The following is a 53,966-nucleotide window of genomic DNA, read 5'->3' as shown; positions in this document are numbered from 1 at the left end:
GCGTCAACACCGGCAATCCGCTGATCGGCGCGCTGCTGTTCCCGGTCGGCTTCATCCTGCTGTATCTGATGGGCTTCGATCTGCTGACCGGCGTGTTCACGCTGGTACCGCTGGCCGTGCTGGACAAGCGCCCTGGCGCCACCTGGGCCGGGTGCTTTCGCAACTGGACGCTGGTGTTCTTCGGCAACTTCGCCGGCGCGCTGACGGTGGCCGTCTTCATGGCCATCATCTTCACGTTCGGCTTCAGCGAGGCGCCCAACGCGGTGGGCCAGAAGATCGGCCACATCGGCGAGGGCCGCACGGTGGGCTACGCAGCCCACGGCGCCGCCGGCATGCTGACACTCTTCATCCGCGGCGTGCTGTGCAACTGGATGGTCTCCACCGGCGTCGTCGCGGCCATGATGTCCACGTCCGTGTCGGGCAAGGCCATTGGCATGTGGATGCCCATCATGGTGTTCTTCTACATGGGCTTCGAACACAGCATCGTCAACATGTTCCTGTTCCCGTCGGGCCTGATGCTGGGTGGCCAGTTCACGCTGATGGACTACCTGATCTGGAACGAGATTCCCACGGTGCTGGGCAACCTCGTCGGCGGTCTGACCTTCGTGGGGCTCACGCTGTACTCGACCCACTACAAGACGGCCCCCAAGCGGGTGCTGGTCAAGTGACGCTGAGGCTGGCCGTCGGCCAGCACTCCGACGCCGGTCTGAAAGCCCTGAACCAGGACTTCCACGGCGTCGCCCAACCCACCGACGCGCAAGCCCGCTCGCGCGGCATCGCGCTGGCCATCGCCGACGGCATCAGCAGCAGCCCGGTCAGCCAGTTCGCCAGCGCGGCCGCCGTGCGCGGCTTTCTGGAGGACTACTACGGCACCTCCGAGGCCTGGACCGTGCGCCGCGCGGCGCACTGCGTGCTGTCCGCCACCAACGCGTGGCTGCACGCCGAGAGCCAGCGCGGCGAGGGCCGCTTCGACAAGGACCGCGGCCATGTCTGCACCTTCAGCGCCCTGGTCTTCAAGGGCCGCGAGGTGCACCTGCTGCACGTGGGTGACACGCGCGTCTACCGCGTCCATGCCACGGCGCTGGAGCCGCTGAGCCAGGATCACCGCGTGCGCGCCTACGGCGGCCAGACCTACCTGGGCCGCGCGCTGGGCTTGAGCGCCCACCTCGACATCGACCACGCCTGCTGGCCTGCCGAGATCGGCGAGACGCTGCTGCTGGCGACCGATGGCGCCTACGAACACATCGACGCGGCGCTGGTCAACGACACGCTGGCCACGCACGGCGCCAACCTGCAGGCCGCCGCCGAGGCGCTGGTGGCCGCAGCGCTGGCGCGGGGCAGCCAGGACAACGTGACCGTCATGCTGGTGCGCGTGGAGTCCCTGCCGCGTGACATTGCGCCGCCCGTCAGCCGCGACGGCCTGCGCCTGCCGCCCCGGCTGTCGCCTCGCCAGCAGTTCGAGGGCTACCGCGTCGTGCGCGAGCTGCAGCACACGGCCCGCAGCCAGGTCGTCATGGCCGTCGATGACGACGGGCGCGAATGGGCGCTCAAGCTGCCCACGGCCGAGCTGGCCGGCAACGCGCGCGAGCTGGACCGCTTCGCCACCGAGGAATGGGTGGCGCGCCGCGTCGACAGCCCGCATGTCATCAAGGCCGCACCGGCGGAGGCGAAACGCGAGCACCTGTTCACCGCCGTCGAGTTCATCCACGGCCAGACGCTGGCGCAGTGGATGACCGATCACCCGCAGCCGGGGCTGGACGAGGTGCGCGGCATCGCCGACCAGATCGCCCGCGGCCTGCAGGCGCTGCATCGCAAGGAAATGCTGCACCAGGACCTGCGGCCCGAGAACCTCATCATCGACCGCCACGGCACGGTCATCCTCATCGACCTGGCCTCGGCCCACGTGGCGGGCTTGAGCGAAGGGCTGGGGGACGCCCGCCCGCTGGCGCTGGCCGGCACGCTGCAGTACACCGCGCCGGAGTACTTCACCGGCGACGGCGGCTCACCGATCAGCGAGCTGTTCTCGCTGGCCGTGCTGGTCTACCAGATGCTGACCGGCGCCCTGCCCTACGGCCTGCAGGTGCCGCAGGTGCGCGGCGAGCGCGACCTGCACAAGCTGCAATACGTGCCGCTGCGCACGCGCCGCCCCGACCTGCCGGAGTGGCTGGACCGCGTGCTGAAGAAGGCACTGCAGCCGCAGGCCGCGCGGCGACAGCAGGCGCTGTCGGAGTTCCTGCACGACCTGCATTCGCCGGGGGCTGAGTTCATGCAGCGCGACCGCACGCCTTTGCAAGAGCGGCATCCGCTGTTGTTCTGGCGGGGGCTGACGTTTGTGTTTGGGTTGGCGACGGTGGTGCTGTTGGGGTTGCGGGTCAGCGGGCGCTGATACCCTCGCGAAGACTCTTGAACTCGGAAATGCCCCCCTCCTTCATCAACAGGCTGGCCAGCTTCAATAACCCTCATGACGAGGGGCAATTGAGAGAACTTGATGAAACGATCAGTGCAGTGCGGCCCGAAGCCTGCGGTGATCTGGAAGTTCGTGAAATGCTGGCTGTGTTCGAGCGATTCCCGGACGACGACGGCTACGGCGTCTTCTGGTCGACCCTGCACTGCCTAGAGAAATGCCACGGATACGAGCGGCTGCTCGTCGAGTCCGCCTCCCGCGCGCCTGCTGAGTTCAATCTCAACATGGTCAATCGCTTGCTGAACTACGGAGCCGCCGAGGTGGAAGGGCTGCCGCTGCTTTCAGTCTTGGAGTCGGCCGCAAACCATCCTTGCGCCTCCAGCAACACCAGGGAATTCGCCAGAAGCTTCATCGAGTTCCAGCGAAAGCGAATCAGCCCTTAGGGTGTGCTGAACGCAGTGAATCTCAACGATTCGCGCGATGGGGTCGCATGCCCTGCTTCGATACGTCGCTGCGGTGTTGGGGTCCGCCTTGCTCACCCCAACCTACCGCATTCGGCCTGACTCGGACCTCAAACGTCCAGGCCCAACTCCTGAATCTTCCGCGTGATCGTGTTCCGCCCGATGCCGAGCTTCTGCGCGGCCTCGATGCGGCGGCCGCGGGTGATGTCGAGCGCGGTCAGGATGAGCTGAGCCTCGAAGCGCTTGGTCAGCGCGTCCCACACATCGGGCTCGCCGGCAGCCAGGCGGGCGCGGGCGTCGGCGGCCATGTCGGCCAGCCAGCCTTCGCCGCTGCTGGTGTTGGCCGGCGCTGCCACCGGCTGCGGCGCGCTGATGGCGGGCTGGGCCGCCGGTGCGCTCGTCATGGCCGTCATCGAAGGCGCCGGCACGTAACCCGGCTGCAGCTCGTCCGGCAGGTCCTTGGGCTCGACGACCTGGCTGGGCGCCATGACGCTGAGCCAGTGGCAGATGTTCTCCAGCTGGCGCACGTTGCCGGGGAACTCGAAGTTGGTGAGCACGGCCAGTGCGGCATCGCTGAGGCGCTTGGGCTCGACACCCAGCTCCGTCGCGCTGCGCTGCAGGAAGTGGCGGGCCAGCGCGGGCACGTCCTCCTTGCGCTCGCGCAGCGGCGGCAGGCGCAGGCGGATGACGTTGAGGCGGTGGAACAAGTCCTCGCGGAACACGCCCTGGCGCACGCGCTCTTCCAGGTTCTGGTGGGTGGCCGCGATGACGCGCACGTTGCTGCGCATCGGGCTGTGGCCGCCGACGCGGTAGAACTGGCCGTCGGACAGCACGCGCAGCAGCCGCGTCTGCAGCTCAAACGGCATGTCGCCGATTTCGTCCAGGAACAGCGTGCCGCCGTCCGCCTGTTCAAAGCGGCCGCGCCGCGACGCCTGCGCGCCGGTGAAGGCGCCGCGCTCGTGGCCGAAGAGTTCGCTTTCCAGCAGGTCCTTCGGGATGGCCGCCGTGTTGATGGCCACGAACGGGCCCTCACCACGCGGGCTGTGCTTGTGCAGCGCGCGGGCGACGAGCTCCTTGCCCGAGCCGCTCTCGCCCGTGATCATCACGGTGACGTTGCTCTGCGATAACCGACCGATCGCACGGAACACGTCCTGCATGGCCGGCGCCTGGCCCAGCATCTCGGGCACTTGCGCGGCGGCTTCCTGCTCGCCGGCCTCGCGCTGGCTTTCCTCCTGCGCGCGGCGGATCAGCTCCACGGCGCGCGGCAGGTCGAAGGGCTTGGGCAGGTACTCGAAGGCGCCGCCCTGGAAGGCCGAAACGGCGCTGTCCAGGTCGGAGTAGGCCGTCATGATGATGACGGGCAGCGCCGGCAGCTGCGCCTTGACCTTGGCCAGCAGCTCAAGCCCCGAGCCACCGGGCATGCGGATGTCGGAGACCAGCACCTGCGGCGTGTCGTCATCCAGCGCGGACAGCATGTCGCGCGCGTTGCTGAAAGACCGCACCGGCAGCCCCTCGCGGGCCAGCGCCTTCTCAAGCACGAAGCGGATCGAGTGATCGTCGTCTACAACCCAGATGGATTTCATGCGTTTCCTCTGCCGCACCCTGGGCCTTGTGAGATCAGGGCAAGGGCAATGTGATTCTGAAGTTCGTCAGGCCCGGCTCGCTCTCGCAATCGATCATCCCCTGGTGCTGTTGGGCGATCGTCTGCGCGAGTGTGAGGCCGAGTCCGGAGCCGCCGTCCCGCCCGGAGACCAGGGGGAAGAAGATGCGATCCCGGATCTCGGCGGGGACGCCGGGACCGTTGTCCTCGATATGCAATTCCAATGCCAAGCGCCAGCGCTGCTTGCCGATGGTGACCTGGCGGGCCACGCGCGTGCGCAGCACGATCTGCGCGTCGCCGGCCGCGATGCGCGGCGCCAGCACCTGCGCCGCGTTCTGCACGATGTTGAGCACCATCTGGATGAGCTGCTCGCGGTCGCCGCGGAAGTCGGGCAGCGAGGTGTCGTAGTCACGCGGGATGGCCAGGCCCTTGGGATGCTCGATGAGCACCAGCGCCCGCACGCGCTCGCAGATCTCGTGGATGTTGACGTCGCCGACCACCTGGGCCTTGCGGTGCGGCGCCAGCAGCCGGTCGACGAGGCTTTGCAGCCGGTCCACCTCATGCACGATGACCTGGGTGTACTCGGTCAGCTCGGGGCTGCCGTCCTGCAGTTCCAGCGCCAGCAGCTGCGCCGCGCCGCGGATGCCACCCAGCGGGTTCTTGATCTCATGCGCGAGGTTGCGCGTGAGCTCCTTGGTGGCCTGCACCTGGTCGTGATTGCGCTCGTCGCGGTCCTGGCGGGCCAGCTGCGCGATGTCGATGAGTTCGACCAGCACGCGCGGCGCGCCATCGGCGGCAGCGTCCAGCTGCGACACGATGACGTGCACCGGCAGGCCGTCCTCATGCGCCCAGGCGCCGCGGCGCAGCTGGGCGTCGAAGCGGCTGCTGGAGTACTGGTTGGCGGCCACGCCGCCCAGCGTGTCGAGCAGGCGCCGCGGGTCGTCGAACCAGTCGGGCAGTTGCGCCTTGTGCACCGCACGGCGCGACAGCCGCATGGTGTTCTCGAAGGCCGCGTTGGCGAACAGGCATTCGCCGTCCGCGCTGACGACGACCACCATGGTCGCGAGCAGATCCAGGCCGGCGAACTCGGCCGGCAGCAGTGGGGTGTCAGTCATGGCACTCGCCGGCGCCATGCCGGCGGTCAGGGCAGTTTGGAGATCTCGCGCTTGAGCGCCTGAACGTCGGCCTCGTAGCGGGCGAGGTTGTCCTTGAGCTCGGCCATGCGGTCGAGGTACTTCTGGTAGTTGCGCTCATCGCCGCGGCGCTCCTGGCCGGCAGCGAACTCCTTCTGCGCATTGCCCAAGCGCTCCTCGGCCTGGCGCAGCTCGGTCTGCAGCACGCGGCGGCGTTCGTCGTCGCGCACGCGCTGCTGGCTGGCATCGACGCGGCCCTCACCACTGCGCGCCTCCGGGGAAGGCGCGGCCGCGGAGGCCCGTGGCTTGGCCGTCTGCACGACGGTGATGGGCGTGCCCTCGATCGTGCGGCAGCCCTTGTCGTGAGCCTCCTTGGGCGAAAGCGCGTCCGTGTACAGCACCGGCGGGCCGGGGCAGCGGTACACCGTGCCCTGGGCCTGCGCGCCCAGGCTGGCGAGAACGAGCAACGGGGCCAGCAGTCGGTTCAGCATGGCGGCATTGTGGACCAGGAGCATGGACGGCGATGGACATGAAAAAGGGGCCGCAGCAGCGGCCCCCTTTTGCGGGGATGACCCAGGCAGCGGTGAGGCTGCCCATGGCCATCACAGCGCGTAGTACATGTCGAACTCGACCGGGTGCGTGGCCATGCGGAAGCGGGTCACTTCCTGCATCTTCAGGTCGATGTAGGCGTCGATGTAGGCATCGGTGAACACGCCACCCTTGGTCAGGAACGCGCGGTCCTTGTCCAGGTATTCCAGCGCCTGGTCCAGGCTGTGGCAGACGGTCGGGATCTTCGCGTCTTCTTCCGGCGGCAGGTGGTACAGGTCCTTCGTGGCGGCTTCGCCCGGATGGATCTTGTTTTCCACGCCGTCCAGACCGGCCATCAGCAGCGCGGCGAAGGCCAGGTAGGGGTTGGCGGACGGATCCGGGAAACGCGCCTCGACGCGGCGGCCCTTGGGGTTCGCGACGTAGGGGATGCGGATCGAAGCCGAGCGGTTCTTGGCCGAGTAGGCCAGCTTGACGGGCGCTTCGAAGCCGGGGACCAGACGCTTGTAGCTGTTGGTACCGGGGTTCGTGATGGCGTTCAGCGCGCGGGCGTGCTTGATGATGCCGCCGATGTAGTACAGCGCGAAGTCGCTCAGGCCGGCGTAGCCGTCACCGGCGAACAGGTTCTTGCCGTCCTTCCAGACGGACTGGTGAACGTGCATGCCGGAGCCGTTGTCGCCCACCAGGGGCTTGGGCATGAAGGTCGCGGTCTTGCCATAGGCATGGGCGACGTTCTGGACGATGTACTTCTGCAGCTGCGTCCAGTCGGCACGCTCGACCAGCGAGCTGAACTTGGTGCCGATTTCCATCTGGCCGGCGTTGGCCACTTCGTGGTGGTGGACTTCGACGGGGATGCCCATCTGTTCGAGGATCAGGCACATCTCCGAGCGCATGTCCTGGCCGCTGTCGACCGGGGGCACGGGGAAGTAGCCGCCCTTGACGGTGGGGCGGTAGCCGGAGTTGCCGTGCTCGTATTCCTTGCCGGTGTTCCAGGCACCTTCCTCGGACTCGATCTTGAAGAACGAGCCGGACATGTCGTTGGCCCAGCGGACGCTGTCGAACACGAAGAACTCGGGCTCGGGTCCGAAGAAGGCGGTGTCGCCCAGGCCGGAGGACTTGAGATAAGCCTCGGCGCGCTTGGCCAGCGAGCGGGGGTCGCGCTCATAGGCCTTGCCGTCCGTCGGGTCGATGACGTCGCAGGTCAGGATCAGCGTCGGCTCTTCGAAGAAGGGGTCGATGTTGGCCGTGTTGGGATCGGGCATGAGCAGCATGTCCGACGCCTCGATGCCCTTCCAGCCAGCGATGGAGGAGCCGTCGAAGGCGTGACCCGACGTGAACTTGTCTTCGTCGAAATGGGAGACCGGCACGGTGACGTGCTGCTCTTTGCCACGGGTATCGGTGAAGCGGAAGTCGACGAACTTGACTTCGTTCTCCTTCACCAGGTTCATCACATCGGCGACGGTCTTGGCCATCAATTGCTCCTACGGGATCGAGGGGGTGGGTTGCCGCTGGAAGCGCACGCGCGCCCCAGCCACGGGGGAAAGCAAAGCAGTTTGCATGCCAGATGCACCGACATGGGTTGCAGCTCGGCTGCTCGGGTCATTATCGTTGTGAGGCCAGTTACAGCCAGGGTTCTATCGCACCAGTTCGGTGCTGATGGATGCACCAAACTGAATCACGCCCTGTTTCAGTGCGGAATAGGCGGCATCCAGCTGGTCGGCACTGCCCTTCACGCCCAGCTCGATGCAGCGGCCCCACTGGGGGTGGTCGACGCTGGGCAGGCTGAACACCTTGATGCCGGTGAACTCGGCTTCTACCCGCTCCATCAGAGGCGTCAGGCTCGCTTCCATGGCGCCCTGGACGATCAACGAGCGCTCGATGACACCCACCTGCCGGTGCAGCTGCGGGTAGCGATCCAGCACCCAGGCCATCATGGGATGGGCCATGATGGGGAAGCCCGGCACGAAGTGGACGTTGCCGACGAAGAAACCCGGAATCCTGTTGAACGGGTTCGGGACGATGCCCGCGCCCTCGGGAAACACGCCCATCTCGAAGCGGCGCACCGTATCGGGGTGATCCTCGGCGACCGTCTGGTTCTGTTCGGCCGCCATCTGCTGCACGCGCTGCCAGATCAGCTCGCGCGCCTCGGGGTGCAGCGCCAGCGGCCGGCCTAAAGCGGCGGCGGCGGACTGGCGGGTGTGGTCGTCCGGCGTGGCGCCGATGCCGCCGCAGCTGACGACGAGGTCGCCGCTGGCAAAGGCCTCGCGCAGCCGCGCCGTTAGCTGCTCACGGTCGTCGCCCAGGTACTGCGCCCACGCGAGCTGCATGCCGCGCTCCGACAGCAGCTCGATGAACTTGGCCAGGTGCGAGTCGCGGCGCTTGCCGGACAGGATCTCGTCGCCAACGATGATGAGGCCGACTTGCATGGGCTTCAGGCTCCCGGGAGAACTTCGGAGATGACGACCGGCTCACCGGCCCGCTGCGCCTGCAGCGCCGCCAGCGCGTAGTGCGTGAACCAGGCCGTGGAGAACGCGAACACCAGCGTGTAGAGCCAGATCGCCAGCAGCACGGTGAAGGGCGCAAAGATGATGCCGGCCACGCCGGAGACGGCCCAGACCAGCGACGGCACGGCGCCCAGGTAGCCGCAGACGACGCCCATGGCCAGCATGGGCACGCGGTGGGCCTTCAGCAGCGCCCGGCGCTCATCGGCCGAGGCGTGCTCGGCCAGCACGTCGAAGCCGAACACGCGGTAGGTCAGCCAGCCCCAGATCAGCGGCGGCAGCACCATGACCAGCGGCGGCACCAGCCACAACGGCATGGACAGCACGATGAGCACCAGCGCCAGCAGCGTGGCGCCCAGCGATGCGGCCACGCTCTGCGCCAGCGTGCCGCCGCGCTTCTTCTCCAGCAGCGGGAAGCGCCGCTCGGCGACGAGCCGCACGATGGCCGGCGTCATGCACAGCGCCACCAGCAGCAGGCTCAGCAGGATGACGACGGGCAGCACCCCGGCCAGCACGACGATGTTGGCCAGCACGCTGCGGAAGGACTGCAGGCCGAACGAGTCCAGCCAGCGCAGCAGGCTCTCGACGAGCAGCCAGCTCTCCAGCGTGGCCCGCACGCTGGCGATGGCGCCCTCCCAGAAGAAGAACATGAAGCCGAACGCCAGCACGCCCGAAACGAGCAGCGGCAGCAGCGACAGGCCGATGACGCGGGGGTGCAGGCAGTAGGCGGCGGCGCGCCAGAAGGAGTCGATCAAGCTGTTCATCGGGGCCGGAGTATCCCCGGCCGCGGCAGGCCGTGACTCAGGGCACGGTCAGTGCCGCACCAGCCGCACCAGCCCCAGCCACTGCTGGCGCCAGAAGCCGCGGCCGTAGTCGCGGCCGCCCTCCTCGGGCAGTTGGTCGCGCACGCCGGTGGGGTCGAAGCGGTTCGCGAAGCTGGCCGTGCGGAACAGCTGGTCCCACAGCGTCAGCAGGATGCCGAAGTTGTGGCCGCCCAGCGTGCCGCGGCCGTTCGTCTCGTGGCCGATGCCGATGCTGTGGTGCAGCCGGTGGAAACGCGGGCTGACGAGCAGCCGCTCGCCGACGGCACCGAAGCTCAGCCGCACGTTGGCGTGCTGCAGGCTCTCGTGCAGCTGCGTGATGACGGTGATGGCGACGAACTGCCCCGGCTCCACGCCGATGAAGCGGGCCAGCAGCGCGAACGCGGTGCCGAGGATGACGTCGTCCAGCAGATGGTTGCGGTTGTCGCTCCACATCGTCATCTGGCGCTGGCTGTGGTGCAGGCTGTGCAGCGCCCACCACCAGTTCAGGCTGTGCTGCCAGCGGTGCAGCCAATAGCCGGCGAAGTCGAACACGACGAGGTACAGCAGCAGGCTGACCCAGGCGATGTCGGTGACGCCGGGCCAGATGCCGTCCAGCTGCCACGTCGGCAGGCCGGCGAGGCGCAACTGCGCCGCGGTGAGGTCCCACAGCGGCTGGATGGTGAAGAACATCACCAGCCGCACCAGGCCCAACCGGTGGATCAGCGTGTAGAGGACGTCGGTGCGCACGCCCGCGTGGTCAGTCACCGGCTCCACGGGCCAGCGGCGCTCCAGCACGCGAATGCCGCCGAGGATGAAGGCGACCTGCAACAGCCCCAGCAGCAGCCAGCCGGTCGCGTCGAACGCGTCCTCCAGCAGGTTGCCCAGGCCCAGCCCGAACACGATGGGCTGCACGACCGCCTCGTACAGCGCGAGCTGCAGGCTGTCGAAGGTGTTGGAGATCCAGTCGATCACGGCTTCTTGAGAAGGGGGGCGTATCTTGGATGATCGCGCAACGGCGCGAAGCACATGCCGCGCTGCTCCAGGCCCGTCATCAGCGGCTCCAGCACGGCGGGTGCCCAGGGGTCCTGCCGCTCCCAGATGCCCAGGTGGGCCACGAGGATGTCGCCGGGCCGGATGTCACGCAGCGCCTTCTCCAGCAGCACCGCGTTCGGGTTGCTCTGGCTGGGCAGCTCGTCGCCCAGGAAGCCCGCGCGGCTCCAGCCCACGTGCGTGAAGCCGCAGGCCTTGGCCGCGTTCAGCAGCGCGGCGGACGTGCGGCCCGCCGGCGACCGGAAGATCGGCGACAGCGGCTTGCCGGTCATCGCCGTGAAGCGCTCGCCGACCTTCTTCAGGCTGGCGCAGTACTGCTCGGCCGTGACCTCGCGGACCACCGGCGGCTGGATGCCCGCCTGCGTGCGCACCTTGAAGCGCGTGACCTTGCCGTCGGCGTCGGGCACGTCTTCCAGGAACACGTCGTGGTCCCAGGTGTGGGAGCCGAAGTCATGGCCCTCGGCCACGCGCTCGCGCCACCACGGCGCCCAGGTCTCGTCCAGCGTCGTGCCGCCGGTCTTCGTGGGCTCGCTGGCGAGGAAGAACGTCGCCTTCGCGTTGTGGCGCTTCAGCGTCTCGGCGATCAGCGGCGCCACGCCCATGTGGCCGGTGTCGAACGTGAGGTAGACCGGCTTGTCGCAGCTCGGCTGCGCCGTGGCTGCGGTGGCCACCAGCGCCAGGAGCAACGCCTTCATAGCCTGGACTTGTGGTCCAGCGTCCAGATGCCGTGCGGCGACTTGCCGACCTTGACCTGGCGCACGACCTTGCGCGTCGTCGTGTCGATCTGCGTGACCTTGCCGGCCCAGCGCGACGTGACCAGCAGCGTCTTGCCGTCGGTCAGCAGCTCCATGTCGTCGGGGCCGGCCGGCGCGGGGAACTGGTCGACGACCGTGAACGTCGCAAGGTCGATCTTGCTGATGGTGTTGCCGGCCCGGTTGGACACCAGCACGTGGCGCTTGTCGCCCCAGGCGCGGAAGGAGTGCGCGCCGTTGCCCGTCTGGATGCGGCGCGCCAGCTTCGGGCTGGCACCGCTGACGTCCCAGACCTCGACGAACTTGTCGCCTGTCAGGCCCACCAGCAGGAACTTGTCGTCCGGCGTCAGGTAGATGTCGGCGGGCATCTTGCCCACCGGCGTCTTCCACTTGACGGCCTGCGTCGCCAGGTCGATGGCCAGCAGCTCGTCGCTGTCCTGCAGGCTGACGTAGAGCGTCGTGCTCTTGGTGTCGATGTTCAGGTGGCTGGGCGTCTTGGGCGCCGGGATGCGCTTGACGAGCTGCAGCGGCTCTGCGGCCACGCTGCCCTGCCAGCGGTACAGGTCCACGCGGTCCAGCCGGTTGGACGCGGTGACGAACCACTTCATGTCCGGCGAGAAGCGCAGGTGATAGGGGTCGGGGATGCCGCGCACCACGCGCTGCACCTCGGCCGTGCGCGGGTCCAGGAAGGTCAGCGAGTCACCCAGCGCGTTGGCGACGATGAGCGACTTCTCGTCGGGCGACAGGTAGAGGTGGTGCGGCTCCTTGCCCGTCGGGATGCGCTTGACGACGGTGAAGCTGACCGGGTCGATGACGGCGATGTCGGCGTCCAGCGAGTTCAGCACGAACAACGGTGGCCGCGCCTGCTGGGCCTGCGCGCCCAGCGCCGTCACCATCGCCAAGGCCATCGCCCAACTGCGCAACATCCCGTACTCCCGTCAAAAAAGCGAAAGGGCGGCCCGGTGCCGCCCTGCGATGCCCAGTTTACCCGGGGGGTCTGTGCGCAGGCCCTGTCCCAGGTCAAGGCGGGCTGCGTGGTCAGTCGTCGTTGTCGCCGCCCAGCAGGCCACCCAGCAGGCCGGCACCGGCAAAACCGCCCAGCACCGAGCCCTCCTCGCGGCCACCGCCGCCCGTCTGCGGCGCCGCCGCGAAGATGCGCGAGGCCAGGCGCGAGAACGGCAGGCTCTGCAGCCACACCTCGCCCGGACCGGTCAGCTTGGCCAGGAACAGGCCTTCGCCACCGAACAGCGCCGTCTTGATCTTGCCGACGTACTGGATCTCGAAGTTGACGCTGGGCGTGTAGGCCACCACACAGCCGGTGTCCACCAGCAGTGTCTGCCCCGGCTGCAGCGTGCGGCGCACGACGGTGCCGCCGGCATGCACGAAGGCCAGGCCGTCGCCTTCGAGCTTCTGCATGATGAAGCCCTCGCCGCCGAAGAAGCCGGTGGACAGCTTCTGCTGGATGGCGATGCCCAGGCTCACGCCGCGCGCGGCACACAGGAAGGCGTCCTTCTGGCAGATCAGCGTGCCGCCCAGCTGGCGCAGGTCCATCGGCAGGATCTTGCCGGGGTAAGGCGCGGCGAACGCCACGCGCTGCTTGCCGTGGCCGTTGTTCGTGTAGACGGTCGTGAACAGCGACTCGCCGGTGATGAGGCGCTTGCCCGCGCCCAGCAGCTTGCCGAAGAAGCCGCCGCCCTGGTTGGCCGAGCCGTCGCCGAACACCGTGTCCATGGCGATGCCGGCGTCCATGAACATCATCGAGCCTGCTTCGCCGATGGCCGCCTCGCCGGGGTCCAGCTCGACCTCGACGAACTGCATCTCGGCGCCCTTGATTTCGAAATCCACCACATCCATGGCCATATCGGCTCTCCCGGCTGAACACACAACGGCGCGCATGATAGCGAGGCAGCAACACCACAAATTTCTCTGTTGACAGAAATTTCAGACGGTGTACGCTGCAAGTCATGGAACTCACCGACATCGCCCGCCGCTTCATCGTCCACTGGGGCGAGATGGGCAGCAACTGGGGCGTCAACCGCAGCGTCGCGCAGATCCACGCGCTGCTGTACGTGCATGGCCAGCCCCTGCACGCCGAAGACCTGGCCGACACGCTGGTGCTGGCCCGCTCCAACGTCAGCAACAGCCTGAAGGAGCTGCTGAACTGGCGGCTGATCCGCGTGACCCACGTGCTGGGCGACCGGCGCGACTACTACGAGACCTCCGGCGACGTGTGGGAGCTGTTCCGCATCATCGTGCGCGAGCGCAAGGAGCGCGAGTTCGACCCCACCGTGGCGCTGCTGAAGGAGCTGTCGGCCGACCCGGCGCTGGAGCGCGAGCCGCCCGCCGTGCAGGACCGGCTGCGCAGCACGCTGTCGCTGATGCAGACGCTGGGCAGCTGGAGCGACGAGATGCTGCGCCTGTCGCCGGCCACGCTGGAGAAGATCCTGCGCCTGGGCGCCCAGGTGCAGCGCTTCGTGCGGCCGGCCGACGCCACCGAACCCACCAACGTCTACCCCGTCACCCCGCCCATGCCGCCGATGGGATGACGACCGCGAGGCGCCGGCAACGGGGCCTCTTTTTTTGCCCACATATTTCTCTTTTGACAGAAATAACAGCCATGACTACAAACCAACATCCCCAAACGGTGTACTACGACGGCGCCTGCCCGCTGTGCCGCAGCGAGATGGGCGTGCTGATGCGCGACAACACGGCCGGCCTGCTGCGCTTCACGGACATCTCGCAGCCCGGCTTCGACGCGGCGGCGCTGGGCCTCACGCAGCAGGCCTTGATGGCCCGACTGCACGTGCAGACCCCTGACGGCGGCTGGCTCATCGGCGTGCCGGCCGTGCAGGCGGCCTACGCGGCCACGGGCCACCACCGCATCGCCGCGGCGCTGGGCCACCCCATCGTCGCCCGCCTCGCGCGCCCGGCCTATGCCTGGCTGGCCGACCACCGCTACCGCCTGCCGCGCTGGCTGCTGCGCGCCGTGCACCTGCACGCCGGCAGTTGCGCGCCCGACGGTGCCTGCCGCACCCACTGATTTACCCAAGGAGAGCGCCATGTCGGAACTGAACTTCGTCCTCACCCTCGCCGTCGCCGTGCTGGGCCCGCTGCTGGCGATCAGCTACCTGAAGCCCATCCTGCTGGTGGTGCTGGACGCGCTGTGCGTAGCTCCGCTGCCCGGCAAGGTCGGCGCGCATTTCTGGATACGCAGCGCCTACGTGCTCGCGCTGGCCGGCACGCTGGTGCTGGCGCTGACCTTCGGCGAGTTCCACGGCAGCGTGATGGACGCCCTGCGCCGCGCGCTGTGGCTGGCGGCGGCCGGCAGCTTCGTCAGCATCGCCATCATCACGCGACGGGTCTGGGGGCCCGTGCGCGAGCGCCAGGCCCGGCCCGCGGCACCCCGGCCGCCGGTCGCGCCCGTGGCCGCTGCCGACCGGTGGGTCTGAGCCATGAAGATCCTCGTCATCGGCGCCGGCGGCTTCATCGGCACCCACGTCTGCCGCGCGCTGGCCGATGCCGGCCATGAGGCGGTACGCGCCTCACTGCGGCCGGTCACCGCCTGGGACCGCGCCGAGGCCTGGCGGCCGCTGCTGGTGGGCGTGGATGGCGTCGTCTACGCCGCCGGCTGCCTGCGCGACCAGGCCGGCGGCGTGACCGGCCTGCTGGACCTGCTGCACCACCGCGCGCCGCTGGCGCTGGCCGACGCCTGCGACGCGACCGGTGTCACCCGCCTCGTGCATGTGTCGGCGCTGTGCGGCGGCGTCAGCGCCTATGCGCGCAGCAAGCATGCCGGCGACGTCGCGCTGGCCGGCCGCGCCTGCATCGTGCGGCCCAGCCTCGTCGTCGGCGTGGGCGGCGTCAGCAGCCGCATGTTGGACCTGCTGGCCCGCCTGCCCTGGCTGCCGCTGCCGGCCGAGGTGGCGCGTTGCCGCGTGCAGCCCATCCGCGTGGAAGACCTGGCGGCCGGCATCGTCGCCGCGCTGGTGGCACCGCAACCGGCCGCGCCGTGGACGGCCGTGGGCCCAGAGGCGGCGACGGTGGCCGACTGGATCGCCCGCCGCCGCGCGGCCCGCGGCCTGGGCCCGGCGCGCAGCCTCACGCTGCCGGGCGCACTGACACGCGCGTCGGCGCGGCTGGGCGACGTGATCGCCGTCGGCCCCTGGTGCAGCACCGCGCTCGAGCTGCTGGCGCACGACAGCACCGAGCCCGCCGCCGCCTCGCCGCTGGGCCGGCCGCTGCAGGACGCGATGCAGGGCGGCTGGGCATGACCCGCGAGCACCTGGCCCGGGCCTCGCTGGTGCTGCTGTGGTGGGGCACCGTCGCGGCCAGCCTGCATGACGGCGGCGCCGCCGGCATCGCGCTGCTGCAGCGGGCCACCGGCATGGGCCCCGAGGCGGCGCTGGCCGTCGTGGGGCTGGGCTGCGCGTGGGACGCCGCCCTCGGCCTGCTGCTCCTGCTGCGGCCCGACGCCCTCACCTACCGCCTCGCGGCCGCCGGCGTCGTCGGCATGACGCTGCTGGCCACGGCCCTCGTGCCCACGCTGTGGCTGGACCCGTTCGGCGCGCTGCTGAAGAACCTGCCGGTGCTGGCGCTGCTGGCCCTGATGACGCCGAAGGAGGACCGCGCATGAACACCTACCTGCTCGTGAAGTGGCTGCACATCGTGTCGAGCGTGCTGCTGGTGGGCACCGGTTTCGGCTCGGCGTTCTACCTGTTCTTCGCCAACCGCAGCGCCAGCCTGGAGGCCCGCGCGGTGGTGGCGCGGCTGGTGGTGCGCGCCGACCTGTGGTTCACGACGCCGGCCGTCGTCGTGCAGCCGGCCACCGGGCTGTGGCTGGCCCACACGGCCGGCTGGCCACTGAGCACGCCGTGGCTGCGGGCCTCGCTGCTGCTGTACGCGCTGGCGGGTGCCTGCTGGCTGCCGGTGCTGTGGCTGCAGCTGAAGATGGCACGCGACGTGGAAGCCGCGCTGGCCGAGCGGCGGCCGCTGTCGGCGCAGTACGCGCGCTGGCAACGCGCCTGGGAAGCGCTGGGCTACCCGGCCTTCGCGGCGATGCTGGCGGTGTTCTTCCTGATGGTGAACAAGCCGGACCTCTAACCACCTGCCCGTTTGACCGTCCAGCCTTCGGGCCGCGCCTGCAGCCAGGCCACCACCTTCTCCAGGTGGTCGCCCTGGATCTCGATGACGCCGTCCTTGGCCGTGCCGCCGCTGCCGCAGGCGGCCTTGAGCTGCTTGGCCAGCGCCGTCAGCGCGGCGTCGTCCAGCGGCAGGCCCAGCACGGCCGTCACACCCTTGCCCTTGCGGCCGGCCGTCTCGCGGCGCACGCGCACGATGCCGTCACCCGCCGGGCGGGCCTTGGCCTTGCAGGCGCACTGCGCCACGGGCTGGCCACAGCCCGGGCAGGCGCGGCCGAAGTCGGTCGAGTAGACGAGGCTCATGTGCCGGGCTTCAGATGCCGCTCGAAGAACGCGTCCATCGTGCGGTACAGGTGCAGCCGCGCCGCGCGGCCGGCGATGCCGTGGGCCTTGCCGGGGTAGATCTGCAGGTCGAAGGTCTTGCCCGCCGTCTGCAGCGACTCCACCAGCCGCAGCGTGTGCTCGAACAGCACGTTGTCGTCGGCCGTGCCATGCACCAGCAGCAGCGGCTTGGTCAGCAGCGCGGCGCGGGACGGCAGGTTGGCGCTGGCATAGGCCTCGGCCTTGCCGCCGTCGGGCATGCCGAGATAACGCTCGGTGTACGCGGTGTCGTACAGCGTCCAGTCGGTCACCGGCGCGACGGCCACGGCGGCGGCGAACGGCGTGTCGGCGTCCAGCATGGCGCGGGCGCCCAGGAAGCCGCCGTAGCTCCAGCCGAAGAAGCCGATGCGCGCCGCGTCGATGTAGGGCACCGTGCCGGGCAGCTGGCGCACGGCGGCGAACAGGTCGGCCACCTCGGTCTTGCCGAAGGCGCGGTGGTGGGCGCGCGTGAAGTCGCGGTCGCGGTGCTGCATGCCGCGCGTGTCCAGCGTCAGCACGCCGTAGCCGCGCTGCTGCCAGTAGGCGATCAGCGCCATGTCGCGGCCCCAGCCCCAGTTCACGGTGGCGGCGCCGGGCCCGCCGTAGGCCAGCACGATGACCGGGTGCTTGCCCTCGCGGCGGTCCTGCGCCTGGAAGAAGAACGCGTTCAGCGGCGTGCTGCCGTCGGCGGCCTTCAGGTCCAGCGCCAGCGGCAGGTTGGTGTACTGGCGCAGCGCCGGGTCCGGCGCGTCGCCGGCCAGCGCGATGGCCGTCTGCTGGCCCAGCGTGCGCAGCTCCAGCCGCGGCGGCTCGCCCCAGGCCGAGCGCGTCACCAGCAGCCGCCTGCAGGCCGCATCGGCCTTGGCATCGCGCCACTGGCGGTTGCCGGCGCCGGCCACCGGCTGCGGCCGGCCGCCGGCCAGCGGCACGGTGTAGAGCTCCTGCGACTTGCCACGGTCTCCGGCCGCGGTGAACACCACGGCCTGATCGCTGGCGCAGACGGCATGGTCCACCGGCTCGGGCATGTCGGTCAGCGGCGTGCGGGCGCCGCTGGCACGGTCCAGCAGCACCAGCTGGCGCCGGCCCGACGCCTCGCTGGACCACAGCAGGCCGCGCGGCGTCTCGGTCAGGTCGTCGTGCACCTCCACCCAGGCCGGGTCGGTCTCGGTGGTGATGTCGCGCGGCGCGGCGCCCGGCTTGAACTCGGTCAGCGTGAGGCGCGTCTGGTCGCGCGTGAACCACTGCAGCCACGGCGTGCCATCGGCAAACCAGCCGGCACGCGAGATGTACTCGGCCTGCGCCGGCAGCGGCAGCGCGCGCTGGCGGCCGGTGGCCGCGTCGATGACGAACACGCTGACCCTGGCATTCGCCTCGCCGGCGGCGGGGTAGCGCTGCTCGGTCATGGCGGTGCGGTCGGCAAAGATCTGCGCGCGCGTCTTCACGGCCACGCCGGACTCGTCCACGCGCAACGCCAGCAGCGACTTGCCGTCCTTGCTCCACCAGTAGCCGCGCTGGCGCGACAGCTCCTCGGCGGCGATGAACTCGGCCAGGCCCCAGGTCAGCGTCTCGCTGCCGTCCTTCGTCAACTGGCGCGGCTTGGCGCCGGCCGCCAGCGGCAGCGTGAACAGGTTGCCGCCCTGCACATAGGCCAGGCTGCGGCCATCGGGCGCGCAGCGCGGCTCCAGCTTGGGCGCGCCCTCGCCCAGCGAGAGCTTTTGCGCCTGCGGGCCGGCGGCGGTGAGGCGCACGACGTAGAGGTCGCCCGACAGCGGGAACAGCAGCGCGCTGTCGTCCTGCCCGCACCACTGGTAGCCGGTGATGCCGCGCTGGGTAATGCGCTTGCGCTCCAGCGCCATCTTCTCGGCCTCGGACAGCTTCTGCTCGGCGCCGCCCAGCAGGTCGGCCGCAGCAACGAGCTTGCGCGGCTCGCCGCCGGCCGCCGGCTGCGCCCACAGCTCCAGCACCTCGCTGTCGGCCTGCGACGGGCGCAGGAAGCTGACCCACTGGCCGCCGGGCGACACCTCCGGCTGGCGCGGCAGGCGGCCGGCCAGCGGCGGGTCGGCGGTGATGCGTTCGAGGCTGAGGGCGGGCGGCTGGGCCAGCGCGGCGCTGGTGGCGCAGGCGGTGGCCAGGAGGGTCATGAGGGTCTTCATGACCCGCATGCTAAGCGGCCGCCCTCAGGCCTCCAGCGGCGCCGTCGCCAGCGCAAAGCCTTCGTCGACCCAGCCGGTGATGCCGCCGGCCATGATCTTCACCGGCCGGCCCAGCCGCGCCAGCCGCAGCGCGCCACGGGCCGCGCCGTTGCAGTGCGGCCCGGCGCAGTAGGTGACGAACAGCGTGTCCACGGGCCAGGCGGCGAGCTTGCTCTCGACGAGCTTGCCGTGCGGCAAATGGATGGCGCCGGGCACGTGGCCGCGGGCATAGAGCTCGGCGGAGCGCACGTCCAGCAGCACGAAGTCGGCGGCGCCCTGGCGGAGGCTGTCGTGCACGTCCCAGCAGTCGGTCTCGAACGTGAACTCGGCGGCGAAATGGGCAGCCGCGTCGGCGGACGGGGCGGCGGGAATGGCGGCGACGGCAGAAGGCATGGCGGGCTCCGTGGAAAGGTGCAGTCATCGTCGGCGCGCCGGCCCGCCACCACAATTGGCGCCAATGACCAACATCGACAAGATCTCGCCAACCACGACCGGCCCGCTGGTCGTCGCGCCCGTCTACGACGGTCTGTGCACCTTCGAGTTCGCCATCGCCGCCGAGATCTTCGGGCTGAGCCGGCCGGAGATGGGACCGGGCTGGTACCGCTTCGCCAGCGCCGCCATCGAGCCCGGGCCGCTGCGCGCACACGGCGGGCTCACCGTGACGAGCGACGGCGGCATCGCCCTGCTGGACCGCGCCGACCTCATCGTCATGGCCGGCTGGAAAGGGGCCGACGTGCCGGTGCCCGATGCGCTGGCGAAGCGGCTGCGCCAGGCCTGGCAGCGCGGCGCGCGGCTGGCATCCATCTGCTCGGGCGCCTTCGTGCTGGCCGCCACCGGCCTGCTGGACGGCCGCCGCGCCGCCACGCACTGGCGTTATGCCGACAAGCTGCGCGCGCGACACCCGGCCATCGCCGTGGACGCCGACGTGCTCTACGTGGAGGAGGACCGCGTGTTCACGTCGGCCGGCAGCGCCGCGGGCATGGACCTGATGCTGCACCTGGTGCGGCAGGACTTCGGCGTGGAGGCGGCCAACAGCGTGGCGCGGCGGCTGGTCATGCCGGCGCACCGCGGCGGCGGGCAGGCGCAGTTCATCGAGCGGCCCGTGCCGCGCGACCGCACGAACCGGCTGGCCGGCCTGATGGACGCCGTGCGCGCCGACCTGCGCGCGCCGTGGACGCTGGCGCAGATGGCCCAGGTCGCGGCGATGAGCCCGCGCACGCTGCTGCGCCGCTTCACCGAGGCCACCGGCCAGTCGCCGGGCGACTGGCTCGTCGCCGAGCGCGTGGCCGAGGCGCGGCGGCTGCTGGAAGCCAGCACGCTGCCGGTGGAACGCGTGGCGGCCGAGGCGGGCTTCGGCAGCGTGCAGGCTTTGCGCCACCACTTCCAGGCCCGCGTGGGGCTGCCGCCGCGCGACTACCGCGCCGCGTTCGGCGCCGCACGGCGATAGGCGAAACGCCGGTGGTGCGAGCACCACCTGCCTCCGGCTCATGGGCGCGCCTGCACGCCAAGGCATTGCGCATGCCGGGCAGCTCGCACCGGACCGGCAACAGCGCGGCAACGTGATCGGCACCGGCCCATTGCGGCGTGAGGACGCCAATGCACGGTGCGCCCCCGTCCGGAAGGCCGTCCATCCAGGCGCACGGCGCCGGGCCCCTCAGGCCTGTCGAGGTCCGAACAGGCGCAGTGCCAGCTCGCTGGCGTCGTTGACGGTGCGCAGCTCGCCGTAGGCCATCTCGGCCTCGGGGTAGCCGCGCTTCAGGTAGTGCAGCCACTGCTTGAGCCGCCCACCCTGGTGGCGCGCGGCGACGGTGGCGCGCACCTGCGCAAAGAAGACCTGCATCAGCGGCAACAGCTCGGCCCACGGCAGCGGCGCGGCGCGCAGGCCGGCCACGCGCAGCGCCAGGCCCGGGTCGGCCACCATGCCGCGGCCCAGCATCAGGTGTTCGCAGCCGCTGCGCTCGCGGGCCAGCCCGGCATGCTCCACGGTCCAGATCTCGCCGTTGGCGATGACGGTGATGGGCACCGCCTCACGCACGGCAGCGATGCGCTCCCAGTAGGCGGGCGGCTTGTAGCCGTCGGCCTTGGTGCGGGCATGCACGACGATCTCGCTGCCACCGGCGGCGTGGATGGCGCGGGCCACGTCCAGCGTGCGGCTGTCGTCCATGTAGCCCAGCCGCATCTTGGCGCTGACCATCACGTCCGCCGGCACCGCGCGGCGCACGGCGGCGACGATGTCGTGGATGAGCTCGGGCTCGTCCAGCAGCACCGCACCGCCGCGGTGGCGGTTCACGCACTTGGCCGGGCAGCCGAAGTTCAGATCGATCCCCTCGGGCTTCAGCTCGGCCAGCCGCGCCGCGTTCTCGGCCAGACAGTGCACATCCGACCCCAGCAGCTGCGGATGCACCGGTACGCCCGCCGCCGTGCGGCCGCCGTTCTTCAGCTCCGGCACGATGCGCGTGAACACGCGGGCGGGCAACAACTGGTCGGTCACGCGGATGAACTCGCTGACGCAGCGGTCCACGCCGCCGACGCGCGTCAGCACGTCGCGCAGGATGTGGTCCAGCAGGCCTTCCATGGGCGCCAGCAAGATCACCTGGATTCCTCCAGGCTCAGCAGGTACAGCCGCAAATCGAATTCCAGCTGGAAGTAGTCCGGCTCCATGTGCTGACAGAGCTTGTAAAAGGCCTTGTTGTGCTCCAGCTCGCGCAGGTGGGCCAGCTCATGCACGACGATCATGCGCAGCAGCGCGGCCGGCGCATCCTTGAACAGCGTGGCGACGCGAATCTCGCGGCGCATCTTGAGCTTGCTGCCCTGCACCTGCGTGCGCCGTGTATGCGTGCCCAAGGCGTGCTGCAGCACGCGCAGCTTGGCGTCATAGCCGACGAAGTTCAGCGGCTCGGCGTTGCGCAGGTGGCGGGTCTTGAGCTCGTTGACGTAGCTGAACAGCGCGCCGTCGCTGCGCACCTCGTGGCGCTCTGGGAAGCGGCGTTCCAGGTAGCCGGCCAGCCGACCTTCGGTGCACAACGCGTCGGCCTGGGCGATCAGTTCGGGCGGGTAACCCGCCAGGTAACGGGCGGCAGGGCTGGCAAGATGGGGCGATGTCATCGGAAACGTTCAAGGTGCGGATAGCGCCGCAAGGCGCCATTTTCGACTGCGCCGCCGACCAGCCGCTGCTGCTCGCCGGCCTCGCCGCCGGCGTCGCCCTGCCCTGGTCGTGCCGCAACGGCACCTGCCGCACCTGCTTGTCGCGGGTCACGCAAGGCCGCGTCGAGCACCGCATCCCCTGGCCCGGCCTGTCCGCCGAAGAGAAGGCCGCCGGTTTCATCCTGCCCTGCGTGGCCGAGCCCCGCAGCGACGTGGCCCTTACTTTCGAGGCATGACCAGCACCTGGCCGCCCTGCGTCAGCGTGACGGACGTGGCAGGCTTGCCCTCCTCGGCGGCGAAGTCCAGCTGGGCTCCCACCTGCGGCACCCGCAGTTGGCGCGGCGTGAGGGCCAGCAGCTCGAACGCCGGCTGCCCGGGCGCCTGGCCCATCAGCCGGCCGCTGTCATCGACGAACACCTTGATCGAGAACTGCGGCGCGCTGTAGTCACCCACCAGCGCCTGGCGCTGCGCAGCGCTGAGCGCGAGGTAGGCAGGCTCGACCGGCAACTCGCCCCGGCGCACCCAGCGCTCACCGGTCGCATCACCGTTGTTGAAGAAGCTCAGTGCAACGACCTGGTCGTCGGCGCCGCGCTCCAGTTGCAGTTCGTTGACGGAATCGGGGAAGGCGAAGCGGTCCCGCCCCAGCGGCACCAGCACCACGACGCGCCCGTCGCCACGCTGGCTCTGCAGCGCGCCATCCTTCACGCGCAGCGTGCGGGTCTGCTTGTCGTCGCGACCGTAGACGCCTTCCGCCACCTTCAGCTGCGCAGCGGGCACCGCCACCGGCTTGGGCTCGGCGAAGGGCTCGCCAATGGCGAATGCCGCCAGCTTGCGGGCCACGGTGTCCATCGCAAAGCCCGGCCCGTCGCTGTTGCGCAGGATGACCACCGTGGTCTGGCTGGCGGGCAGGTAGTTCAGCATCGACGCAAAGCCGTGGATGCCGCCGCCGTGCGCCAGCATCGACTGGTCCCGCAGCGTGCCCGCGCCGATGCCGAAGCCGTAGGCCTGCGCCTTGGCCGGCCCCTCGGGCGTCGTCATGCGTGTGTAGCTGGCCTGGCTGATGAGCTTGCCGCCATGCAGCGCCTGGTTCCAGCGCCACAGGCCCTCGGTGTTGGCGACCAGCGCGCCGGCCGCGTGAGGCTGCGTCATGCTGAGGAAGCCTGCCGGCGCCACCTGCCCCTGGCCGTTCAGCGTGTAGCCCTGCGCCATGCCCTTGAACAGCCGGTCGCCGGCCGGGTAATGCACGCCGGTGATCTTCGCCGGCCTGAGCAGCAACTCGTCGATGGACTCATGCCAGGACTTGCCGGAAATGGCCTCGACGACAGCCCCCAGCAGCACGTAGCCGGAGTTGTTGTAGGCCCACTTCTCTCCCGGCGCGAAATCCACGGGCTGGTCCTTGAACTCCTTGATGAGCTCGGCCGTGTTCAGGTCGCGGCGGATCGGGCCGGCCATGTAGCCGGGGATGCCGGTGTAGCTCTTCACGCCCGACGTGTGGTTGAGCAGCTGCAGCAGCGTGATGCGGTCGCCGTGGGGATAGTCGGGCAGGAACTTGGCCAGCGGATCGTCCAGCTTGGCCTTGCCGTCGTCGATCTGCTTGAGCAGCGCCGCGGCGGCAATCTGCTTGGTGACCGAGCCGATGCGCAGCAGATGGTCCGGCTGCAGCGGCACGCCAAGCTCGATGCTGGCCATGCCGCGTGCGCCCTTGTAGAGCAGCTGGTCGCCACGCGCGACGAGCACGCTGACGCCCGGGCCGTCGGCGGCGATCTTCTGGGCATCCAACAACTGGTTGGCATAGGCCGTCATGGCCGCAGGCGTGGCGGGCTGGCCGGCGTGGGCCGCTCCGATCAACAGCGACAGCAGGACGGCGACGGGCATCGAGAGTGGGCGCATGGCGGCGAAGCAGTGAAGGGATGGGCGCCCAGCATCGCGCTCCCCGCGGACTCGCAGCAAGCCCCGCTGCGACGAACTGCACGCACGGATGCATGGACTGCAACGGCCATCCACAGCGCCTGTGGACAAACCCGTGCACACCCTGCGGGCGGCGGCTGCAAGTGCCTGTGCCGACAGGGAATTTCTTGTGCTGCCTCAGATTGAGGCAGTTCCGTGACAGCGGTCTCGCCGCCGTCCACAGCGCCTGTGGACAAACCCGTGCACACCCTGCGGGCGACGACGCCAAGTGCTTGGCACGGCAGGGGTTTTCTTGCGCTGCCTCAGATTGAGGCAGTTCCGTGACACGGGACAATCGCGGCCATGCACCGCACCATCTTCACAACGCCCGTCGTCAGCACCGTGCTGCGCGGCGTCTCCGTCGCCTGGCTGAAGCTGGCCGGCTGGACCGTCCAGGGCCAACTGCCGCCCGAGGCGCGCAAGAGCGTCTTCATCGCCGCCCCGCACACCAGCAACTGGGACCTGCCCTACACCTTGTTCGCGTCGTTCGCGCTGCGCCTGACGCCTTACTGGATGGGCAAGGCGTCCATCTTCAGGTTCCCGTTCGGCGGGCTGATGCGCTGGCTGGGCGGCATCCCGGTGGACCGCAGCAAGTCCAACAACCTCGTGGCCGCATCGGCCGAGGCGCTGCAGGCCGCGGACGGGCCCGTGCAGCTCATCGTGCCGCCCGAGGGCACACGCAGCAAAACCATCTACTGGAAGACCGGCTTCTACTGGATCGCCGTCACGGCGAAGCTGCCCATCGTGATGGCTCACATGGACTACCCACGCAAGCTCGTGGGCCTGGGGCCCTTGTTCACGCCGACCGGCAACGTGGAAGCCGACATGGCGGCCATCAAGCGCTACTACGCCCAGTTCAAGGGCAAGAACTCCGACCAGTTCACCCATGAGTGATTCGCCCCTCGTCTGATCTCGCCACGCTGAACGCGGGCGAGCCCAGCCGGTCCCCCGAGGGGACGGCGATGCTCGCGGCATTGAGCCGCTCGCACATCGCCAGCGCGGGCCGGCTTGGGAGCGGCCCGGCGCTCGGCCCGAATACCAAAACCACCTACTTCGCACGATGCAGCCCATCCCCACCAACCTGTCCAAAGACCCGCTGCACGGGATGACGCTGGAGGCCATCGTCACCGCGCTGGTCGATCACTTCGGCTGGGCCGAGCTGGGGCAGCGCATCGCGATCAAGTGCTTCCGCATCGATCCCAGCGTGTCGTCCAGCCTCAAGTTCCTGCGCAAGACGCCCTGGGCGCGCGCCAAGGTGGAGAGCCTGTACCTGTTCATGCGGCGCGAGCAGGCCCGCGCTGCACGGTAGACGCGTTCGCCCCCGTGTTTCGGGCCGAGCGCCGGGCCGCTCCCAAGCCGGCCCGTTGGGCGATGTGCGAGCGGCTCAACGCCGTGAGCATCGCCGTCCCCTCGGGGGACCGGCTGGACTTGCCCGCGTTCAGCGCGGCAAGGCCGGACGAGGGGTCAACGAGGTTCCGGAAGCTCGATCTTCACTTCGAGCACTTCCAGGTCGCCCTGGCGCTCCATGTGCACCTTGATGTCGTCCGGGTTGATCGACACGTACTTGCTGATGACGGCCACCAGCTCGCGCTGCAGCTGCGGCAGGTAGTCGGGGCTGGCGCTGCGGCCATTGCGCTCGTGCGCGAGGATCAGCTGCAGCCGCTCCTTCGCGACGCTGGCCGAGCTCTTCTTTTCGCCGAGGAAGAAGTTCAGGAATCCCATGTCAGGCCCCCTTACTTGCCGCCGAAGACGCGCTTGAACCAGCTCTGCTTCACCGCCTCGGTGAAGCGCATGGGCTTGTCTTCACCCAGGAAGCGGGCGACGACGTCCTTGTAGGCCTCGGCCACGTCGGTGCCTTGCAGGTGAATCGCCGGCGTGCCCTGGTTGGACGCCTGCAGCACGCTCTCGCTCTCGGGAATGACACCGATCAGCGGCGTGCGCAGGATCTCGTGGATGTCGTCCAGGCTCAGCATCTGGCCGCCTTCGACGCGGTTGGGGTTGTAGCGCGTGATGAGCAGGTGCTCCTTCACGGGCTCGCCGCCCTCGATGGCACGCTTGGTCTTGCTGCTCAGCATGCCGAGGATGCGGTCGCTGTCGCGCACCGACGAGACCTCGGGGTTGGTCACCACGAGCGCCTCGTCGGCGTAGTGCATGGCCATCAGCGCACCGGTCTCGATGCCGGCCGGCGAGTCGCAGACGATGTAGTCGAACTCCATCGCCTTCAGCTCTTCCAGCACGCGCTCCACGCCGTCCTGCTTCAGCGCGTCCTTGTCACGCGTCTGCGAGGCCGCCAGGATGTAGAGCTTGTCCAGCTGCTTGTCCTTGATCAACGCCTGCGTGAGCTTGATCTCGTCGTTGACCACGTTGATGAGGTCGTACACGACGCGGCGCTCCACGCCCATGATGAGGTCGAGGTTGCGCAGGCCCACGTCGAAGTCGATGACGCAGGTCTTGAAGCCGCGCATCGCGAGGCCCGTGGCGAAGCTCGCGCTGGTGGTGGTCTTGCCGACCCCGCCCTTGCCGGAGGTGACGACGACGATCTTGGTGGTCATCTGGGGCTTTCCTGTTCGTTCAGTTCGGTTCAATCGGGGTTCAGAAGGCCAGCGGCTGCATCAGCAGCTTCTCACCCTCGAGATACACCTGGGCCGGCTTGCCGGCCACATCGGCGGGCAGCGGGTTCTCGGCGGTGCGGTAGATGCCGGCGATGGACAACAGCTCGGCCTCCAGGCTGTGGACGTAGATGCGCGCCGAGGTGTCGCCGCGCGCACCGGCGATGGCCTTGCCGCGCAGCGGCGCGTAGACGTGCACGCTGCCATCGGCAATCACTTCGGCGCCGTGGTTCACGAGGGCCAGCACGACCAGGTCGCCGCCCTTGGCGTAGACGCGCTGGCCGGAGCGCAGCGGCTTGTCGACGATCAGCGTCGGCGCCGGTGCTGCGGGCTTCTCGACGATCTTCTCGACCGTGATCTCGCGAACCACCTCACGCACCACCTCGCGCACTTCCGCCGGCGCAGTGGCGACGGGCTCGTCGGCTGCGTCGGCCAGGCCCAGTTCATGCGCGAGCGCCAGCTCCTCCGGCGTCGCACCGGCGACGGCCACGGGTTGCAGCTGGCTGGCACGCAGCAGCTCGACGATGCCCCGCATGTCCACCGGCGCGGGGCCGTCCAGCGCCAGCGCGGCCTGGCCTTCTCCCGGCTCGACGGCGGCCGAGGCAGCCGGCGCGCGAGGCAGCTGGCCCAGGTCGATGACGACGGGCTCATGCTCGAAGCCGCCCTGGCCGGCACGTTGTGCCCAATCGGCGGCGAGCTCGGCCAGGTCGGCGCTGTGCAGCACCAGGCCCAGCAGACTCAGGCGGCGCGACTTCAACTCGAACGTGCCCACGCGGCCGGCGCTCCTGCTGCGCCCGCTGCCGTCCTTCGCGGTCTCCCTCATCCCGTCCGTCATGCCCCGCTGCCGCCCGTTCAAAAGGCCGGGAGTTTAGCCGCGGGCATGCCACCGACCTTGGGGACTCACCCCAACAGCACCGGCCTGCAGCGCCTCAAAAACGAGCACCGCAGCGCAGACGGCGGCCGATCAAGCACTTAGCGCCGCTGTCGTCAGTCGGCCCACAGACTTGTCCACAGTTGGCGGGGACAACACGCCCCGCCGTGTCCTCCGCAGCCGTGACATCTGCACTTCGCGGCTTGACTTATCCCCACTTCTGGCAATCGTCAAGTCTTTTGGACCCTGACACGCGTCGTTCGAGCGCCACCCCTAGCGCCGACGCTAAGTTGTTGATTCATATGGAAAGCTCGCCACTGCTCAAAAAAAGTGCAACCTAAGCGGACCCGCATCACACAAGGGCTTGGCGGCGATGGAGAGGGGTTCTCCACAAAGTTTTCCACAGACTCGGTGGATAGCTGGAAGAAGTATTACGAATCAGTGACTTAAGCGTGTTCCTTGATGCGTCATGGAGGTTTCAGCGCCAACTTGACAGCGCCGACAGCGCCGGGGGGCGCTACATTGGGCCGGCCCCCCCCCGTCACAGGAGAGTCCATTTGGCCACCCCGAACTACAGCTATGAAAAGCGCCAGCGTGAGCTGGCCAAGAAGCGCAAGGCCGAAGAGAAGCGCCAGCGCAAGCTCAACGGCAAGCCGGACGACACCGCCGCCGGCGACGAGCCCCAGGCCGAAGGGGAGGCCGGCGCCGATCCCGCCGCCCCCGCAGATCCGCAAACCTAGAATCCCGGGTTTCCCCCGTCCGGCCCCGCCGCCCCAGCGCCCATGCCCCGCCAGCTTTTCGTCACCACCGCCCTGCCCTACGCGAACGCCGGTTTCCACATCGGCCACATCATGGAATACACCCAGGCCGACACCTGGGTGCGCTTCCAGCGCATGGCGGGCCACGAGGTGCACTTCGTCTGCGCGGACGACGCCCACGGCGCACCCATCATGATCTCGGCCGAGAAGGCCGGGAAGACGCCGCAGGACTTCGTCGCCGGCATCGCCGCCGGCCGCAAGCAGTACCTGGACGGCTTTCACATCAGCTTCGACAACTGGCACTCGACCGACGGGCCGGAGAACCACGAGCTCTCCAAGGCCGTCTACCTCGCGCTGCGCCACAACGAGCTGATCTCGACCAAGACCATCGAGCAGTTCTTCGACCCAGCCAAGTCGATGTTCCTGCCGGACCGCTTCATCAAGGGCGAGTGCCCCAAGTGCGGCGCGAAGGACCAGTACGGCGACTCCTGCGAGGTGTGCGGCGCCGTCTACGCGCCCACCGAGCTGAAGAACCCGTACTCGGTGCTGTCCGGCGCCACGCCGGTGCTCAAAACCAGCGAGCACTACTTCTTCAAGCTCAGCGACCCGCGCTGCGTCGAGTTCCTGACGCAGTGGACGCAGGAGCCCGGCCGCCTCCAGCCCGAGGTGCTGAACAAGATCCGCGAGTGGTTCGAGACCGACGAGGACGGCAACAACAAGCTGTCGGACTGGGACATCAGCCGCGAAGCGCCCTACTTCGGCATCGAGATCCCGGACGCGCCGGGCAAGTACTTCTACGTCTGGCTGGACGCGCCCATCGGCTACCTCGCGTCGCTGAAGAACTACTTCGGCAAGACCGGTCGTGACTTCGACGCCTTCATGGCCGACCCGGCGGTGGAGCAGATCCACTTCATCGGCAAGGACATCACGTACTTCCACACGTTGTTCTGGCCGGCGATGCTGCACTTCAGCGGCAAGCATCAGCCCGACGGCACTTATGTGCCGCGCAAGACGCCCAACCACGTCTTCGTGCACGGCTTCATGACCGTCAACGGCGGCGAGAAGATGAGCAAGAGCCGCGGCACCGGGCTGGACCCCCTCAAGTACCTCAGCCTGGGCCTGAACGCCGAATGGCTGCGCTACTACATCGCGGCCAAGCTCAATGCCCGCGTCGAGGACATCGACTTCAACCCCGAGGACTTCGCCGCCCGCATCAACAGCGACCTGGTCGGCAAGTACATCAACATCGCGTCGCGCGCCGCCGGCTTCCTGACCAAGCGCTTCGACGGCCGCCTGAGCGCCGACCTTGGCGTGGAAGGCCGCGCGCTGCTGGATGCGCTGCGCGCGCACAGCGGCACCGTCGCCGAGCTCTACGAGACCCGCGAGTTCGGCAAGGCGCTGCGCGAGACCATGGCGCTGGCCGACAAGGTCAACGAGTACGTCGACACGCACAAGCCCTGGGAGCTGGCCAAGCAGCCCGGCATGGACGCCGCGCTGCACGACGTGTGCAGCGTCTGCATCGAGGCCTTCCGGCTGCTGACGATCTACCTCAAGCCCGTGCTGCCGGCCCTGGCCGCGCAGGTCGAGAGCTTCCTGAAGGTCGAGCCGCTGCAGTGGGCCGACGCCGCCCGAGCGCTCGGCGCCCACCAGATCGGCGCCTACCAGCACCTGATGCAGCGAGTGGACGTCGCCAAGGTCGAGCAGCTGTTCGAGGCCCCGCCGGCCCCGAAGGTGGTGCCCGGCGGCGAGGACATCGCCGCCGAGATCAAGATCGACGACTTCGCCAAGGTCGACCTGCGCATCGCCATGATCGTGAAGGCCGAGCTGGTGGAAGGCTCCGACAAGCTGCTGCGCCTGACGCTGGACGCCGGCGAGGGGCGCACGCGCAACGTCTTCAGCGGCATCCGCAGCGCCTACAAGCCCGAAGCCCTGGAAGGCAAGCTCACCGTGCTGGTCGCCAACCTGGCGCCGCGCAAGATGAAGTTCGGCGTCAGCGAAGGCATGGTCCTTGCTGCAAGCCATGCCGATGAGAAATCCACACCCGGCATCTTCGTCCTCGAGCCCCACGCCGGTGCCCAACCGGGCATGCGGGTGCGCTGAACGTCGGCGGGCCTGGGCTTCGCCGCTGTCCATGCCCGCGTCCTACGCCCGCCGCCTGCTCGCCGTGGAGCGCACGGCCGAGGGCAACGCCCACCTGGGCTGGCTGCTGGCCTTCGTGGCCGGCGCCACCAATGCCGGCGGATTCCTGGCCGTGCATCACTACACCTCGCACATGACGGGCCTGGTGTCCGCCGCGGCCGACGGCCTGGTGCTGGGCCAGCACGAAGCCTGGATGATGGCCGTGGGCGCGCTGCTGTTCTTCCTGGCCGGTGCGGCGACGACGGCCGTGCTCGTCAACCTGGGCCGCCAGCGGCTGGCGCACAGCATCTACGCGCTGCCGCTGCTGCTGGAGGCCGCCTGCCTGCTGGCCTTCGGCCTGATGGGCGCCTGGCTGGCCAGCCTGCAGGGCCTGCTGGTGCCCGCCACCGTGGCCGTGCTGTGCTTCACGATGGGGCTGCAGAACGCGCTGATCACCAAGGTCTCGCGCGCCGAGATCCGCACCACGCACGTCACCGGCATCGTCACCGACCTGGGCATCGAGCTGGGCCGCGCGCTGGTCGGCCTGGGCGGCACACCGATGCCCGCCAATACCGCGAAGCTGCGGCTGCTGGGCGGCCTGCTGCTGGCCTTCGCCGTGGGCGGCGTGGCGGGCGCCTGGGCCTTCAAGGCCATCGGCTACACGGCGACGCTGCCGCTGGCCGGTGCGCTGGCCTTCCTGGGCCTTGTGCCGGCGCTGGACGACCTGGTCCGCGCCCGCGCCCGATAAAATGCCGCGATTCGTTTGAAAGCATTGCCATGCCGCTGTTCTGGAAGCCCTACAAGTCCGAAGTCACCCAATTCATCGACCAACTCAAGGCGCAGCGCCCCACGCTGGAAGCCGAACAGCGCGCCGGCCGCGCGCTGCTGTGGGACAAGGAGCAGGACCGCTCCGCCCAGGCCGGCTTCAACGAAGCCCGGGTGCCGCAACAGCCCTACGTCTACCAGACCAAGGCATAAGGTCCATCGCGCCCCACCCAAGGGGCGCTGAAACGGCCCGCCGATGACCGCGGTCACCACGGACGACAACACCGATATCTCGTCGGATCTGCCGGAAGCGGTCGATACGGTGGCTGTCGCTCGCCTGTACGGCGAGCCGCTGTTCCAGATGCCGCTGGACCTCTACATCCCGCCGGATGCGCTGGAGGTCTTCCTGGAGGCCTTCCAGGGCCCGCTGGACCTGCTGCTGTACCTGATCCGCAAGCAGAACTTCAACATCCTCGACATCCCGCTGGCCGACGTGACGCGCCAGTACCTGAGCTATGTCGAGCAGATCCGCGTGCACAACCTCGAGCTGGCCAGCGAGTACCTGCTGATGGCCGCGATGCTCATCGAGATCAAGTCGCGCATGCTGCTGCCGCCCAAGAAGAGCGAGGACGGCAAGGAAGTGGAAGACCCGCGCGCCGAGCTGGTGCGCCGGCTGCTGGAGTACGAGCAGATGAAGCTGGCCGCCGCCCGGCTGGACCGCCTGCCCCAGCTGGGGCGAGACTTCCTGCGCGCGCAGGTCCACATCGAGCAGTCGCTGACGCCCACCTTTCCCGACGTCAACACCGCCGACCTGCGCGAGGCCTGGCTGGACATCCTCAAGCGCGCCAAGCTCAACCAGCACCACAAGATCAGCCGCGAGCAGCTGTCGGTGCGCGAGCACATGAGCATCGTGCTGCGCCGGCTGCAGGGCCAGCGCTTCGTCGAGTTCGAGCGCCTGTTCGACGTGACGCGCGGCCAGGCCGTGCTCGTCGTCACCTTCATCGCGATGCTGGAGCTGGCGCGCGAGCGCTTGCTGGAGATCACGCAGGCCGAGGCCTTCGCGCCCATCTACGTGCGGCTGGCCTACGCGCCCAACTGAGCCGCACCGCTCACAGCGCGTCGGGGCCCTGCACCGCGTGCAGCGTCACCTCGGGCTCACCGTCGCGCTGGCGCCAGCGCAGCCACCAGACGGCGCCCTTCTTCACCGCCCAGTCCTGCTGCACGCCGGCCAGCAGATGCGCAGCCACCTGCCCCAGCGTGGGCTGATGGCCGCACACCAGCACCGGCTCGCTGGAGCGCGGCCAGCGCACGGCCTCCAGCAGCGCGGCCACGGGCGCATCGGGCGCGATGGCCGGCACGATGCGCACCTCGCGGCCCAGCGCGTCCGCCGTCTGGCGGCAGCGCAGCGCGGGGCTGACGAGCACGCGCGTCGACGCGGCCAGCCGATGGTTCAGCCAGGCCGCCATGCGCCGCGCCTGGCGCTCGCCCTTGGGCGTCAGCACGCGCTGCAGGTCGTCCTGGCCGGGAGCGATGACTTCGGCCTCGGCGTGGCGCCACAGGATCAGGTCCATCGTCGCCTCACTCCGGGTCCGAGTAGCGCCGCATCAGCGCCTGCTGCGCACTGACGCCACCCTTGCCGCCATCGCCGCCAATGCGCACCGAGTGGCCATCCGGGCCCAGCTGCCACGCGTCCAGCGTGTCATGCAGATAGGGCTGTAGCGCCTCGTCGATGACGCGCTGCCGCAGCCTGGCGTCCAGCACCGGCCAGGCCACCTCGATGCGGCGGAACATGTTGCGGCTCATCCAGTCGGCGCTGGACAGGAACAGCGCCTCGCCGGGGTCGCTGTCGCTGCCCTCCGCCCAACGGAAGTAGCAGACCCGCGTGTGTTCCAGGAAACGGCCGACGACCGAGCGCACGACGATGTTGTCGCTGACGCCCGGCAGGCCCGGCGGCAGCATGCAGGCGCCGCGCACGATGAGGTCCACCTTGGCGCCGGCCTGCGCCGCCTTCAGCAGCGCGTGGATCAGCTCGGCATCGGTCAGCGCGTTGATCTTCACGACCACGCGCGCCGCCTTGTAGCCGGCGCGCGCCGCAGCCTCCACCTGGCCCAGCAGCTCCACCATGCGGCTGTGCATGTTGAACGGCGCCAGCAGCATGCGCCGCGGCGACTTGAACTTGCCCAGCGACGCCAACTGGCGGAACACCGAGTCGGCATCGGCCGTCAGGTCGGCGTCGGCCGTCAGCAGACCCAGGTCGGTGTAGAGCCGCGCCGTCTTGGGGTTGTAGTTGCCGGTGGAGATGTGCGCGTAGCGGCGCAGCTTGCCGCCCTCGCGGCGCGTGATGAGCAGCAGCTTGGCATGCGTCTTGTAGCCGACGATGCCGTACACCACCTGCGCGCCCACGGCCTCCAGCCGCTCGGCCCAGTTGATGTTGGCCTCCTCGTCGAAGCGCGCCTTCAGCTCGACGACGGCCATCACCTCCTTGCCGCGCCGCGCCGCCTCGATGAGCAGGTCCATCAGCTCCGACTTGGCGCCGGTGCGGTAGATGGTCTGCTTGATGGCCAGCACGTCGGGGTCGTTGACGGCCTCGCGCAGCAACTGCACGACCGGCTCGAAGCTCTCGAACGGGTGGTGCAGCAGCACGTCGCCCTTGCGCAGCTTGTCGAAGATGGACTTGTGGCGTGGCAGCCGGCCGGTGGGCCAGGCCGGTTCGAAGGGCTTGAAGCGCAGGCCCGGCGCGTCGGTCTGGTCGATGAGCTCGTTGAGCCGCACCAGGTTGACCGGGCCGTTGACGCGGTACAGCGCCGCGTGCGGCAGGCCGAACTGCTCCAGCAGGAACTCCGACAGCTCCGTCGGGCAGGTGTTGACGACCTCAAGCCGCACCGCGCGGCCGAAGTGACGCGTCGTCAGCCCCGAGCGCAGCGCGTGGCGCAGGTTGGCGATCTCCTCCTCGTCCACCTCCAGGTCGGAGTCGCGCGTGACGCGGAACTGCGAGAACGCCTCGACCTTGCGGCCGGGGAACAGCTCCTCCAGGTGGGCACGGATGACACTGGTCAGCAGCACAAAGGCCTGGCGCCCCTCGGACAGGTGCGCCGGCAGCTTGATGACGCGCGGCAGCACGCGCGGCACCTTGACGATGGCGATGCGGTTGTCGCGGCCGAAGGCGTCCTTGCCCGACAGCCGCGCGATGAAGTGCAGCGACTTGTTGGCCACCTGCGGGAAGGGGTGCGCCGGGTCCAGGCCCACGGGCACCAGCAGCGGCTTGACCTCGCGCTCGAAGAACTTGCCCACCCAGCCGCGCTGCGCCTCGTCGCGGTCGGCGTGGTTCAGGATGACGATGCGCTGCTTCAGCAGCAGCGGCATCAGCTGCTCGTTGAAGACGTGGTACTGCTCGTCGATCAGCGTGTGGGCGGCGCGACCTACGCGTTCCACGTCCTGGCCCGTGACGGTGCTCAGCGGGTCGCGCGCGGCCTCCAGCATGTCGGCGAAGCGCACCTCGAAGAACTCGTCGAGGTTGCTCGACACGATGCACACATAGCGCAGCCGCTCCAGCAGCGGCACGTCCTCGCGCTGCGCCTGGGCCAGCACGCGGCGGTTGAACTCGAGGATGGCCTGCTCTCGGTTGAGCAACTTCAACGGGGTCGGCGGTTGGGCTGTGGTCATGATGAAAAGTGTATGAACGCTTTATGACAGCCGTATGAGCCGCCGGGTAGCCGCCGCGGCCGGGTCCGGATAATCCTGCTCATGCACCTGATGATTCCCCATGCCAGCGCGCTGGACGAGGCCGCACGGCATGCGTTTGCGAGCCTGGCCCTGCCCAACCTTGCGGCACAACTGGCCCGGCTCACCCCCACGGACAACTGGGGCGGCGACGAGTTCTCGCCCCAGCCGCCGCACCAGCTCGCCCTCGCCGCGCTGCGCGGCCAGAGCCAGCCCAGCGCCGCGGCATGGGCGGTAGACGCAGGCCCCGAGCTGGCCTGGGCGCTGATGACGCCGGTGCACCTGGCCGTCGGCACCGATGGCGTGGACGTGCTGCCGCCGGCGGCGCTGAACCTGTCCGAATCCGACGCGGCGCGCTTCGCCGCGCTGCTGCAGGAGCTGTGGCCCGAGGCCGAGGGCTGGCAGTGGCGGCTGCTGGACGCGCACCGCTGGGCCATCGGCCATGCCAGCGCGCTCGACGGCTTGCAGGCCGCCAGCTTCGAACGCGCCGCCGGCCGCCCCATCGAGCCCTGGCTGCCCGAGGCCCGCGTGCTGCGCCGCTGGCAGAACGAGGCGCAGATGCTGCTGCACGGACACGCGCTGAACCAGGCGCGCGAGGCGCGCGGCGAGCACGCCATCAACTCGGTCTGGATAGGCGACATCGGCCGCAGCAACGGCCAGCCGGCCGACGTGACCGTCGACACCCGGCTGACCGAGCCGCTGCTCAACGGCGACCTCGCCGCCTGGGCCGAGGCCTGGCAGCGGCTGGATGCCGGCCCGTTGGCGCAGCCGCTGGACAGCCTGACCTTGAGCGGCGAGCGCTTCGCGCGCCGCTTCACCGCACAGCCGCTCTCCTTCGTCGAGAAGCTCAGGCGCCGCTTCAAGGCGCCGGACGTGGCAGCCGTGCTGGAGGCGCTGTGAACTCGCCGCGACTGATCGAGCGCGAGGTGAACCCGCGCACGGCCTGGGCGCTGGAGCAGGCCGGCGTGGCCCCGCTGCTGGCCCGGCTGCTGGCCGCGCGCGGCGTGCGCGACGCGGCGGAGCTGGACGAGAACCTGGCCCAGCTGCTGCCGCCCAGCGGCCTCAAGGGCCTGCCCGAGGCATCGGCGCTGCTGGCCGACACGATCCAGCGCGGCGAGCGCCTCGTCATCGTGGCCGACTACGACTGCGACGGCGCCACCGCCTGCGCCGTCATGCTGCGCGGCCTGCGCCTGCTGGGCGCGCAGCCGCAGCAGCTGGGCTACGTGGTGCCCGACCGCGCCGTCCACGGCTACGGCCTCACGCCCACCATCGTCGACCTGGCGCTGGAGCAGCAACCGCAGCTGCTGGTCACCGTGGACAACGGCATCGCCAGCCTGGCCGGCGTGGCCCATGCACGGGCGCAAGGACTGAAGGTACTGGTGACCGACCACCACCTGCCCGCACTCGTCGACGGCGCGGTCGTCGTCCCCGAGGCCGAGGCGATCGTCAACCCCAACCAGCCCGGCTGCACGTTCGCGAGCAAGTCGCTGGCCGGCGTGGGCGTGGCCTTCTACGTGCTGATGGGCCTGCGCGCCGAGCTGCGCGCGCGCGGTGCGTTCACAGAGGTGCCGCGGCTGGATGGCCTGCTGGACCTCGTGGCGCTGGGCACGGTGGCCGACGTCGTCAAGCTCGACGCCAACAACCGCCGCCTCGTCGCGCAGGGCTTGAAGCGCATGCGCGCCGGCCGCGCGCAGCCGGGCGTGATGGCGCTGTTCAGCGCGTCCAAGCGCGACGCCAGCAAGGCCCAGGGATTCGACCTCGGCTTCGCGCTGGGCCCGCGCATCAACGCGGCCGGCCGGCTGTCCGACATGACGCTGGGCATCGAGGCGCTGACCACCGACGACCCCGAGCGCGCGCTGGCGCTGGCCACGCAGCTGGACAGCATCAACCGCGAGCGCCGCGACATCGAGGCCGGCATGCGCGAGATGGCCGAGGCGCGGCTGGACGGCCTCGTCGAGGCGCTGCAGGGCGAGCTGCCGCCGGCCGTGGCGCTGTTCGACGCCGACTTCCACGAGGGCGTCGTCGGCATCGTCGCGTCGCGCATCAAGGACCGCGTGCATCGCCCCACCTTCGTGTTCGCGCGCGGCGCCGACGGGCATCTCAAGGGCTCGGGCCGCTCCATCCCGGGCTTTCACCTGCGCGATGCGCTGGACCTCGTCGCCAAGCGCGAGCCCGACCTGCTCGCCAAGTTCGGCGGCCACGCGATGGCGGCCGGCGCGACGCTGGCGGTGGACGATGTGAACCGCTTCGCGCTGGCGCTCGCTCGCGTCGCCGAGGAGTGGCTCAACGAACAGGACCTGACCCGCACGCTGCGCCACGACGGCACGCTGCCGCCGGACGACGCCACGCCCGCAACCGCGCGGCTGCTGGACGCGCAGGTGTGGGGCCAGGGCTTCGAGCCGCCGGTGTTCTGCGACCGCTTCGAGCTGATCTCGCAGCGCCTGGTGGGCGAGAAGCACCTGAAGCTGCGGCTGCGCCAGGCCGGCAAGCTCATCGACGGCATCTGGTTCAACCATGTGGACATGCTGCCCGAGCGCGTGGTGCTGGCCTACCGCCTCAGCCTCGATGAATGGCAGGGGCAACAGCGCGTGCAGTACGTGATCGAAGCCGCGCAGCCGTGACGGAGTTGGCAGGCGCGCCCGCGTCGCCCGCCCACGTCACCCGAGTGTCACAAGGTGTTTCAAGAATCCGGTCCGCCAGCCAGGCCCGGATGTCTCGGGCCGGCGGCCGACCCCGGAGCCCTGCATGCGCGACCACGCGCCCGACCCTCTTGCCGACGCGCTCGATCAGCTGATCGAGCGGCGCAGTTTCGACATTCACTTCCAGCCGCTGGTCGCCATCGACCGCGCCGAGATCTACGGCTTCGAGGCGCTGACGCGCGGGCCGGCCAACGGGCCGCTGCATTCGCCGCTGGTGCTGTTCGAGGCCGCCGCCCGCCTGGGCCGCCTGGTGCAGCTGGAGCACCTCATCGTCCAGCGCGCCATCCAGCGCTTCCGTGAGCTGGGCCTGCCGGGCCAGCTGTTCCTCAACGTGACGGCCGACACGCTGCTGCACGCCCGTGAGCACGCCGGGCTGCTGGCCGCGGAGCTGTCGGAGCTGGGGCTGCCGACGTCACGCGTCGTCATCGAGCTGACCGAGACCCGCCCCATCGAGGACCTGGCGCGGCTGGACGACGCGCTGCAGGCGCTGCGCGAACGGGGCTTTCGCGTCGCACTGGACGACCTGGGCGAAGGCTTCGCGTCGCTGCGGCGCTGGATGCAGATGCGGCCCGACTTCGTCAAGATCGACCGACACTTCATCGACGGCATCGCGCAGGAGCCGCTGAAGCAGCAGTTCGTGCGCTCCATCGTCGAGATGGCCGTCACCAGCGGCTGCGAGGTCGTTGCCGAGGGGCTGGAACAGGAGCCGGATCTCGACGTGCTGCGCCGGCTGGGCCTGTCCATCTGCCAGGGCTACCTGTTCGCCCGCCCCAGCGCCACGCCGCGCGCCACGCTGAGCGCGCAGTGGAGCGGCCGGCTGGCCACCGGCGCCCAGCCGCGGCTGCTGCAGAACGACCTGGCGCTGCCGCTGTCGCAGGGCGCCATCACCAGCGCCGCGCAGCTGGCCCGGCGCGCCCTCACCGTCACGCCTGCCAGCAACTGCCGGCGCGTCGTCGACCTGTTCCACGGCGACGACCAACTGCTCGCCATCCCCGTGCTGGACGACCAGCAGCGTCCCATCGGCGTGCTGCGCTCGCTGCACGTGCTCAAGCGCAGCACCGAGCGCTACTTCATGGACATCTTCGACAAGCGCAGCTGCGTCGAGCTGATGGATACGCACCCGCTGGTGTTCGACGTCTCCACGCCGCTGCGTGCGATGAGCGACGGCCTGGCCAACCTCGACGAGCGGCTGCTGATGGATGGCTTCATCGTCACCCGCGACGGCGCCTACTTCGGTTCGGGCCGCAGCTCCGACCTGCTCAAGGCCGTGTCCGACCTGCAGGTGCACGCCGCTCGCTACGCCAACCCGCTCACACTCTTGCCCGGCAACGTGCCCATCGACCACCACCTGGACCGACTCATCGAGGCCGGCGAGACCTTCGCCGCGGCGGTGTGGGACATCGACCACTTCAAGCCGTTCAACGACGTCTACGGCTACCGCATCGGCGACGACATCATCCGCCTCGCTGCACGCGTGCTGACGCAGGCCGCCGACCCGCAGCTGGATTTCGTGGGCCACATCGGCGGCGACGACTTCGTCATGGTGCTGGGCAGCGCCGACTGGGAGGCGCGGCTCACGCGCATCTGCGAGGCCTTCGACGCCGGCGTGCGCAGCTTCTTCTCGGCCGAGCACCTGGCCGCCGGCGGCTACGTGACGCTGAACCGCCAGAACCAGCCCAGCTTCCACCCGCTGCCCACCTTCTCCGCAGGCGCCGTGCTGCACGTGCCGGGCAGCTACGACAGCGCCCGGGCGCTGAGCGCCGCCCTCGCCGAGCCCAAGCGCGTGGCCAAGGGCCGCGCCGGCGGCAGCCGCTTCTTCGTCGACCGCCGCACGCCAGCGCGCGCGCTGCTGGCGGCCTGATTCGTCATCCGGGGCGCGCACCGCCGCCCCTCACCCCACGCCATGCAGTACCTCACCCAACCCTGGAGCCTGCGCACGCGGCTCGCCGTCGTCGCCTGCCTGTCACTGCTGCTGGGCGCCCTGCCAGGCGTCATGCTGCTGCGCGGCTACGCCACCCAGCTCGACACCGCCACCCAGCAGCACCACGCGCTGCCCGTCAACCAGGCCTGGCAATCCCTGCTGGCCCGGCTGCAAGACCAGCGCGGGCTGGCCGCCGAGGCGCTGTCGACCCGGCCCGACGGCCGGCCGCAGGCCGTGGCCGCCACCCAGGCCGTGCAGGCCGCCCTGGCAGCGCTGGACGCCGCGCTGGCCCACGGCCTGCCGGCGCCCCTGGCGGCCAGCCAGCGCGCGCACCTCGTCACGCTGCGCACGCGGCAAGCCGCGCTGGCCCAGGCCGTGGCCGAGGGCCCGCTGGACGTGCCGCGCCTGCTGTCTGCGCAGTCCGCGCTCGCCGACGCCGTCTTCGTGGCCATCGATGAGCTGAACGCCGGGGCCGGCCTGCTGCTGGACGCCGACGCCGCCTCGCGCTTCGCCATCGATGCCGGGCTCCAGGCCGCGCCGCGCGTGCAGGACGCGCTGTCCGAGCTGGCCGCGCTGGCCCGGGCCGCGGCCGTGGACGACCCGGCGCGCATGTCCACCGCCCACACCCGCTACCGCGAGCAAGCCGCACAGATGCAGCAGAGCCTGCGGCTGGCGCTGCAGGCCGACGACGCCGAGCTGAACCAGCGCCTCGCGCCGCTGCTGGACGCTGCGCGCGTGCAGCGCGAACAAGTCGACCAGACGCTGGACGCCGCCGCCCGCGACGTGAACTACCCGCTGGACCAGCTGGCCGGCAAGCTCGCCGACGCAGGCTCGCTGCAGGCCCGGCTCAGCGCCCAGGTCATGCAGGCGCTGGACGCCGGCCTGTCGTCACGCGCCGAGCGTGCTGCTCACCGCCGCAACGCGCTGATGGTGCTGTTGCCCGCCGTGCTGGCAACTCTGCTGTGGCTGATGGTGCGCGCCATCCGGCAGTTGCTGGAGCCGGTGCGCCAGATGGTGGCCGCGACGGAGCGAATCGCCGCCGGCGACCTCAGCGAACCCGTACCGCCGGGCCGCGCCGACGAGCTCGGCCGCGTGCTGACGGCCCTGGGCCACATGCAGCAACGCCTGCGCGGCCTGGTCGAGCGCATTCACGGCGATGCCGGCGGCATCCGCACCGCCGCGCGAGAGATCGCCACCGGCAACCAGGACCTGGCCCAGCGCACCGAGGAAGCGGCGGCCAGGCTTCAGCAGACGGCGGCGCATGTGCAGTTGCTGACCGACGCCGTCCGGCACAGCCGCGACGCCACGCGCCGCGCCGAGGCGCTGGCCGGCTCGACCGCTGATGTCGCGACACAGGGCGGACGCGTCGTCGCCGAGGTCGTGCGCAACATGCTGGGCATGGCCGAGGACAGCCGCCGCATCGCCGACATCACGGGGCTCATCGACGGCATCGCGTTCCAGACCAACATCCTGGCGCTGAACGCTGCCGTCGAGGCGGCGCGCGCCGGCGACGCCGGCCGCGGCTTCGCCGTCGTGGCCAGCGAGGTGCGCGCGCTGGCGCAACGCAGCGCCGACGCTGCGCGCGAGATCAAATCGCTGATCCAGCAATCCTTCGAGCGGGTGGACGCAGGCACCGCGCTGGCCGCCCAGGCCGGCAGCGCGGTCGACGCCATCCTGGGCCAGGTGAACGACATGGGGGCCCTCATCCACCGCATGGCCCAGCAGACGCACGACGAATCCGAGCAGGCCACCGAAGTGGGCGAGGCCGTGCGCGCCATCGACGCGATGACGCAGCAGAACGCCGCGCTCGTCGAACAGGCCGCGGCGTCGGCCGACAGCCTGAGAGCCCAGGCGCAGGGCATGGACGAAACCGTCAACGCGTTCCGGCTCTGACCCGGGCTGACACAATCAGGGCGTGAACCTCGACGCCAGCCTCAACGCCGACCTGCACTGCCACTCCGTCATCTCGGACGGCACGCTGACGCCCGAGGCACTGGCCGAACGTGCCAAGGCCGCCGGCGTGCAGCTGTGGTCGCTGACCGACCATGACGAGATCGGCGGCCAGGCCCGCGCCATCGCGGCGGCCAAGGCCAACGGGCTGGCCTACCTGACCGGCACCGAGATCTCGGTCAGCTTCGCCGGCCGCGTCGTGCACATCGTGGGCCTGGGCTTCGACCATGAGGCCCCCGAGATGATCGAGGGCCTCAAGGCCACCCGCGGCGGCCGCGAGCCGCGCGCCCGCGAGATGGCCGCCAGCCTGGCCGCAGCCGGCATCCCCGGCGCCTTCGAAGGCGCGCTGAAGTACGTGGGCAACCCCGACCTGATCTCGCGCACCCACTTCGCGCGCTTCCTCGTCGACGCCGGCCACTGCGCCGACGTGCCCGAGGTGTTCCGCCGCTTCCTGACCGAAGGCAAGCCGGGTTTCGTGCCGCACAAGTGGGCGGCGCTGAGGGATGCGGTGGGCTGGATCACGCGCGCCGGCGGCGTGGCCGTCATCGCCCACCCGGGCCGCTACGACTTCACGCCCACCGAGGAATACGCGCTCATCACCGAGTTCATTGCCCACGGCGGCCGCGGCATCGAGGTCGTCACCGGCAGCCACACGCCGGCCGAGTTCCAGGAGTACGCCGACACGGCCGTCGAGTTCGGCCTGCTGGCGTCACGCGGCTCTGACTTCCACTGCCCCGAGGAGAGCCGCATCGACCTGGGCGCGCTGCCGCCGCTGGCGGGCCGGCTGACGCCGGTGTGGCAGGCGCTGCAGGGCCGCATCCACCACGCCGGCTGAACCTCGCTCAGCCGGTGCGGCGCCGCCGCACGGCGCGCAGGCCCACCAGCGCGATCGCGGCCAGGGCCAGCGAGCCCGGCTCCGGCAGATCGTTGTCCGCGGCCAGCAGCTGCGGGTAGAGGAACTGACGCGTGCCGTACTCGTCGTTGCCCAGCGGCACCGGGTTGGTGACCGGATTGCCGGCGCTGATGCCCAGGCCGCGCGACTCCATCAGCAGATTGACACCCGCGAGCTGGGTCGTGCCGTCGCCGATGCCGTAGCGCTGCAGGCCCGCCGAGCCGGACGGGTCCAGCGGGTCGACCAGCAGCGCCCAGGAGTTGTTCAGCGTGCCGACAGGGTCGCCGGCACTGAAGTTGTCGTCGATGAAGTCGCCGGGGTTGATCTCGTGCTCGACGTCGCCCAGGCCCAACGCGTGGCCGATCTCGTGGGTCAGCAGGCGGCGGAACAGGTCCAGGTTGTACAGCGCGCCGCTGTTGCTGTTGATGTAGAGGTCCACGCCCGAGATGGCGCGCGAATCGGCATAGTTCGCCACGCCCGAGGTCAGCGTCACCGGCGAGTTGATGCCGTTGAACCAGGTCTCCGCCTGCCGGCCGGTGTTGCCCGGATTCCAGAAAAACGCGTCCGTCGTCGCGATGAGGTCGATCTCGGCACCGTTGATGTTGATGCCGCCGCCGGTCACGCCCTGCACGGCCGTGCCGAGGTCGGCCACGAAACTGAGTGACGTGCCCAGGTGACTCACGGGGTCCACCGACGTCCAGGCCGCAAAGGAATCCTGGATGGCCTGCGTGAAGGCCGCGACGGACGGCGGCCCGCCGGACCAGGAGAAGCTGTCGCGAAAGGCCTCGAACGATCCGCCGGACAGCGAATAGCGCAGGCCACCGTCCAGCGAGCGCTCGTTGCCACTGATCGTGCGGGCGGCCGCGTCCCAGCGGTAGATGCCGCCGGTCAGGCCCGTGGCGTCCATACCGAAGACGACGCCGGCCTGCGCCGAAGCCACGGAAGACAGCAGGGCCGCACAGGCAATGGCGCGAAGGCCCAGAACTCGCAACAGCTTCATGTCGGTTCTCCCGGCGAGTGGCGATGTCTCAGGGCCTACGCAAATTCCAGACCATCCACCGCCGCAGGCGATGGCCGCCATGGGAGAAACGGCGTCCGCGCCGCTGACGGCCCGCCACGGGCGCCACACCCGATGTAAAGCCGGCCGACACCGCGCAACGCGCCTCCGCCCCCACGGCGCCTGTAGCATGCACGCGTGGCCCAGCTCTTCGAAGTTCACCCCGACAACCCGCAGCCGCGCTTCCTGCGCCAGTGCGTGCAGATGCTGCAGGCCGGTGGCATCGGCGCCGTGCCCACCGACTCCAGCTACGCCTTCGTCTGCCACCTCAACGACAAGGCCGCCGCCGAGGCGCTGCGCCGCGTGCGCGGTGTGGACGACAAGCACCACCTGACGCTGCTGTGCCGCGACCTGTCGGAGCTGGCCACCTACGCGATGGTGGACAACCGCCAGTACCGGCTGCTGAAGCTGGCCACGCCCGGCGCCTACACCTTCATCCTGCCGGCCACCAAGGAAGTTCCGCGGCGGCTCTCGCACCCCAGCCGCCGCACCATCGGGCTGCGCGTGCCGGAGCACCGCGTCACGCAGGACCTGCTGGCGCTGCTGGGCGAGCCGCTGCTGTCCACGACGCTGATCCCACCGGGCGACAGCGAGCCGATGAACGATGCCGCCGACGTCTGCGACCGGCTGGACCGCCAGCTCGCCTTCGTGCTGGACGCCGGCGCCTGCCCGGCCCAGCCGACCACGGTGCTGGACCTCAGCCAGGGCGAGGAGCCCGTGCTGGTGCGCCAGGGGCGCGGCGAGCTGGCACGGCTGGGGCTGCAGCTGGACTGACCCTCGGGTTTACCGCAGCTCGTCCGGGCTTTCTGCAGTTCATCCAGCGGCGCCCGCGCTTGATCGCAGACGCCTGGAACCGGGCCGCCGCGATGACGAAACTGACTCCATCGAACCAGCAATCACGCGGTTCGAAACCCACCGAAACGGAGTCCATCATGAACCTGCAAGACACCCTCTTCACCGCTGTCCTCGGCGCCGCCGCTGCCCTGACCTTCGCCTTCGCCGCCCAGGCCGCGCCGCAGCCCACCGTCAAGCTGGAACGCGTCGTCGTCACCGGCAAGGCCGTCCGTGAAGTCGCACAGCTGCCGCGCGTCGTCGTGACCGGCTACAGCGAAGCCACGCTGCTGCGCAACACCACGCTGGCCGCCGCCAAGCCCGCCACCAAGCGCATCTGAGCCGGGCGTCAACTCCATGCGAACGACGCCTCTTTCCACCGTTGCCGAGCCGAGTCGCCAGCGCTGCTGAGTCAGCGCTGCCGACTCGGCTCGGCCTGTTCGTCGTCCATCAATTGCAGCAGGCGCGCGCGGTCGAAACCCAGCACCGTGTGCCCGCGCACGACCAGCGTGGGCGTGCCGAGGCCGCCGCGGGCCAGATAGTCCGCACGGCACTGCGCATCGCGCTCCAGGAAGCATTCCTGGAACGGAATGCCCTCTGCCGTCATCCAGCGCCGCGCGGCGGTGCACCAGCCGCAGCTCTGCGACGAGATCATGCGGATGTCGCCGGGCTTCACCCGCGCCGCCAGCCGTTCGCCGTCCCGTGCCGACACATGGCTGCGCCAGGCCCAGGACCCGCCCCACGCCAGGGCGACAACGACGAACAGCGACACGGGCAGCTTCATGCCCGCATGGTAGGAAGGATCAATACACCTCGGGCACCATGATGCTTTCCGGCACCGGGTTGCGGCTGTAGTCCTCCGCCCGCTCGCGGGCCGGCAGCTCGATGTCGGCATGCGGCACGTCTTCGTAGGGTATCTGGCCCAGCAGGTGGTGGATGCAGTTCAGCCGCGCGCGCTTCTTGTCGTCGGCCTTGACGACCCACCACGGAGACTCCGGCGTGTGCGTGCGCTCCAGCATCACCTCCTTGGCCACCGTGTAGGCCTCCCAGCGGCGGCGCGACTCCAGGTCCATGGGGCTCAACTTCCACTGCTTCAGCGGATCGTGGATGCGGCTCAGGAAGCGGATGCGCTGCTCGTCGTCGCTGATCGAGAACCAGTACTTGATGAGCTGGATGCCCGAACGCTGCAGCATGCGCTCGAACTCCGGCGCGGAGCGGAAGAACTCCTCGTACTGCTCGTCGGTGCAGAAGCCCATCACGCGCTCGACGCCGGCGCGGTTGTACCAGCTGCGGTCGAACAGCACGATCTCGCCGGCCGCCGGCAGGTGCGACACGTAGCGCTGGAAGTACCACTGCGTGCGCTCGCGGTCGTTGGGGGCCGGCAGTGCCGCCACGCGGCACACGCGCGGATTCAGCCGCTGCGTGATGCGCTTGATGACCCCGCCCTTGCCCGCCGCGTCGCGGCCCTCGAACAGGATGACGACCTTGTGCCCCGTGTGCTGCACCCAGTCCTGCAGCTTCACCAGCTCGCTCTGCAGCCGGAACAGCTCGCGGAAGTAGCGCCTGCGCTGGGCGGCCTCGTCTGCCGGCGCGTCACCGGCCGCCTCACCGTAGTCGCGGTCCTCCAGTTCGAGCTCCAGCTCTTCGTCGAAATCGTCCTGCAGATCGCGGTGAATGCGCTTCACCAGCTCGTCCTCGATATGCCCCACGGCAGCTCCCGGCTGAAAGCCGGCAGGCTAGCGGGCGCATATGGCGCCGCAATGACGGCGCCGCAGCATCCGACTCAGCCCGGCACCCGGTAGTTCGCCGCGCCGAACAGGTCCACGCCGCATTCCAGCTGCTCCACCCAGGCGATGAACTCTTGCACGGCGGCGCCCACCATCGGCGCGCCGTGCTGCGGCGCGATCATGCGGATGTCCAGCTGCCGCACCATCGCCGCCCACAGCCGCAGCACCTTGTTGCTGACCATGTAGCGGCGGTGGAAGCCCTCCATGCGCGGGATGTGCTCGGCCAGCGACGTGACGGGCTGCTCGGGGTTCAGGCTCACGCCCATGGAGGCGCCGAGGTCGCCCGAAAACAGGATGCGGCTGACCGGGTCGTAGAACTGGAAGTTGCCTTCGGCGTGCAGGAAGTGCGCCGGCAGCGCCCACAGCTCGAAGCGGTCCGCCCCCGTGCCCAGCCGCAGCCGCTCGCCGGCGTCGGGCAGCCCGACGATGCGGCCGGCCGTCTTGCCGGGCTTGCAGAAGTGCGGCGCGAAGCGCTCCCAAACGCGCGAGATGTAGACCGGCGCCTCAGTGGCCGTCATCCAGCGGTCCAGCGACGCGATGATGTCCGGGTCAGCGTGGGAGGCCAGGATGGCCGCCAGCTTGTGCGGGGGGAAGAACCGCGACATGCCCAGGTACAGCTCGTGGTACGCGATGTTGCCGCCGGGGTCGAGGATGGCGCCGGTGTCGCCGTTGACGAGCAGGAACTGGTTGGACTGCACGGCATCGCCGCCCTCGTCGCCCAGCCGCGCGAACATGACGCAGACATGCCGGTCCTGGCGGAACAACTCGATGGACATCGTGGCAACCCGGGGAAGTGATGGTGGCTGCGCAGGCTAACCGCGCCACGCGTGGCGGGTGTTGAGCGGGATCAAGACGGCACAAGATACTGGATGCATTTACAGTTGCGCCCTTTCGCGCTTCCGAGACCCCAGTTGCCATGAGCCTTGCCGACGTCCGTGCGGCGCTGAACGCCGAGCTGTCGGCCACGCCCGAGTACTACGACTTCAAGGTGCTGCGCGCGGAGCGCGATGGCGCCCTGTGGCGCGTCACGCTGGAGCCCGGCTATGTGTTCGCCGAGGGGCAGAGGCCGGGCGCCGCGTCGGCCCAGGCGCTGCTGGACGACAGCCTGGACGGCGCCTCGGCATGGTGGGGCTCGCCAGCCAAGGGCGGGGCCGGCGTGCTGGCCGTCGTCGCCGAGAACGACGAGCTGGTGCTGCAGAACGCCAGCGGCCCGCCACCGCCGGCGGGGCACCTGATCCGGCTCTACCCCACGCGCTTCCTGAACGCCGTGGCCGATGCCTGGTGGGACACGCCGTGGGCCGAGGCCGCGCTGGCCTGCCTGCCCGACCTGTCGGCACCCCAGCCGCTGCGCGGCGGCACCCCGCTGACCGGCGAGCCCTTCCGCTGGCTGCGCCCGGCGCAGCGGGCGGCGCTGTCGCTCGCCAGCTTCAGCAGCGCCTTCCTGTGGGGGCCGCCGGGCACCGGCAAGACGACGACGCTGGGCGTGCTGCTGGCCGAGTACCTGGAGCGCCACCCCACCGCGCGCGTGCTGCTGCTGTCCACCACCAACCACGCCGTGGACCTGGCAACGCTGGCCGTCGACAAGGCGCTGCAGAAGGGGCGGCGCGAGCACCTGCGCGCGGCCGTGCAGCGGCTGGGCACTCGCTTCGACGCGGCGGCGTACGACGGCCGCGAGCACCTCATCCCCACGCAGGACCGTGACCTCATCGCCCGCCTGGCGCGCGCCGAGGGCCAGCGCCCCACGGCCCGCGATGCCCAGGCGCTGAAGGCCTGGGCCGACCGCGTGAGCGACCTGCGCGACGAGCTGCGCGCCTCGTCGCTGAAGGTGCTGCAGCGCTGCCGGCTGGCCAGCATGACGACCACGCGCGCCGCCTTCACGCTGAAGACGCTGCGCGAGCTGACCCCCGACGGCGAGCCGCCGTTCGACCTGCTGGTGTTCGACGAGGCCAGCCAGGTGAGCCTGGCGCATGCGCTGGCGCTGATGCCGCTGGGCCGCGCGCGGCTGTTCGCGGGAGACCCGCAGCAGCTCTCCCCCGTACAGCGCAGCGAGGACCGGCTGGCCCGGCGCTGGCTGGGCCGCTCGGCGTTTGCCGAGATGCCGCGCGCGGGCGCCTCGGTGGCGCTGCTGGACGAGCAGTCGCGCATGGCGCCGCCCGTCGGCGAGCTGGTCAGCCAGCTGTTCTACGACGGCATGCTGCGTGTGGCGGCCGATGCGCAGGCCACGCCGGACTGGCTGGCGGCGCGCCAGCGCACGCTGGGCGACATCGCCGCCGATGTCCACGTCCATGTACACCCGATGAAGACCGACGGCGGCTGGGTGGCGGCCGAGCGCGGGCCGGTGCGGCGCGAGTCGGCCGAGGCCATTGCCGAGCTGCTGGCGCAGGCGCTGGCCAGCGGGCAGTGGCAGCCCGAAGAGCTGATCGTGCTGACGCCGTTCCGCGCCCAGCGCGCGCTGATCCGCCAGCGGCTGCGCGCGCGGGGGCTGCCGGAATCGCTGCGCGTCAGCACCGTGCACCGCGCGCAGGGCAGCGAGGCGCCGGTGGTGCTGTTCGACCCGGCCGACGGCGCCCAGCCCTTCCTGCACGGTGAGGAGGCGCAGCGGCTGCTCAACGTGGCGCTGAGCCGCGCGCAGGCCAAGCTCGTGCTGTTCGTGTCGCCGGCGGACGCGGCGGGCGGGTTCCTCGGGCCGCTGGTGCGCAAGCTGCGGCTGGCGTCAGACCCGCGCGCGGCGACGCCGCTGGAGGCGCTGGCGCGCCTGCCGGGCTTTCCCGCCAGCGCGGTGGGCCGGCGCGTGACGGCGGGCCGGCATGCCGGCGAGCTGGTGCGCGCCAGCGGCGACGGCCGCGAGTTCTGGCTGGTCAATGAAAAAACCGGTGCCGAGCAACGCTTCGACACCGGTTTCTGGCTGCAACGGGCAGCCCGACCCTAGCGAGCTGTTCGCTGCGCTCGAGCGGGCCCGTGCCGCACGCTCGTCAGACCGCCGCGGTCACGACGATCTCGACCTTCCACTCCGGCCGTGCCAGACCGGCGATGACGGTGGCGCGCGGCGGCGTGTGGCCGGGCGACACCCAGGCTTCCCACGCGCTGTTCATGCCGGCGAAGTCGGCGCGGTCGGGCAGGAAGATCTGCGCGCGCAGGATGCGGCTCTTGTCGGTGCCGGCGCGGGCCAGCAGCTTGTCGATGGCGGCCAGCACCTGGGCGGTCTGGCCCTCGATGCCGACGCTGGTGTCCTCGGGCACCTGGCCGGCCAGGTAGGCCACGCCGTTGTGCACGGCCATCTCGGACATGCGGGCGCCGACGTCGAAGCGTTCGATGGATTGCTTGCTCATGATTTCTTGCGGGGTTTGGTGGAGGGGTTCGGTTGGGCGCCGGCGGCCTTGGCCCCAAGCTTGCTCTCGGTGCCGGCCATCAGCTTCTTGATGTTGGCCTGGTGGCGCCACACCAGCAGCAGACCCATGATGATGAGCGCCAGCGCCGTGGGGCCGGCTTCCCAAATGAGCAACTGATACATCGGCGCGAACGCGGCCGACACGATGGCCGCCAGCGACGAGTAGCGGCTGAACCAGGCAATGATGAGCCAGGTCGCCAACGTCGCAACCCCTAGCAGGGGGTTGAGGCCGAAGATGACGCCGGCCGCCGTGGCCACGCCCTTGCCGCCCTCGAACCTGAAGAACACCGGCCACAGGTGGCCCAGGAAGGCGCCCAGGCCGACCAGCGCGGCCGTGCCCTCGCCCAGGCCATGAGGCGCGCCCCACAGGTAGACGGCCAGCACGGGCAGGTAGCCCTTCAGCGCATCGAAGACAAGCGTCAGGATGGCCGCGGCCTTGTTGCCTGAGCGCAGCACGTTGGTGGCGCCGGGGTTGCCGGAACCGTAGGAGCGCGGATCGGACAGCCCCATCGCGCGGCTGACGATGACGGCGAAGGAGAGCGAGCCGATCAGGTAACCGGCGACGGCGGCGAGCAGAGGAAGAAGAGTGTCCATGCCAGGATTGTCGCGGCAGGGCCGCGCATGACCGCCGATGCGGCCTCAGGGAAAGCGCGCAGCGCCGCGCTCAGCGCGCTGCGGCGGCCAGTTCGCGCAGCGCGGCCTCCAGCACCGGGTCCTGCCCGGCGCGCACGCTGGCCAGCGTGGGCGCCACGACCAGGTCCGGCTGCACGCCGACGCCGACGAACCGGCTGCCATCGGGATAGCTGTCGCGCTTCACGCAGATGCGCGCGGCGCCGCCACCGGGCAGGCCGAACCACAGCGGCTGGCCGGTGCTGCCAGCGGTGGCCGTGCCCACCAGGCGCCCGCGCTGCAGCAGCTTGAAGGCCACGGCGGTGTCCTCGCCGGCGGAGAACGTGCCCGCGTCGATGAGCATCACCACCGGCCTGTCGAAGCGGCGTGCCAGCGGACGCTGGAAGGTCTCGGCGGGCAGGTCCAGCCAGCGCGGCGCCGCCTGCGCACCCAGGCGGGCCTGCACCAGCGGTCCGTCGTCGCGCACCTGGCTGAACGCCAGCGGCACCGGGCGGTCCGTCAGCGCGCTGAGCAGCGCCAGCCCGTGGTCCGAGTCGCCGCCCACGTTGCCGCGCAGGTCCAGCACCAGCGCGCGGGCCTTCAGCACCTCGTCGAAGCGGGCATCCAGCAGCTTCACGGCGGCGTCGCTCTCGAACTGCCCGGCCCGCAGCACCGCCACGCCGTCGGCGCGCAGTTCCAGCGACTCGGTGGGCGCATCGGGCCGCGCCCGGTACCCGCTGCGCGGTGCGCTGACCTCGTAGCGGCTGCCGTCGGCATGCGCCAGCACCAGCCGCACCGGCCGGCGCGCATCGCCCGCCAGCAGCATGCTGCCGTGCGAGCGCAGTTCGAGATCCTGCGGCGTGGAGCTGCTCTGGTAGGGCGCCACATGCCGGGCGACATGCTCGTCCACGGCCAGCCCGTCCACCGACAGCACGAGGTCGCCCACGCGCACGCCGCGGCGCTCCAGGGCCGGGTCGGTCACGGCCAGCACCACGGTGCGGCCCTCGACACGGCCGGTGCGCAGGCCGGGCCGCGCGAAGAAGCGGGGCAGCAGTGCGTCGGGCGGGTAGGCGTTGGTGTGGGCGTCACGCAGCAGCGCCGTGAAGCGCATCAGCTCGCGGTAGACGGCCTCGGTGTCGCGCGCCGCCAGCACGCGCGGGATGGCCTGCAGGTAGGCCCCGTCCCAGTCCAGCCCGGGCGCGTTGTCGAACCACGCAAAGCCCTGGCGCGCCGTGGCCCACAGCCGCGACAGCGCGGCCACGCGCTCGGCCGCGCTCATGCGGGCCGTGTAGGGCGACAGCAATGGCGACGCATCGGCCAGCCGCGGCCCCACGGCCAGACGGTCCCGCAGCGCATGCGCCCTCGGGTCGGCCAGCAGCGCGGCCAGGTCGGGGTCGGCGCCCTGGCCATCCGCGCGCGGCAGCGGCGTCCAGCTCAGGCGCACGGCTGCGTCCAGCGCCGCCAGCGCCACATCGGGCTGGCCCAGGCGACGCAGCACGCGGGCCTTGTCCAGCAGCAGCTCGTAGCGCCGCAGCCGCAGCTCGGCGTGCCCGCGGGCCAGCGCGGCGTTGAGCGGCGCGTCCAGCCGGGCGAGCCCCTGGTCGATGTCAGTCAGCGCGGCTTGCAGGGCCGGCGCAGAGGCGGGCTGCGCACCACGCACGGCAGCGGCATGGCGGTCGCGCAGCGCCACGATGTCGGCGTCAACCTGATCAGCCGGTGTGCCGGCCTGGGCGAGCGCCAGCCCGGACGCGGCAAATGCACAGGCCAGACGGCGCAGCCGGGCCGGCCAAGCGGTGGCGAACGCCGCAGCGGGGGTGGGGAGGGTCAACATGGGGCGATATTGTCCGGCCCACCGGGCCGCGGCCTTGCCGGGCGCTGACGCCCGGTCGGCGGCCCTTCAGCTGCCGAAATACGGCCCGTCGCCGCGCGCCTGCGCGAAGCCGGTCTGCGGCTCCTCGATGACGACGCGCTCGCGCAGGCGCTGCTGCAGGAACTCGATCGCCAGGGCCTCGGCCCGGCGCTGCCACTGCGGCCGGGCCTCGAGCCAACTGCCGTCATGCCGGATGAAGCGGTAGGCCCGGCGGCCGGTGGGGCCGTAGATGACGAGGTGCGCGATCTGCGCCAGCGGCAGCTGGAGGTCGCGCGCGTTCCCGTCGGCGCGGTGTAGCGTCACCTGCCCTCCGGCGACCTGCACCAGCGGCTGCCCCTGCGGTCCATGCCGGCGACGCTCCAGCAGCGTGCGCAGGCCGAGGCCGATCGCCAGGCCGATGAGCACGACACTGCTGAACCACGGCCCGCCACGGCTGTACGTGACCGCCACCGCGGCGGCCAAGCCGCCGATCAGCAGCGCGGCGCTGACCCACAGCGGCGGCAGCGGCTGATAGACGCCATCGGCATCCGCCACCCCTGCCGGGAACAACCAGTTCATGCGACTCCCTTCGCCGCACGACCCTGGCGATGCCCTGCCCGTCGGCGGTTGCGGCGAGGATAGCCCGATCAGTGCCGGGGCGGCACATCCGGCCTGGGCAACAAGGCCAGCACCACCAGCGCCAGCAGCGTGCTGATGACGGCCGTGGACTCGCGTCCCATGCCGCAGGCCACGCCGATGGCGGCGGTCATCCAGATGCCGGCCGCGGTCGTCAGGCCCTGCACGTTCTCCTCGGCCCGCTGCTTGACAATCGCGCCCGCCCCGAGAAAACCCACGCCGGCGATGACACCCTGCAGCACCCGGCTCAGATCTCCCGGCAGCATGCCGCCCAGCAGCGGCACCAGCACGAACAGCGCCGAGCCCATGGCCACCAGCATGTGCGTGCGGATGCCGGCCGCCTTGCCCTTGTGCTCGCGCTCGTAGCCCAGCACGCCGCCCAGCAACGCCGCCAGCAGCAGTCGCGTCAGGATGCGCGTCACCTGCTCGGCATCGGGCACGTCCGAGAACTCGGCGCGCAACGTCGAAAGAACCGTCTCCCACATGCCGGCGTTGCCGGCAATCGCCGTTCCCGCTCAGTTCGCGCAGGTCACCGGCCGCGCGCCGAGCAGCTCGGTCAGCACGCGCGGCTCAATGCCGACGAGGTAGCCGCGCCGCCCGCCGTTGATGCAGATCTTGGGCAGCGCCAGGATGCCGGCCTCGACGAACACCGGCATCGCCTTGCGCACGCCGAACGGCGACGTGCCGCCCACCTGGTAGCCGCTGTGGCGCTGCGCCACCTCGGGCTTGCAGGGCTCCACCTTCTTGCACGGGATCTGCCGCGCCAGCTCCTTCAGGCTGACCGTGCGGTCGCCATGCATCAGCACGATCAGCGGCTCGGCCTTCTCGTCCTGCATCACCAGCGTCTTCACGACGGCATGCTCGTCCACGCCCAGCTGCCTGGACGACTCGGCCGTGCCGCCGTGCTCCACGTAGTCGTACACATGCTCGGTGAACGCCACCCCGGCGCGCTTGAGCATCTGCGTGGCGGGGGTCTCGCTGACGTGGCTGGTCTTCTTGCTCATGCCCCTGATTTTCGTGTCAACGGCCCATGCTGTATGGCGTTAACGATTTATTGTTTTACAGTAAGTTTTTCTTGTTTCACGAAAGCACCATGCCCGAGTCCTTTTCCGCTGACGGCCTGCGGCGCATCCGCCGCCTGTCCTGGATCGTCCGGCTGCTGTGCCTGGCGGGCGTGGTGTTCATCGGCACGCTGCCGTTCATCTTCTGGGCCCAGCCGGACTGGGTGGCGGAAGTGGCGGCCAAGACCTGGAGCCTGAACACCGTGCAGCTGGACGTGGGCTCGCGGCTGTGGGGCCTGGCAGCCATGCTGCTGCCCACGTCGGTGAGCCTGTTCGCGCTGTGGCAGATGTGGTCGCTGTTCGGCTGCTTCGCGCAGGGCGAGCTGCTGGCGCGCCGGCCGGCACAGCACCTGCGCCGGCTGGGCCTGGGCGTGTGCGCGCTGGCGGCCGCACAGCCACTGGGGCACACGCTGG

General features: G+C 70.3%; 58 protein-coding genes (2 of these 58 only partly in view). 27 read left to right on the top strand and 31 right to left on the bottom strand.

The features are described 5' to 3' along the window. The 3 genes in view from ACG04Q_RS13985 to ACG04Q_RS13975 are tightly spaced (at most 29 nt apart) and all read left to right on the top strand, a layout consistent with a single transcriptional unit that may run on beyond the window. On the top strand, positions 1-668 hold the 3' portion of the coding sequence (locus tag ACG04Q_RS13985; RefSeq protein WP_394511549.1) for a formate/nitrite transporter family protein. 148 nt of this gene lie to the left of the window's left edge; only the last 668 of its 816 coding nucleotides appear in the window; its start codon lies beyond the left edge, outside the window; the stop codon is at positions 666-668. Continuing rightward, on the top strand, positions 665-2,386 hold the full coding sequence (locus ACG04Q_RS13980) for a bifunctional protein-serine/threonine kinase/phosphatase (RefSeq protein WP_394511548.1): 1,722 nt from the start codon (positions 665-667) through the stop codon (positions 2,384-2,386). The genes ACG04Q_RS13985 and ACG04Q_RS13980 overlap by 4 nt, the downstream gene beginning before the upstream one ends. 29 nt (positions 2,387-2,415) lie before the next feature. Then, positions 2,416-2,847, top strand: a complete 432-nt coding sequence (locus ACG04Q_RS13975) for a hypothetical protein (RefSeq protein WP_394511547.1) — start codon at positions 2,416-2,418, stop codon at positions 2,845-2,847. 128 nt (positions 2,848-2,975) lie between these two features. Here the strand turns inward: ACG04Q_RS13975 and ntrC are convergent, their stop codons facing one another. From ntrC to ACG04Q_RS13925, 10 genes are all read right to left on the bottom strand, one after another. Continuing rightward, positions 2,976-4,448 carry a nitrogen regulation protein NR(I) gene (gene ntrC / locus ACG04Q_RS13970; RefSeq protein WP_394511546.1) on the bottom strand — a complete coding sequence of 491 codons (1,473 nt, stop codon included), beginning with the start codon at positions 4,446-4,448 and terminating at the stop codon, positions 2,976-2,978. A 34-nt stretch (positions 4,449-4,482) separates the two neighbouring features. Beyond that, on the bottom strand, positions 4,483-5,580 hold the full coding sequence (glnL, locus tag ACG04Q_RS13965) for a nitrogen regulation protein NR(II) (protein WP_394511545.1): 1,098 nt from the start codon (positions 5,578-5,580) through the stop codon (positions 4,483-4,485). Between the two features lie 26 nt (positions 5,581-5,606). Beyond that, positions 5,607-6,089, bottom strand: a complete 483-nt coding sequence (locus ACG04Q_RS13960; protein ID WP_394511544.1) for a hypothetical protein — start codon at positions 6,087-6,089, stop codon at positions 5,607-5,609. Between the two features lie 111 nt (positions 6,090-6,200). After that, on the bottom strand, positions 6,201-7,616 hold the full coding sequence (glnA, locus tag ACG04Q_RS13955) for a type I glutamate--ammonia ligase (protein ID WP_394511543.1): 1,416 nt from the start codon (positions 7,614-7,616) through the stop codon (positions 6,201-6,203). A 162-nt stretch (positions 7,617-7,778) separates the two neighbouring features. Continuing rightward, positions 7,779-8,570: a competence/damage-inducible protein A gene (locus ACG04Q_RS13950; protein WP_394511542.1), complete on the bottom strand. Its 792-nt coding sequence runs from the start codon at positions 8,568-8,570 to the stop codon at positions 7,779-7,781. 5 nt (positions 8,571-8,575) lie between these two features. Then, positions 8,576-9,409 carry an EI24 domain-containing protein gene (locus tag ACG04Q_RS13945; protein ID WP_394511541.1) on the bottom strand — a complete coding sequence of 278 codons (834 nt, stop codon included), beginning with the start codon at positions 9,407-9,409 and terminating at the stop codon, positions 8,576-8,578. 48 nt (positions 9,410-9,457) lie between these two features. After that, a complete protein-coding gene (locus ACG04Q_RS13940) occupies positions 9,458-10,417 on the bottom strand; it encodes a sterol desaturase family protein (RefSeq protein WP_394511737.1) in 960 nt (319 codons plus the stop codon). Beyond that, a complete protein-coding gene (locus ACG04Q_RS13935; RefSeq protein WP_394511540.1) occupies positions 10,417-11,193 on the bottom strand; it encodes a polysaccharide deacetylase family protein in 777 nt (258 codons plus the stop codon). Before ACG04Q_RS13935 ends, ACG04Q_RS13940 begins: the two co-directional genes overlap by 1 nt. Beyond that, positions 11,190-12,176, bottom strand: a complete 987-nt coding sequence (locus ACG04Q_RS13930) for a YncE family protein (protein WP_394511539.1) — start codon at positions 12,174-12,176, stop codon at positions 11,190-11,192. Before ACG04Q_RS13930 ends, ACG04Q_RS13935 begins: the two co-directional genes overlap by 4 nt. 112 nt (positions 12,177-12,288) lie before the next feature. Next, positions 12,289-13,110 carry a TIGR00266 family protein gene (locus tag ACG04Q_RS13925; RefSeq protein WP_394511538.1) on the bottom strand — a complete coding sequence of 274 codons (822 nt, stop codon included), beginning with the start codon at positions 13,108-13,110 and terminating at the stop codon, positions 12,289-12,291. 104 nt (positions 13,111-13,214) lie between these two features. On the opposite strand from ACG04Q_RS13925, the gene ACG04Q_RS13920 reads away from it, so the two are divergent. The 6 genes from ACG04Q_RS13920 to ACG04Q_RS13895 all read left to right on the top strand — a co-directional run bounded on the left by ACG04Q_RS13920 (position 13,215) and on the right by ACG04Q_RS13895 (position 16,350). Beyond that, a complete protein-coding gene (locus ACG04Q_RS13920) occupies positions 13,215-13,796 on the top strand; it encodes a GbsR/MarR family transcriptional regulator (protein ID WP_394511537.1) in 582 nt (193 codons plus the stop codon). Positions 13,797-13,867: 71 nt separating this feature from the next. Then, positions 13,868-14,290 (top strand): thiol-disulfide oxidoreductase DCC family protein, encoded by a 423-nt coding sequence (locus ACG04Q_RS13915; RefSeq protein ID WP_394511536.1) that lies wholly within the window; start codon positions 13,868-13,870, stop codon positions 14,288-14,290. A 19-nt stretch (positions 14,291-14,309) separates the two neighbouring features. After that, positions 14,310-14,699 (top strand): hypothetical protein, encoded by a 390-nt coding sequence (locus ACG04Q_RS13910; protein WP_394511535.1) that lies wholly within the window; start codon positions 14,310-14,312, stop codon positions 14,697-14,699. Between the two features lie 3 nt (positions 14,700-14,702). Next, positions 14,703-15,521 (top strand): NAD-dependent epimerase/dehydratase family protein, encoded by an 819-nt coding sequence (locus ACG04Q_RS13905; protein WP_394511534.1) that lies wholly within the window; start codon positions 14,703-14,705, stop codon positions 15,519-15,521. Beyond that, positions 15,518-15,883, top strand: coding sequence for a DoxX-like family protein (locus ACG04Q_RS13900; RefSeq protein ID WP_394511533.1), 366 nt, complete (start codon positions 15,518-15,520; stop codon positions 15,881-15,883). Before ACG04Q_RS13905 ends, ACG04Q_RS13900 begins: the two co-directional genes overlap by 4 nt. After that, the gene (locus ACG04Q_RS13895; protein WP_394511532.1) at positions 15,880-16,350 is read left to right on the top strand and encodes a DUF2269 family protein; all 471 of its coding nucleotides are present in this window, start codon (positions 15,880-15,882) and stop codon (positions 16,348-16,350) included. The genes ACG04Q_RS13900 and ACG04Q_RS13895 overlap by 4 nt, the downstream gene beginning before the upstream one ends. Here the strand turns inward: ACG04Q_RS13895 and ACG04Q_RS13890 are convergent. The 3 genes from ACG04Q_RS13890 to ACG04Q_RS13880 are packed head-to-tail and all read right to left on the bottom strand — an operon-like array spanning position 16,347 to position 19,333. Then, on the bottom strand, positions 16,347-16,691 hold the full coding sequence (locus tag ACG04Q_RS13890) for a translation initiation factor Sui1 (protein WP_394511531.1): 345 nt from the start codon (positions 16,689-16,691) through the stop codon (positions 16,347-16,349). The two genes, ACG04Q_RS13895 and ACG04Q_RS13890, sit on opposite strands and share 4 nt — an antisense overlap. Then, entirely contained in the window at positions 16,688-18,901 is a 2,214-nt protein-coding gene (locus ACG04Q_RS13885) for a S9 family peptidase (RefSeq protein ID WP_394511530.1), read from the bottom strand. The genes ACG04Q_RS13890 and ACG04Q_RS13885 overlap by 4 nt, the downstream gene beginning before the upstream one ends. A 24-nt stretch (positions 18,902-18,925) precedes the next feature. After that, positions 18,926-19,333 carry a rhodanese-like domain-containing protein gene (locus tag ACG04Q_RS13880; protein WP_394511529.1) on the bottom strand — a complete coding sequence of 136 codons (408 nt, stop codon included), beginning with the start codon at positions 19,331-19,333 and terminating at the stop codon, positions 18,926-18,928. Positions 19,334-19,397: 64 nt separating this feature from the next. On the opposite strand from ACG04Q_RS13880, the gene ftrA reads away from it, so the two are divergent. Then, complete coding sequence (ftrA, locus tag ACG04Q_RS13875) at positions 19,398-20,387, top strand: transcriptional regulator FtrA (RefSeq protein ID WP_394511528.1); 990 nt, start codon at positions 19,398-19,400, stop codon at positions 20,385-20,387. A 207-nt stretch (positions 20,388-20,594) separates the two neighbouring features. Here ftrA and ACG04Q_RS13870 read toward each other — a convergent pair whose 3' ends face one another. Continuing rightward, positions 20,595-21,515, bottom strand: coding sequence for a tRNA dihydrouridine synthase (locus ACG04Q_RS13870; protein WP_394511736.1), 921 nt, complete (start codon positions 21,513-21,515; stop codon positions 20,595-20,597). Positions 21,516-21,529: 14 nt separating this feature from the next. After that, positions 21,530-22,045 carry a M48 metallopeptidase family protein gene (locus ACG04Q_RS13865; RefSeq protein ID WP_394511527.1) on the bottom strand — a complete coding sequence of 172 codons (516 nt, stop codon included), beginning with the start codon at positions 22,043-22,045 and terminating at the stop codon, positions 21,530-21,532. Between ACG04Q_RS13865 and ACG04Q_RS13860 the strand changes: the two genes are divergently transcribed. Further along, positions 22,039-22,320, top strand: a complete 282-nt coding sequence (locus ACG04Q_RS13860) for a 2Fe-2S iron-sulfur cluster-binding protein (RefSeq protein ID WP_394511526.1) — start codon at positions 22,039-22,041, stop codon at positions 22,318-22,320. The two genes, ACG04Q_RS13865 and ACG04Q_RS13860, sit on opposite strands and share 7 nt — an antisense overlap. Here ACG04Q_RS13860 and ACG04Q_RS13855 read toward each other — a convergent pair. Then, positions 22,304-23,959 carry a serine hydrolase domain-containing protein gene (locus ACG04Q_RS13855; RefSeq protein ID WP_394511525.1) on the bottom strand — a complete coding sequence of 552 codons (1,656 nt, stop codon included), beginning with the start codon at positions 23,957-23,959 and terminating at the stop codon, positions 22,304-22,306. The genes ACG04Q_RS13860 and ACG04Q_RS13855 overlap by 17 nt on opposite strands. 375 nt (positions 23,960-24,334) lie before the next feature. Here ACG04Q_RS13855 and ACG04Q_RS13850 point away from each other — a divergent pair, with 375 nt between their 5' ends. Together ACG04Q_RS13850 and ACG04Q_RS13845 are read left to right on the top strand one after the other, a co-directional pair. Then, positions 24,335-24,925, top strand: a complete 591-nt coding sequence (locus tag ACG04Q_RS13850; protein ID WP_394511524.1) for a 1-acyl-sn-glycerol-3-phosphate acyltransferase — start codon at positions 24,335-24,337, stop codon at positions 24,923-24,925. A 166-nt stretch (positions 24,926-25,091) separates the two neighbouring features. Continuing rightward, the gene (locus tag ACG04Q_RS13845; protein WP_394511523.1) at positions 25,092-25,340 is read left to right on the top strand and encodes a VF530 family protein; all 249 of its coding nucleotides are present in this window, start codon (positions 25,092-25,094) and stop codon (positions 25,338-25,340) included. Positions 25,341-25,495: 155 nt separating this feature from the next. Here the strand turns inward: ACG04Q_RS13845 and minE are convergent, their stop codons facing one another. From minE to minC, 3 genes are read right to left on the bottom strand one after another with little or no spacing between them, the layout of a single operon-like run. Then, positions 25,496-25,753, bottom strand: a complete 258-nt coding sequence (gene minE / locus ACG04Q_RS13840) for a cell division topological specificity factor MinE (protein WP_394511522.1) — start codon at positions 25,751-25,753, stop codon at positions 25,496-25,498. 11 nt (positions 25,754-25,764) lie between these two features. Continuing rightward, positions 25,765-26,583: a septum site-determining protein MinD gene (gene minD / locus ACG04Q_RS13835; RefSeq protein WP_394511521.1), complete on the bottom strand. Its 819-nt coding sequence runs from the start codon at positions 26,581-26,583 to the stop codon at positions 25,765-25,767. Positions 26,584-26,623: 40 nt separating this feature from the next. Beyond that, positions 26,624-27,463 carry a septum site-determining protein MinC gene (minC, locus tag ACG04Q_RS13830; RefSeq protein WP_394511520.1) on the bottom strand — a complete coding sequence of 280 codons (840 nt, stop codon included), beginning with the start codon at positions 27,461-27,463 and terminating at the stop codon, positions 26,624-26,626. Between the two features lie 605 nt (positions 27,464-28,068). Between minC and ACG04Q_RS13825 the strand changes: the two genes are divergently transcribed. Genes ACG04Q_RS13825 through ACG04Q_RS13805 form a run of 5 tightly spaced genes read left to right on the top strand, consistent with a single transcriptional unit; the run spans position 28,069 to position 32,251 of the window. Continuing rightward, a complete protein-coding gene (locus ACG04Q_RS13825; protein WP_394511519.1) occupies positions 28,069-28,251 on the top strand; it encodes a hypothetical protein in 183 nt (60 codons plus the stop codon). A 42-nt stretch (positions 28,252-28,293) separates the two neighbouring features. Next, positions 28,294-30,369, top strand: coding sequence for a methionine--tRNA ligase (gene metG / locus ACG04Q_RS13820; protein ID WP_394511518.1), 2,076 nt, complete (start codon positions 28,294-28,296; stop codon positions 30,367-30,369). Between the two features lie 31 nt (positions 30,370-30,400). Continuing rightward, positions 30,401-31,135: a YoaK family protein gene (locus tag ACG04Q_RS13815; RefSeq protein ID WP_394511517.1), complete on the top strand. Its 735-nt coding sequence runs from the start codon at positions 30,401-30,403 to the stop codon at positions 31,133-31,135. 29 nt (positions 31,136-31,164) lie between these two features. Beyond that, a complete protein-coding gene (locus tag ACG04Q_RS13810) occupies positions 31,165-31,365 on the top strand; it encodes a DUF3460 family protein (protein ID WP_394511516.1) in 201 nt (66 codons plus the stop codon). A gap of 43 nt (positions 31,366-31,408) precedes the next feature. Next, positions 31,409-32,251: a segregation and condensation protein A gene (locus tag ACG04Q_RS13805; RefSeq protein ID WP_394511515.1), complete on the top strand. Its 843-nt coding sequence runs from the start codon at positions 31,409-31,411 to the stop codon at positions 32,249-32,251. Positions 32,252-32,261: 10 nt separating this feature from the next. Here the strand turns inward: ACG04Q_RS13805 and ACG04Q_RS13800 are convergent, their stop codons facing one another. After that, positions 32,262-32,723: a SixA phosphatase family protein gene (locus tag ACG04Q_RS13800; RefSeq protein ID WP_394511514.1), complete on the bottom strand. Its 462-nt coding sequence runs from the start codon at positions 32,721-32,723 to the stop codon at positions 32,262-32,264. 7 nt (positions 32,724-32,730) lie between these two features. Further along, entirely contained in the window at positions 32,731-34,815 is a 2,085-nt protein-coding gene (ppk1, locus tag ACG04Q_RS13795) for a polyphosphate kinase 1 (RefSeq protein WP_394511513.1), read from the bottom strand. A gap of 81 nt (positions 34,816-34,896) precedes the next feature. On the opposite strand from ppk1, the gene ACG04Q_RS13790 reads away from it, so the two are divergent. The 5 genes from ACG04Q_RS13790 (at position 34,897) to ACG04Q_RS13770 (ending at position 42,277) form a co-directional block, all read left to right on the top strand. Next, the gene (locus ACG04Q_RS13790; RefSeq protein ID WP_394511512.1) at positions 34,897-35,772 is read left to right on the top strand and encodes a hypothetical protein; all 876 of its coding nucleotides are present in this window, start codon (positions 34,897-34,899) and stop codon (positions 35,770-35,772) included. Beyond that, positions 35,769-37,493: a single-stranded-DNA-specific exonuclease RecJ gene (gene recJ, locus ACG04Q_RS13785; protein ID WP_394511511.1), complete on the top strand. Its 1,725-nt coding sequence runs from the start codon at positions 35,769-35,771 to the stop codon at positions 37,491-37,493. Before ACG04Q_RS13790 ends, recJ begins: the two co-directional genes overlap by 4 nt. 124 nt (positions 37,494-37,617) lie before the next feature. Then, entirely contained in the window at positions 37,618-39,432 is a 1,815-nt protein-coding gene (locus ACG04Q_RS13780) for a bifunctional diguanylate cyclase/phosphodiesterase (protein ID WP_394511510.1), read from the top strand. A 42-nt stretch (positions 39,433-39,474) separates the two neighbouring features. Next, on the top strand, positions 39,475-41,385 hold the full coding sequence (locus ACG04Q_RS13775) for a methyl-accepting chemotaxis protein (RefSeq protein WP_394511509.1): 1,911 nt from the start codon (positions 39,475-39,477) through the stop codon (positions 41,383-41,385). Positions 41,386-41,407: 22 nt separating this feature from the next. Then, a complete protein-coding gene (locus tag ACG04Q_RS13770) occupies positions 41,408-42,277 on the top strand; it encodes a 3',5'-nucleoside bisphosphate phosphatase (protein ID WP_394511508.1) in 870 nt (289 codons plus the stop codon). Positions 42,278-42,284: 7 nt separating this feature from the next. Here ACG04Q_RS13770 and ACG04Q_RS13765 read toward each other — a convergent pair whose 3' ends face one another. Further along, positions 42,285-43,334, bottom strand: a complete 1,050-nt coding sequence (locus ACG04Q_RS13765; RefSeq protein ID WP_394511507.1) for a PEP-CTERM sorting domain-containing protein — start codon at positions 43,332-43,334, stop codon at positions 42,285-42,287. 195 nt (positions 43,335-43,529) lie between these two features. Between ACG04Q_RS13765 and ACG04Q_RS13760 the strand changes: the two genes are divergently transcribed. Together ACG04Q_RS13760 and ACG04Q_RS13755 are read left to right on the top strand one after the other, a co-directional pair. After that, positions 43,530-44,165 (top strand): L-threonylcarbamoyladenylate synthase, encoded by a 636-nt coding sequence (locus ACG04Q_RS13760; RefSeq protein WP_394511506.1) that lies wholly within the window; start codon positions 43,530-43,532, stop codon positions 44,163-44,165. A gap of 158 nt (positions 44,166-44,323) precedes the next feature. Beyond that, positions 44,324-44,563 (top strand): hypothetical protein, encoded by a 240-nt coding sequence (locus tag ACG04Q_RS13755; protein WP_394511505.1) that lies wholly within the window; start codon positions 44,324-44,326, stop codon positions 44,561-44,563. Between the two features lie 71 nt (positions 44,564-44,634). Here ACG04Q_RS13755 and ACG04Q_RS13750 read toward each other — a convergent pair whose 3' ends face one another. The 3 genes from ACG04Q_RS13750 to ACG04Q_RS13740 form a co-directional block, all read right to left on the bottom strand. Beyond that, positions 44,635-45,006: a glutaredoxin family protein gene (locus tag ACG04Q_RS13750; RefSeq protein ID WP_394511504.1), complete on the bottom strand. Its 372-nt coding sequence runs from the start codon at positions 45,004-45,006 to the stop codon at positions 44,635-44,637. Between the two features lie 19 nt (positions 45,007-45,025). Further along, a complete protein-coding gene (ppk2, locus tag ACG04Q_RS13745) occupies positions 45,026-45,922 on the bottom strand; it encodes a polyphosphate kinase 2 (RefSeq protein WP_394511735.1) in 897 nt (298 codons plus the stop codon). Positions 45,923-46,005: 83 nt separating this feature from the next. Beyond that, positions 46,006-46,785: an oxygen-binding di-iron domain-containing protein gene (locus tag ACG04Q_RS13740; RefSeq protein WP_394511503.1), complete on the bottom strand. Its 780-nt coding sequence runs from the start codon at positions 46,783-46,785 to the stop codon at positions 46,006-46,008. A 140-nt stretch (positions 46,786-46,925) separates the two neighbouring features. Between ACG04Q_RS13740 and ACG04Q_RS13735 the strand changes: the two genes are divergently transcribed. Next, a complete protein-coding gene (locus ACG04Q_RS13735; protein WP_394511502.1) occupies positions 46,926-48,938 on the top strand; it encodes a DEAD/DEAH box helicase in 2,013 nt (670 codons plus the stop codon). A 43-nt stretch (positions 48,939-48,981) separates the two neighbouring features. Here the strand turns inward: ACG04Q_RS13735 and ACG04Q_RS13730 are convergent, their stop codons facing one another. The 6 genes from ACG04Q_RS13730 to ACG04Q_RS13705 form a co-directional block, all read right to left on the bottom strand. Then, positions 48,982-49,338, bottom strand: coding sequence for a RidA family protein (locus ACG04Q_RS13730; RefSeq protein WP_394511501.1), 357 nt, complete (start codon positions 49,336-49,338; stop codon positions 48,982-48,984). After that, on the bottom strand, positions 49,335-49,991 hold the full coding sequence (gene plsY, locus ACG04Q_RS13725) for a glycerol-3-phosphate 1-O-acyltransferase PlsY (protein WP_394511500.1): 657 nt from the start codon (positions 49,989-49,991) through the stop codon (positions 49,335-49,337). Before plsY ends, ACG04Q_RS13730 begins: the two co-directional genes overlap by 4 nt. A gap of 70 nt (positions 49,992-50,061) precedes the next feature. After that, entirely contained in the window at positions 50,062-51,837 is a 1,776-nt protein-coding gene (locus tag ACG04Q_RS13720) for a S41 family peptidase (protein WP_394511499.1), read from the bottom strand. A 66-nt stretch (positions 51,838-51,903) separates the two neighbouring features. Further along, positions 51,904-52,434: a hypothetical protein gene (locus ACG04Q_RS13715; protein ID WP_394511498.1), complete on the bottom strand. Its 531-nt coding sequence runs from the start codon at positions 52,432-52,434 to the stop codon at positions 51,904-51,906. 68 nt (positions 52,435-52,502) lie between these two features. Beyond that, positions 52,503-52,976 (bottom strand): MgtC/SapB family protein, encoded by a 474-nt coding sequence (locus ACG04Q_RS13710; RefSeq protein WP_394511497.1) that lies wholly within the window; start codon positions 52,974-52,976, stop codon positions 52,503-52,505. 30 nt (positions 52,977-53,006) lie between these two features. After that, complete coding sequence (locus tag ACG04Q_RS13705; protein ID WP_394511496.1) at positions 53,007-53,495, bottom strand: aminoacyl-tRNA deacylase; 489 nt, start codon at positions 53,493-53,495, stop codon at positions 53,007-53,009. Positions 53,496-53,584: 89 nt separating this feature from the next. Here ACG04Q_RS13705 and ACG04Q_RS13700 point away from each other — a divergent pair, with 89 nt between their 5' ends. Beyond that, on the top strand, positions 53,585-53,966 hold the 5' portion of the coding sequence (locus tag ACG04Q_RS13700; RefSeq protein ID WP_394511495.1) for a DUF2975 domain-containing protein. It continues 167 nt past the right edge of the window; 382 of the gene's 549 nt are visible here — the first part of the coding sequence; it begins with the start codon at positions 53,585-53,587; its stop codon lies beyond the right edge, outside the window.

The organism is Pelomonas lactea (assembly GCF_043555885.1).
Taxonomy (GTDB): Bacteria; Pseudomonadota; Gammaproteobacteria; order Burkholderiales; family Burkholderiaceae_C; genus Pelomonas; species Pelomonas lactea.
Note: the sequence above shows the minus strand (reverse complement) of the source record. Positions and strands in the feature narration are given on the sequence as shown.

Bases quoted from the DNA above. Each gene is read 5' to 3' on its own strand.
- ACG04Q_RS13860 (WP_394511526.1), top strand. From the start codon at position 22,039: ATGTCATCGGAAACGTTCAAGGTGCGGATAGCGCCGCAAGGCGCCATT.
- metG (WP_394511518.1), top strand. From the start codon at position 28,294: ATGCCCCGCCAGCTTTTCGTCACCACCGCCCTGCCCTACGCGAACGCC.
- ACG04Q_RS13975 (WP_394511547.1), top strand. From the start codon at position 2,416: ATGCCCCCCTCCTTCATCAACAGGCTGGCCAGCTTCAATAACCCTCAT.
- ACG04Q_RS13925 (WP_394511538.1), bottom strand. From the start codon at position 13,110: ATGGCCATGGATGTGGTGGATTTCGAAATCAAGGGCGCCGAGATGCAG.
- minE (WP_394511522.1), bottom strand. From the start codon at position 25,753: ATGGGATTCCTGAACTTCTTCCTCGGCGAAAAGAAGAGCTCGGCCAGC.
- ACG04Q_RS13705 (WP_394511496.1), bottom strand. From the start codon at position 53,495: ATGAGCAAGAAGACCAGCCACGTCAGCGAGACCCCCGCCACGCAGATG.
- ppk1 (WP_394511513.1), bottom strand. From the start codon at position 34,815: ATGACCACAGCCCAACCGCCGACCCCGTTGAAGTTGCTCAACCGAGAG.
- ntrC (WP_394511546.1), bottom strand. From the start codon at position 4,448: ATGAAATCCATCTGGGTTGTAGACGACGATCACTCGATCCGCTTCGTG.
- ACG04Q_RS13880 (WP_394511529.1), bottom strand. From the start codon at position 19,333: ATGCCTTCTGCCGTCGCCGCCATTCCCGCCGCCCCGTCCGCCGACGCG.
- ACG04Q_RS13945 (WP_394511541.1), bottom strand. From the start codon at position 9,409: ATGAACAGCTTGATCGACTCCTTCTGGCGCGCCGCCGCCTACTGCCTG.
- ACG04Q_RS13720 (WP_394511499.1), bottom strand. From the start codon at position 51,837: ATGTTGACCCTCCCCACCCCCGCTGCGGCGTTCGCCACCGCTTGGCCG.
- ACG04Q_RS13755 (WP_394511505.1), top strand. From the start codon at position 44,324: ATGAACCTGCAAGACACCCTCTTCACCGCTGTCCTCGGCGCCGCCGCT.
- ACG04Q_RS13790 (WP_394511512.1), top strand. From the start codon at position 34,897: ATGCACCTGATGATTCCCCATGCCAGCGCGCTGGACGAGGCCGCACGG.
- ACG04Q_RS13710 (WP_394511497.1), bottom strand. From the start codon at position 52,976: ATGTGGGAGACGGTTCTTTCGACGTTGCGCGCCGAGTTCTCGGACGTG.
- ACG04Q_RS13800 (WP_394511514.1), bottom strand. From the start codon at position 32,723: ATGGACCTGATCCTGTGGCGCCACGCCGAGGCCGAAGTCATCGCTCCC.
- ACG04Q_RS13805 (WP_394511515.1), top strand. From the start codon at position 31,409: ATGACCGCGGTCACCACGGACGACAACACCGATATCTCGTCGGATCTG.
- ACG04Q_RS13810 (WP_394511516.1), top strand. From the start codon at position 31,165: ATGCCGCTGTTCTGGAAGCCCTACAAGTCCGAAGTCACCCAATTCATC.
- minD (WP_394511521.1), bottom strand. From the start codon at position 26,583: ATGACCACCAAGATCGTCGTCGTCACCTCCGGCAAGGGCGGGGTCGGC.
- ACG04Q_RS13950 (WP_394511542.1), bottom strand. From the start codon at position 8,570: ATGCAAGTCGGCCTCATCATCGTTGGCGACGAGATCCTGTCCGGCAAG.
- ACG04Q_RS13905 (WP_394511534.1), top strand. From the start codon at position 14,703: ATGAAGATCCTCGTCATCGGCGCCGGCGGCTTCATCGGCACCCACGTC.
- ACG04Q_RS13895 (WP_394511532.1), top strand. From the start codon at position 15,880: ATGAACACCTACCTGCTCGTGAAGTGGCTGCACATCGTGTCGAGCGTG.
- ACG04Q_RS13930 (WP_394511539.1), bottom strand. From the start codon at position 12,176: ATGTTGCGCAGTTGGGCGATGGCCTTGGCGATGGTGACGGCGCTGGGC.
- ACG04Q_RS13735 (WP_394511502.1), top strand. From the start codon at position 46,926: ATGAGCCTTGCCGACGTCCGTGCGGCGCTGAACGCCGAGCTGTCGGCC.
- ACG04Q_RS13855 (WP_394511525.1), bottom strand. From the start codon at position 23,959: ATGCCCGTCGCCGTCCTGCTGTCGCTGTTGATCGGAGCGGCCCACGCC.
- glnL (WP_394511545.1), bottom strand. From the start codon at position 5,580: ATGACTGACACCCCACTGCTGCCGGCCGAGTTCGCCGGCCTGGATCTG.
- ACG04Q_RS13865 (WP_394511527.1), bottom strand. From the start codon at position 22,045: ATGACATCGCCCCATCTTGCCAGCCCTGCCGCCCGTTACCTGGCGGGT.
- ACG04Q_RS13900 (WP_394511533.1), top strand. From the start codon at position 15,518: ATGACCCGCGAGCACCTGGCCCGGGCCTCGCTGGTGCTGCTGTGGTGG.
- plsY (WP_394511500.1), bottom strand. From the start codon at position 49,991: ATGGACACTCTTCTTCCTCTGCTCGCCGCCGTCGCCGGTTACCTGATC.
- ACG04Q_RS13780 (WP_394511510.1), top strand. From the start codon at position 37,618: ATGCGCGACCACGCGCCCGACCCTCTTGCCGACGCGCTCGATCAGCTG.
- minC (WP_394511520.1), bottom strand. From the start codon at position 27,463: ATGAGGGAGACCGCGAAGGACGGCAGCGGGCGCAGCAGGAGCGCCGGC.
- ACG04Q_RS13960 (WP_394511544.1), bottom strand. From the start codon at position 6,089: ATGCTGAACCGACTGCTGGCCCCGTTGCTCGTTCTCGCCAGCCTGGGC.
- ACG04Q_RS13750 (WP_394511504.1), bottom strand. From the start codon at position 45,006: ATGAAGCTGCCCGTGTCGCTGTTCGTCGTTGTCGCCCTGGCGTGGGGC.
- glnA (WP_394511543.1), bottom strand. From the start codon at position 7,616: ATGGCCAAGACCGTCGCCGATGTGATGAACCTGGTGAAGGAGAACGAA.
- ACG04Q_RS13775 (WP_394511509.1), top strand. From the start codon at position 39,475: ATGCAGTACCTCACCCAACCCTGGAGCCTGCGCACGCGGCTCGCCGTC.
- ACG04Q_RS13890 (WP_394511531.1), bottom strand. From the start codon at position 16,691: ATGAGCCTCGTCTACTCGACCGACTTCGGCCGCGCCTGCCCGGGCTGT.
- ACG04Q_RS13850 (WP_394511524.1), top strand. From the start codon at position 24,335: ATGCACCGCACCATCTTCACAACGCCCGTCGTCAGCACCGTGCTGCGC.
- ftrA (WP_394511528.1), top strand. From the start codon at position 19,398: ATGACCAACATCGACAAGATCTCGCCAACCACGACCGGCCCGCTGGTC.
- ACG04Q_RS13910 (WP_394511535.1), top strand. From the start codon at position 14,310: ATGTCGGAACTGAACTTCGTCCTCACCCTCGCCGTCGCCGTGCTGGGC.
- ACG04Q_RS13935 (WP_394511540.1), bottom strand. From the start codon at position 11,193: ATGAAGGCGTTGCTCCTGGCGCTGGTGGCCACCGCAGCCACGGCGCAG.
- ACG04Q_RS13765 (WP_394511507.1), bottom strand. From the start codon at position 43,334: ATGAAGCTGTTGCGAGTTCTGGGCCTTCGCGCCATTGCCTGTGCGGCC.
- ACG04Q_RS13730 (WP_394511501.1), bottom strand. From the start codon at position 49,338: ATGAGCAAGCAATCCATCGAACGCTTCGACGTCGGCGCCCGCATGTCC.
- ACG04Q_RS13740 (WP_394511503.1), bottom strand. From the start codon at position 46,785: ATGTCCATCGAGTTGTTCCGCCAGGACCGGCATGTCTGCGTCATGTTC.
- ACG04Q_RS13845 (WP_394511523.1), top strand. From the start codon at position 25,092: ATGCAGCCCATCCCCACCAACCTGTCCAAAGACCCGCTGCACGGGATG.
- ACG04Q_RS13915 (WP_394511536.1), top strand. From the start codon at position 13,868: ATGACTACAAACCAACATCCCCAAACGGTGTACTACGACGGCGCCTGC.
- ACG04Q_RS13815 (WP_394511517.1), top strand. From the start codon at position 30,401: ATGCCCGCGTCCTACGCCCGCCGCCTGCTCGCCGTGGAGCGCACGGCC.
- ACG04Q_RS13870 (WP_394511736.1), bottom strand. From the start codon at position 21,515: ATGGAAGGCCTGCTGGACCACATCCTGCGCGACGTGCTGACGCGCGTC.
- ACG04Q_RS13885 (WP_394511530.1), bottom strand. From the start codon at position 18,901: ATGAAGACCCTCATGACCCTCCTGGCCACCGCCTGCGCCACCAGCGCC.
- ACG04Q_RS13715 (WP_394511498.1), bottom strand. From the start codon at position 52,434: ATGAACTGGTTGTTCCCGGCAGGGGTGGCGGATGCCGATGGCGTCTAT.
- ACG04Q_RS13920 (WP_394511537.1), top strand. From the start codon at position 13,215: ATGGAACTCACCGACATCGCCCGCCGCTTCATCGTCCACTGGGGCGAG.